We start from the raw sequence: 57,671 nt of genomic DNA on the forward strand, positions 1-57,671 counted from the left end.
TACTGGCGGAGGTGGAATGTTCGGAATGGGAGGATTCCCGGAAATGTACAATCTTGTTGTCAATTCCAACAGTGAACTTTCCAATCAGATTTTAAAGACAGAAAGTAGTGAAGAAAAGCAAAACCTGATCAAATATGCTCTGGACCTTGCCAAGCTTTCACAGAACCTACTGAAAGGAAAAGACCTGACAGATTTCATACAGAGAAGCTATAAGCAACTTGAAAAATAATAATACGCAAGAGACTGTTTCATTTTGAAGCAGTCTTTTTTTGTATGAAAAGTTTGGAAAAACGCAAAGGCGCAAGTTTTTTGATATAACTCATGCTTTTAAGGCGCAAAGATTTTATCTCCGATAAAATTGTTTACGGTATATTTTATTATCTCACGCTGATTTTGCAGATTACGTAGATTTTAATCAGCATTTGCTGAATCTGCGAGAAAATCTAATAGTATTCTATCATGTCCCATGCTGAAAATCTTTGATTTTCTTGCGTCTTAAAATTTTCACAATACATGAAGAATTCTTTGCGTTTTACAAAAAATAAAAACAATCCAAAAATCATCAACAGTAATCTAAATGAATATATTATTGTATTAAACCTTATAGGTTTTAGAAACCTATAAGGTTTAAATCTCATCTCTTACCAAATAATCTTTGATCACTCGGAAGTTATTGCAAAATAAACGGCTAATACGAAGAAAATTTTCAACAATTAAATCAAATAGCACCTGTATTTTTAAGTTTAGTTTCATTTATCTTTAATCTTATTCTTTAAAACATATTTTTTTTTACTTTTTATTGTATAGCTTATGCTTTTTTGCCATTTTTGTATAAAATGTCGGTCATGCAAAAAGAAAAATTACGCATCATAAGAAAGCAAAAAGGCTATACCCAGCAACAGGTAGCTGATTTTATCGCAACGGATGTATCCAACTACAGCAGAAAAGAAAGTGGTGATGTAAAGATCATTAAAGATGAATGGGACAAAATTGCCCGTTTTTTAGAAGTTCCTGTAGAAGAAATATATGAGGAAGAGGAATCTAAAATTATTGTGAATAATGATCATCCGGTATTTAATGACAAATCTGCAAATGCCATCGTGACTCAGAATAATTATGATAATATCCCAGGAACTATTGTTGAGAACCTACAATCTTATATCACCTTATTAAAAGAAGAGAATAAAAGGCTGAAAGATAACTTGAAAAGTCTGAAATAACAACTGTTTAGAACAGGCGTATTTATTCTATAATTCAATAAGTTACACTCACTGTTACAAAAAAATTCATCCATTGGCAATGCCGGTGGATGAATTTTTTAATATAGGTTGTAGACTAAAATCTTTATACCAAAGCAAAATCATTTGCTATAGCTGTAAAAGAAGCTATCGGAAGCTAATTATTGGAAATATAAATGTATTAAAGCTCTTCCATCGGATTCCAAAACAGTTTTTTGAAATTTTTTATCCTAAGATTTTCTATCGTAAGACCTTCCGCTTCCAGCTTTGGTTGAAATTCAGGAACAGAGAGCACTCCTGAACTTGAAATCACACGGTGAGCAGGAACATCTTCAGGACATCCTCCCATAGCTTTCCCTACATGACGGGAATGATTCGGGTAGCCCACAGCTTTGGCTATAGCTCCGTATGTAGAAACCCTGCCCTTGGGAATAAGTTTCGCCACTTCGTAGACCTGTTGTTTGAAAATTTCATCCATACCTTTCTGTAGTTGATTAAGTAATTGAAAACCATACAATCCGGATTTCAAAAGATTTGCATTATTTTTGAACTCATATGGATTCAATGATGTTTCATTTAAAAGATAAAGATATGAAAAAATCATTTTTCCGGCTGCTGAATGCAGTCAATAAAAAGGTACTTCCATCTCTGAGTAAGAAAGATCCTAACCAGTTAACAAAAATTGAAAAAGGAATCTTGGCGTATCGCTATTTTGTACTCGTAAATTCAATGGATTGATGTTTTTATAAAATTTTTATAGAACTACAGATGACACAGATCTTAAGATAGAATGTGTTGGTAAACGCTAAGGCGCAAAAGACTTGAATACTTCATGTTGTAAGGCGCAAAGATTTTATCTGCGATAAAATTGCACAGTGCATAGTTTATTTTATCTCGTTGATATTGCAGCTTACGCAGATTTTGAAATTTAATCTCATATCCTTTCATTTCCCCAGCTGAAAATCTTTGATTTTCTTGCGTCTTAAAACAGTATGCTATTTACCATTCTTTGCGCCTTTGCGTTTTCAAACAAAGCCAACATCAGAAAAGAAAGCCACTTTAAAACAAATCGATCAAAATTAAAAATTAAAAAAGAATCTTGGCATATCCTTATTTTGTACCCGTAAATTCAATGGTTTTATAAATTTTAAGAACTACAGATGACACAGATCTTAGGATAGAATGTGTTGGTAAACGCTAAGGCGCAAAAGACTTGAATACTTCATGTTGTAAGGCGCAAAGATTTTATCTGCGATAAAATTGCACAGTGCATAGTTTATTTTATCTCGTTGATATTGCAGCTTACGCAGATTTTGAAATTTAATCTCATATCCTTTCATTTTCCCTGCTGAAAATCTTTGATTTTCTTGCGTCTTAAAACAGTATGCTATTTACCATTCTTTGCGCCTTTGCGTTTTCAAACAAAGCCAACATCAGAAAAGAAAGCCACTTTAAAACAAATCGATCAAAATTAAAAATTAAAAAAGAATCTTGGCATATCCTTATTTTGTACCCGTAAATTCAATGGTTTTATAAATTTTAAGAACTACAGATGACACAGATCTTAGGATAGAATGTGTTGGTAAACGCTAAGGCGCAAAAGACTTGAATACTTCATGTTGTAAGGCGCAAAGATTTTATCTGCGATAAAATTGCACAGTGCATAGTTTATTTTATCTCGTTGATATTGCAGCTTACGCAGATTTTGAAATTTAATCTCATATCCTTTCATTTTCCCTGCTGAAAATCTTTGATTTTTCTTGCGTCTTAAAACAGTATGCTATTTACCATTCTTTGCGCCTTTGCGTTTTCCAACAAACAAACAAACAAACAAACAAACAAACAAACAAACAAACAAACAAACAACACCAGAAATAAAAAAGCGCTCCAAATCAATTGAAGCGTCTATTATAGTCATCTCTTCTGAGAAATTTATTCTTAAGAATTTTCTAAGATGTAAGAGAACATCAATGGTGCACAGATCGTTGCATCACTTTCAACGATAAACTTCGGTGTAGTGATATCCAGTTTACCCCAAGTGATTTTCTCATTTGGAACCGCTCCTGAATATGAACCATACGATGTTGTAGAGTCAGAGATCTGGCAGAAATAAGACCAGAAAGGAATGTCATGCATTTCCATATCCTGATATAACATAGGTACTACACAGATTGGGAAATCCCCAGCAATACCTCCACCTATCTGGAAGAATCCAACTCCCTTACCTCCTGAGTTTTTAGTATACCAGTCAGCAAGGTAAGTCATATACTCAATTCCTGACTTCATTGTAGTAGCTGTAAGCTCTCCTTTGATGCAGTAAGAAGCAAAAATATTACCCATTGTAGAATCTTCCCATCCCGGAACTACGATTGGCAGGTTTGCTTCTGCAGCAGCAATCATCCAGGAATTTTCTCTAGGAATCTCATAATACTGCTCCAATACTCCTGAAAGGATCATTTTGTACATAAATTCGTGCGGGAAATATCTTTCTCCTTTCGCTTCTGCATCTTTCCAGATTTCAACAATATGTTTCTGTAATCTTCTGAATGCTTCTTCTTCAGGGATACAAGTATCTGTAACTCTGTTTAATCCTCTCTCCAACAGATCCCATTCCTGTTGTGGAGTAAGGTCTCTATAGTCAGGAACTCTTTCGTAGTGGGAGTGAGCCACAAGGTTCATAAGATCCTCTTCAAGGTTTGCTCCTGTACAAGAGATGAAGTCCACTTTTCCCTGACGGATCATTTCTGCAAGGATTTTACCTAATTCAGCAGTAGACATTGCTCCTGCTAAAGTAATCATCATCTTTCCACCATCTTTAAGATGCGCCACATATCCTTTAGAGGCATCTACCAACGCTGCCGCATTGAAATGCAGAAAATATTTTTCTATAAACTCAGAAATTGGTTTGTTCATTTTTTTTAATTTTTGCAAAGATAAAACTTAAAAATGGAATGCAGTCAACGCACTTGAAGAAAGTATAATGGAGGTCTTCTTTTTTATCATTTGTTAAATGCTAAAGCTGTTTTGTTGGGAAACGCAAAGGCGAAAAAGAACTTTTCATGTAGTGTGAAAGTTTTTAGGCGCAAGAAAATCTAAGATTTTCAGCAAGGTTATGTATATGGATTCAACAATTTCAATTTTATCGGAGATAAAATCTTTGCGATTTAAAGCACACATTATAAAAAACTTGCGCCTTTGCGTTTTCCAAAACAGTTGAACTAATGAAATTAAAAAAGTGGGGTTCAAAGTGAACCCCGCTTTCATTGTAATTTAATAGTTTTCAACAAAGATTTATCCTTCCCAAGGAGCTACTTTCAGGATTTCAATTTTACGTTCTCCATCTTTGAAAGGCCATTCTATAACATCTCCTACTTTATAGCCTACAACGGCAAGGGCAATATCAGAAAGTATGGAATGTTTATTCTTTTTAAGTTTTGCCTGAGTAGAAGGCACAAAAATATATTCGTGCTCCAAATCCAGGGTATGATCCTTTAAAGTCACTTTTCTGTTAACAGTTACGATATCAGCAGGTAAATCTCTTCTTAAAACCTGTTTAGCTTTTCTAAGTTCCTGAGAAAGTCTGTTTTCTTCCTGAATGCTTACTTTCTTTCTTCTGAGTGTATCTTTTATGGCATCATAAATCCCTGTGGTTACAATAATATGATCGGACATTTTTTCAATTTTAAGATTAAATTGCGGTCATTCTCCTATGATCCAATGTAGAATATAAGCATAGATATACTGTATTCTATGGATAGAAAACTGCAAAAATAATAGATAAAAAGTTTGGAAAGTCTCCCTGTCTTGGATCCTGACAGGGCTTAATTGATAAAGTCCTTAGAACTTTTAAGAAAAGAATCTCTATGTAGATAAAGTAATGACAGCAGCAATCCTGACGCTCGGCGTATTGCAGATAAAAAGATTGTTGCTGTCATTATATTGTATTTTAATCCTAACAAATATAGGACTTAAAATCGAAATCCAGCGGCAAATCATCGTCAAATTAATATTTTTCCACCATTATCATATCTTTCAACATACTGAAAGCAATCGTTATTTCTGAGTAAACAACTACAATTTAAACCGTCTGTTTTCTTTCTTATCAGAAAGCTTTTTCTTACTATCCAATCTTTTCTGTTTCTGAGCTTTTGAGGGTTTCGTAGCAGTTCTTTTTTTGGGAACAATGAGAGCTTTGTTCACCAGTTCAATTATTTTTTCTATCGCTTTATTTTTATTCATCAGCTGGGTTCTGCTTTCAGAAACAGTTAAAAATAAAACTCCATCAGCATTGATTCTGTTTTTCAGTTTATCCAATATTAATGCTTTCTGATCTTCATGAAAAAAAACAGATGCACTCACTTCCCAAAGTACGGTAACAGCAGTCTCTACTTTGTTCACGTTTTGTCCTCCTGCCCCACTACTCCGGGAGGTCTTGAAACTGAGTTCTTTTGAAAAGTCTTTCATTGTATTTACTTTTTAGAACAAGAAAAAATCAAGCCCTTTCATTTATCTTTTTGTACAGTTCTATTCTATTTATTTTTCCATTTGGCGTTCTTGGCACTTCATCTATAAAAATAATCTCTTTGGGTTTGTGGAAATTTTTATCAAATGATATTTCTGAAATCCTCATGATCAGGTCCTCAGATTTATTTCCTTCTATAACCAGTATCAATTTTTGGCCCAAACTCTCGTCTTTTAGTCCTAAAAATACAACTTCATTCGGGATCATTTTTTTCACCAGGGCTTCAAGAGTTTCCGGAAAAATTTTTGCACCGCCGGAATTGATTACATTATCAATCCGTCCCAAAAATCTAAACTGTTTTTCACCTTTAATTTCAACTAAATCATTGGTTATTAATACATCATCATTTACAGCAGGGGCAAAAATTTTTAAACATGCTCTTTCATCCAAAGAAATACTTACATTTTCAAAAGCAGTAAAATAGTCTTCCGGCTCGGGTATCAGCTGCCTTAATGCAATATGAGAAAGTGTTTCAGACATTCCATAAGTTTCAAAAATACAATTTGAAATATTCAGATTCATTTTAAGAATTTTATTTTTTAAACTCTCGGAAACTGCAGCACCACCAATAATGAGATTTTTTATTAAATGAAGCTTATCCAATGAATTTTCTACCTGAAGAGGAGTCATTGCACAAAAATCTATTTCCTCCTCTACGTTTTCAACAGGTCGTAAGGATGGTTCTGATACTATCAGCCTTAATTTTCTTTCTATAGCACGCACTACCATCATTTTCCCGGAGATATATTCTACCGGCAGACATAAAAGCGCCTTGTCCCCTTTTTGTAATCCCAGAAAGTTGCAGGTCATTACCGCAGAATTAATCATTTTACTTTTCTCAATTTCAAAAATCTTAGGTGTTCCGGTAGAACCTGAAGTCTGCACTTTTACCGTGTTGGCATTAAAAGACCATTCTTCTAAAAAGGATTCAACTTTTTTTTCAAATTCCGTATTGAACGATAAATTATTAATATTGAGATTATTGAAGTCTATCACCATATTTTAGTATTCATAAAAGCACAGTAAATTTAGAAAAATTTTTAAAAAGTTCTTGTAAGTAAAGAAAAAAGCTGTAAATTTGCACCACCAAAATAAAACAGACCTATAGTGTAACGGTAGCACTCCGGTTTTTGGTACCGTCAGTCGGGGTTCGAATCCCTGTGGGTCTACAAACCATCCTTATCTAAGGATGGTTTTTGTTCTTTATAAAACCTTATTTTGTAATAATATGCACTTATTTCCTAAGAATCTTAAGACTGACGCCAGCTTACACAAATCATAATCTATTATCTCCCTCTCTCCTTTAACAACTTTTTGTAAAAATTCCCAATCTTCTTTCAGACTTCCCATTGTCAAGCCCTTAGGTTCTTCATACGAGTTATACAATTCTCCTTCAAGAATATTCCAGTATAAATCCTCTCTTAAAGTTATTGTACCCGCATTATCAAGCTTATTTAGCTCTCCAAGTAAACCATGTATGAGATTTTTAATCTCACTTATTTTCAATTCCGAATATATATTTTCCATCTTTAAGTTTGACCAAAGGTAAATATCCTATGGATAATTGTAGAAAACAGGTACAAAAAAAAGACCTCAGCAAGAGGTCTAATATTATAATCAATTATTTTTTCAGCGCATCAATTTCATCCTGAATAGATTTAATCCGGTCTCTCAGCTCCTGGCTTACTTTTCCAGGAATTTTTTTAACTTTCCGTAAATCCAGTGCCAGCATAATAGAGGCAATTCCCATAAAGATAAAGGAAACTCCGGTTAGGGTAACCAAAGAAATTCCGGTAAATATAGGATTGAATATAAGCAGTAAAGAAAATATAATTCCTCCGGCACTGGCAAGAGCTACATTTCCCCAGCTCATTATTTTCATACTTTTCAGATCAAAAGCAAAGCCCAGTAGCTGAAAAGAACGGAACAGTAAGGTAAATCCTACAACAAACGGAAGTACGGCCATTGAAATCTGGGGATTTGCAATAAGGTAAAGCCCTATTGCTGTGGTTAATAATCCACTTACAAGAAACCAACCCCACCCCTGTAAGGATTTGTTGTTTTGAATGGAAAAGAATATTTCCGTAATTCCCGAAAATAAGAATGAAACACTAAAGAAAATAGAAAGTGTAACATAAGTGGCAAGCGGCACACTGAATACATAAAAATCACAGATCAGAAAAAGAATCCCAAAAATCAATGGGATATACCAATGTTTTACAGTATTTGTAAGGGTTTGAAATAAATTGGCCATAGGTGTCTTTTTAATGTTGCCTACTTTATGAACGGTGTTCGGCATCTCCGTGACAGCATTTTCAGACAGGCTATAATTTTCACCTAAATTTGAAATACTGTCTTTACTAAGGTACAAAAAATGACGCACATAGTGAATAAAATCGCAGATGAATTCATTTTTCCGGTCAGCTATTTAACCTTATACCCCATAAGAAAACATATCCGATGCCAATAATAATTCAATCCAATCTGCTGTCAAATGCTTTATACTAATATGATACAATTACCTATATAGAGGAAAACAAAAAAAGATAAAAATAAATTTATTTTCATCTTTTAAAACATATGATTGTTTTATATTTTATTTCGGTTTATACAGTTTATACATTACAAATAAAAAGCCCAGCCAAACCGGAATTAAAATTACCTGAATTTCCATTCCTGTAATACTCATCAATATTAAAATTAAAACCAAAAAGGCAATACAGATATAATTGGATACAGGATAGAATATGGACGGAAACTTGGATTGAATCCCTGATTTATTGATAGATTTTTTAAATTTCAAATGGGTATAGCATATCATCAGCCAGTTGATAATTAATGTAGATACCACCAAAGCCATTAGGTATTCAAAAGCTTTTTCAGGAACCAGTTTATTAATGATGATACAGATTCCGGCAAAACATGAGGAAATTAGGATAGCATTTGTAGGGACAGAATTTTTATTCAGTTTTTTCAAAAACTTCGGGGCATTCCCCTGCTGGGCAAGTCCAAAAAGCATCCGGCTGTTACTGTAAACACTGCTGTTGTAAACTGATAAAGCAGCTGTCAAAACAATTAAATTAAGAACATTCGCAATCAATGTATTGAACTGAATTACTTTACCAAAAAGACTGAATTCAAGGCCATTTAAGTTTTGAAAAACCATTACAAACGGGCTTGACCCTTCTGTAATTTCTCTCCATGGGCTTAATGAAAATAAGATCACTAATGCTCCTACATAGAAAATAAGGATTCTATAAATCACCTGATTAGTAGCTTGAGGAATTGTTTTTTCAGGATTTTTAGCTTCTGCTGCTGTAATACCGATCAGTTCCAATCCTCCAAATGAGAACATAATCATGGCCATGGCAGCAAACAAACCTGAAAATCCGGTTTCCGTTTTATTAAACAGCCCTTTTGGAAAGAAACCACCGTCATTCCATAGGTTTGTAACAGTAGCCTTCTCTCCTCCCGTTCCACTAATAAGCAGATATACTCCGAAAACAATCATAGCAATAATGGCTACCACTTTGATGATAGAGAACCAAAATTCAGTTTCTCCATATACTTTTACAGAAGCAAGGTTGAGTGCTGTGATCACTACAAAAAAGAATAAACTGGAAACCCAGAGTGGTATTTCCGGCCACCAAAAATGGATATAGTGCCCAATAGCCGTTAATTCGGCCATACTTACAAGAATATAGAGAATCCAGTAATTCCACCCGGAAGCAAAACCCGGAAAATTTCCCCAATATCTATAGGCAAAGTGACTAAAACTTCCCGATACCGGCTCCTGAACTACCATTTCACCAAGCTGGCGCATAATAAAAAAAGCAATAATACCGGCTAAGGCATACCCTAAAATAACCGAGGGCCCGGCTAATACAGCTGCGGGTCCAATTCCTAGAAATAATCCGGTTCCTATGGCACCTCCAAGGGCAATTAATTGTATATGTCGGTTTGTTAATCCTCTAACTAAAGTTTCGTTTTGTCCTGTTTTATTTTCGTTGCTCATAGAATGAATTATTCAGGCGCTAAATATATAAAAACTTTTCACAGAAATTCTCGTTCCATAGGGCAAATTGACAATTCCGGCTCACGAAAAACAAAAAAGCTATTTTATTTTTAAAGATATTCTTTCGGAATTGAAATATTGTTCTTCTTCATATATTCCAAAAGGTTCTGGTATTTATCCTCATATCCATCGTCAGTTCCACATTTGTGTGAGATACTGCAGATGTCAGAAGGTTTAATATCTAAAATATCTGAAATTTTAGTCAGGATATCCAGATTGATCTTCACCTTGGAATTTTCAATATCGGAGTATGCCTTCTGGGAAATACCCATTTCGAAGGCCATATATTCCTGAGTAAGATCTCTGCTCCTACGAATTTTCCTGATATTTTGGCCACACACTTTCATCATTTCTGTTTTAGTAGTTTTTGGTATAGTTTAGAAGATTACCTATTAGACTCTAACAAAGTTAATAAATACCTTTGGCAAAACATAATACACATTACATGATATTTATTTTCATCATAGAAAAAGACAGAAAATAAGTCTGTTTCAGAGAAAATATCACTTCGGTAAACACTATTGGAATTTATGGAGACGCAAAAATTTAATTATGACAATAATATTGTCAGGGCATTCCTCTATGCTACTATCGTATTCGGGCTCATCGGATTTCTGCTGGGACTTACTGCAGCATTAATGCTTTTCTACCCGGAATTACCTGAATTTTTATTCGGTACAGATGACACCACTATAAAAAGTTTAGCATCGGGAAATATTCAGGGACTGATCAACACTCAGGGTGCTTTAGGCTTTGGAAGAATCAGAATGCTTCACACGAGTGCCGTCATTTTTGCTTTCGTATGTAATTCCTTTTTCTGTGGTGCTTATTACAGTATGCAAAGACTCCTGAAAACAAGAATGTACAGTGATACATTATCATGGTTACATTTCTGGTCATGGCAATTTATGATCATTACTGTAGTGGTTACTTTCTTAATGGGAATCAATACTTCAAAAGAATATGCTGAACATGAGTGGCCAATCGACATATTAATTACCTTCTCATGGGTGATCTTCGGGATCAATATGTTTGGAACGATCGCCAAAAGAAGAGTAAGACATTTATATGTGGCGATATGGTTCTACGTGGCAACCTGGATTGCTGTAGCCATGCTTCACATCTTTAATAACCTTGAGGTTCCTTTATCTTTCACAAGCTGGAAATCTTATTCTGTATATGCAGGTGTAAAAGATGCATTAGTACAATGGTGGTATGGACACAATGCGGTAGCATTCGTATTGACCACTCCTGTATTAGGTCTGATGTATTACTTTATGCCAAAAGCGGCACAACGTCCGGTATTCTCATACAAACTGTCTATTATTCACTTCTGGTCGTTGATCTTTGTATACCTTTGGGCCGGGCCTCACCACCTGCAATATACAGCATTACCGGCATGGGCACAGGCCGTAGGAACAGGATTCTCTATTATGCTTATTGCTCCGTCCTGGGGAGGAATGTTAAATGGTCTTCTTACTTTAAGAGGAGCATGGGATAAAGTAAGAGAAAATCCTATCCTTAAATTCTTCGTAGTAGCAATTACCTGTTATGGTATGGCTACTTTTGAAGGACCTTTATTAGCAACAAAATCTTTAAATAAAATCGGTCACTTTACAGACTGGGTTATCGGTCACGTACACCTGGGAGCTCTTGGATGGAATGGTTTCATGGCATTCGGGGTGATCTATTACCTGGTTCCTATTATGTGGAGAACGTCACTTTGGTCTAAAAAATTAGCCAACTGGCATTTCTGGCTGGGAACATTAGGAATTATTTTCTATGCAGTACCGATGTATATTTCTGGATTCACACAAGGATTAATGTGGAAACAATTCAATCCGGACGGAACATTATTGTGGAAAAACTGGCTGGATACTGTTACAGCAATCATTCCTTACTTTAAAATGAGATTTTTAGGAGGTATCCTTTATCTGTCCGGAGCTATTTTAATGGTAATCAATGTGATCAGAACGGTTAAAGCCGGTTCATTCCAAAAAGAAGTTCCTGCTGAAGCACCAGTTTTAGCCAATATCGGTACAGGAAGAAAAGAAGGTGAAGGGGTGCATTTGTGGTTGGAAAGAACTCCTGCACTTCTATCTATTCTTGCATTTATTACAATTGCCATTGGAGGGCTTGTGGAAATTGTTCCTACGCTATCCCTTAAGCAAAGTGTTCCTACTATTACTGCGGTAAAGCCATATACACCACTGGAACTGGAAGGAAGGGATTTATATGTCCGTGAGGGATGTAACTCTTGTCACTCCCAAATGATCAGGCCTTTCCGTGATGAGGTATTACGATTCGAAGGTAAAAACGGGCAGTATTCCAAAGCTGGAGAATTTATCTACGACAGACCATTCTTATGGGGATCCAAGAGAACAGGGCCTGATCTTCACAGAGAAGGAGGAAGAAACCCGGATTCATGGCACTTTAAACATATGTACAACCCAAGAATTACTTCTGCAGGATCCATCATGCCCCGTTTCCCTTGGCTAATTACCAATAAACTGGACCGTTCCCAAATGGTTGATAAAATAAAATTAATGAAAAATTCTTTTGATGTACCCTATACAAAAGCTCAGATTGATTCTGCCAGCCAATGGGCAGACAACCAGTCAAAAGATATTGTAAAAAGAATTTATGCAGAAGCTACGGATGTAAAAGACCAGATGGCACGAGAAAAAATAGCAAAAGGATCTGCTTATGTACCACTTGAACAAAGAGAAATTGTGGCAATGATCGCTTACCTTCAAAGATTAGGTACAGATATCAAAACGACACAGATTCAAACAGCAAGTGCAGACTAATCATTAAAATTGTATTGCAATGAAAACGAGAACCCCACTTTCAATATATATCGCAACAACGTTAGGTTTAACGATCATGGCCTTTGAAATGTTCGCCAGTGATTCCGGATATTTTTCTTCTCCATTTTTCTGGGCGCTGATACTTATTGCCATCATTCTTCTGATGATCATGAATTCTATAGGAGATATGATTGAAAATGAAAGTTTCAGCAGACTATCGGATGAAGAGAAAAAAAAGTATCTGGCGGAAAAGAGTGTTCCCTATTATGAAAAGTTATGGAACTCTGCTTTCAAAAAACAATCTGTCACTGAGGAAAAAGATATTCTTATTGACCATGGTTTTGATGGCATTACAGAGCTTGATAATTCACTTCCGAAATGGTGGATCGGCTTATTCTGGTTCGGATGTATTTTCTGTGTTGTGTATTTAACAGCTTTTAGCTTTACAGATTATGCCCACCCGGAAGCGGAATATACCAAAGAAACAAAAACAATGCTGGCTTCCATTGCAGAATTTGAAAAAACGGCACCTCAAATTAATCTGGAAACCGCAAAATACAGCGCAGACAATATTGCAGAAGGACAGGAACTTTTCAAATCCAATTGTGTGACCTGTCACGGAGATGGTGGAAAAGGAGGTATTGGCCCCAACCTTACCGACACCCACTGGATCAACATCAAAGAAAAAAGTTTATTTAAAAATGTTTTCTGGATGCTTGAAAACGGTTCTCCGAACAATCCTACCATGAGACCATTCATAAAAGACGGAACCATTACAGGAAAAGATGCTGAAAAAATTGCTGCCTATGTTTATCATATTAACCAGGAAACCTCTCCTATTACAGTTGCGCAGGGCGGCGCTGCAGCACAGGGAGAAGAGGTGAAATGGGAAAACGGAAACAATTAAAAACTAATTATCTCAATATACAAATAATGCCAAGCCCCCTTTAGAACTACATTTGAATTTTCATTTTTGCTAACTAACCTTTTCAATATTTCAACATCAAAAAATGATATAAAGGGGGCTTTTTAAAGAATAAAATCCACACCTTGGCTCGTCTTGCTCAACTATTCACTTGACAACTACAGACTAAAAATTCCATAATAAGACAGCCAAGGCAGGATTTTTGCATTTGCAAGGGTACCACAGCAAAGTGAAAATAATTTAGTATTATTATCTTTGTCAGAAACCACATCGCATTTGAAACTAAAAATCAACATTACAAAACTCTTAAGGCGTATTGCAATAACCTTTATTTCGATATTGGTTCTCCTTACCCTGTTGATCCTAAGCTTAAGGCTTCCAGCCGTTCAGAACTTTATTAAAGACAAACTTATCGTCTATCTTGAGAAAAAAATCAAGACCCAGGTAAGCCTTGAAAAAGTTTATATCGGATTTCCAAACAGTCTTGTTATTGAAAATCTTTATCTCAAAGGACAGGATGTGGATACTCTTTTGTCTGTAAAAAAGCTGGATGTAGGCTTACATATGCTAAAGCTCATCAATTCTACCGCAGATATTACCTCTGTAGATATGCAGGGAGCCCGTGCTCATGTTGTAAGAAAACCCGACGGTAAATTTAATTTTGATTACATTATTGATGCTTTTGCTACCAGTGATAAAGAAGAAAGCCCTTCCAAACCTTTCATTATTTCTCTTGATAAAATTAATTTAAAAGACGTAGGAGTCACTTTTAACGACCAGCAGTCGAGAAATGATATTAGCCTTTATTTTACATCTTTCGATACCAGGGTTAAAAAGTTTGATCTTACTAAAAATACCTATGCTGTTAATGATATTAACCTTGATGGATTAAAATTAAAACTAAAGCAGGGCCTAGTAGAAGAGGTTTCCAAAAAAGTTGAGAAAAAAGTAGATTCACTCAATGAAAAAAAGCCTATGAATATTGGGCTAAGAGGAATTAAGCTCACCAATTTCGACATTGACTACGGAGACGAAAATACTAAGACTTTCGCTAAAGTTCTGTTTAAAGAGCTCAGTACGAAAGTCAACAAAATTGATCTTGAGAATAATAACTACAGCGTTGCCAATGTATTTTTATCCGGAGCAGATATTAATGCTAACCTTTATCTTCCGGCTCAGAATACCAATCCAAAAAATAAAAAAGAAGCTGAAGTTTCCAAGGCATCAGATCAGGATAAAGCCATGAAACTGCTGTTAGGAAAACTTGTTCTTAATGATGTAAAAGCTACCTACAACAATACAGCAATTGCTCCTACCAAACAGGGAATGGATTTCAATCATCTGAACTTTTCAAAAATGAATATGGAGGTGAGAAGCTTCAAAATGGAGAATAATACGTTTGCCGGAACAGTAAATTCTGCAGAAGTTCAGGAAGCCAGAGGTTTGAATATTCAGAAATTCAATACAGATTTCGTGTATGGGGAAAAAGAGGCTTATCTTAAGAGTCTTTACCTTCAAACTCCCAAAACCCTTTTGCGGGATGAGGTGATCCTAAATTATAATTCTATTGACCAGCTCACTTCAAATCTGGGTGCTGTTAAAGTTTCAGCTACTATTAAAGATTCAAAAATCGGGTTTTCTGATATTTTGAATCTTGTTCCCACTTTAAAAAATACTGTTCCATTCAACAAATATCCGAATGCTGTTTTAAATCTGAATGCCAATGTAAAAGGAAGTGTCAATGATCTTTTAATCCAGGATCTTAAAGTATCAGGATTGGATCAGTTGAGAGTAGTGGCTTCAGGAAAGATCAAAAATGCAATGAATCCCGATCAGTTATATTATGATGTAAGAATCGGAGAATTTTCTTCCAGTGCCAAAACAATCTTCAATCTTGTCCCTAAAAATACAATTCCTTCCAATATTTCCCTTCCTTCTCATTTCAGCATTAAAGGAAACGCAAAAGGCACTACAAAAGTAGTCAGCACAGATCTCAATCTTTATTCTACGCTTGGAAATGCAGCAATCATTGCAAATGTTGATATACGCAGAAAAAATCATGAATTGTATGATATAAAAGCCAATCTTCAGGGAGTACAGGTGGGAAAAATCATTCAGAATAAAGATATCGGTCCTGTCACAGCCCAGATTGCAGCAAAAGGAGAAAGCTTTGATTTTAAAAATGCCAATGCAGACTTAAAAGGGCGCGTAGCTTCGGCGGTCTATAAAGGTTACCGATACCAGCATATGAATCTGACTGGAAAAATTAACAAAGGGGTTTATCATATTATTTTAGATTCCAAAGATCCGAATGCCAGTTTACAACTGACCGCGTCTGGTGTTTATAATGAAAAAAATCCTACGGTAAAAGTAAATGGAGAGATCATCAAACTGGATGTTAACAAGCTTGGCTTTTACGATAAACAGATGATTATTGCCGGAAAAATTGATGGAGACTTTAGCAGTTTAGATCCTAATAACCTAAATGGCTATTTAAACCTTAAAGATTTTGCTTTTTCCGATACCAAAGAAGTTTATCCTGTGCAGGAAGTCAATTTAAAAGCATCTTCTACCAACGATTCAACACAGATTATATTCAATTCTCAAATTGCAGATGTTGAGCTAAAAGGAAAATACAAGCTCACTCAGATCTTCGGAGCTTTAACGCAGACCATCAATCAGTATTACCAGTTTCAGAAGCCGGATAAAACACAGAAAATTGATCCGGGGCAGCATTTTAACTTTCTGGCAAAGATTAAAAATGATGACCTTATCAGAAAATTTGTTCCTGACCTGAAGAGTTTTGAAACCATTAATCTGACAGGAAATTATGATGCAGATTCCCAGAAGATTGAGATTGACGGGCAAATTCCCCAGTTGCTATATGGTGAAAATTCCATTGAAAATGCAGCACTGAAAGTCACGAATGAAAATCAGGCGTTACAGTATAACCTTAATGTAGCCGCTCTGAAAAGTTCCAGCTTAACTTTAAAGAAAATCAATATTGGTGGAGATGTAGCCGATAATACGATTAATTACAATGTTACTACTAAAGATGATAAAGATGCCACTCAGTTCCTCATTGCAGGAAATGCAAAATCACTGAATGACATTACAGAAATATCATTGAATCCCAATGGGCTAAAACTCAACTATGCAGATTGGAATGTTGCCGAAAACAATAAAATTCAGATCAGTAATAAAGGGATTTTAGCAGACAACTTCATCCTGTCTAATGGAGGAAGTGAAATCTCTCTTCAGTCGGAGAATGACAGCCCAAACAGTCCTTTGAATATTTCGTTGAAAGATTTTAAAATTGAAACCATTACAGAACTTATTAAAAAAGATACGGTTCTGGCAAAAGGTACCATTAATGGTACGGCTCAGCTGAGGGATGTGATGAAAAAGATGACCTTCACTTCGGATTTAAATATTTCAAATCTGATTGTATATGGAAGTCCTGTCGGAAATCTTGCTGTAAAGGTGAATAATTCTTCACCGAATCTTTTAAATGCTGATATCGTTCTTTCCGGAAATAATAATGATGTGAAAATTCTTGGAGATTATAATACTTCTTCAAGCACCTTTGATCTGAATATGGCTATCAATCAGCTTCAGATGAAAAGTATCCAGGGCTTTTCCATGAATGCAATTACCAATACGGAGGGGTATCTCTCGGGGAATTTAAAAATCACAGGCAGTTCGGAAAAACCCAATATCTTAGGAAAAGTAAAATTCAATGATGCCGGTCTTGAAATTGCAAAAACAGGAAGTGATTTCAGAAAGCTCAATGATGAGATAGACTTTACCAGCCGTGGTATTGAATTTAGTAAATTTAAGATCAACGATAAAGACGGAAACGCTCTTGTTGTAGATGGGCAAGTACTTACTCAGACTTATAGGGATTTCGCCTTTAATCTTAATGTAAATGCTAAAGATTTTAAAGTGGTGAACTCTGAGAAATCAAATGATGCCATGATGTATGGTGTTCTTGCTATTGATGCCGGACTTCGTATCCGTGGAAATCTTGATTTGCCAAAGGTAGACGGAAGACTAAACGTGGCAGACAATACTGATTTCACTTTTGTACTTCCTCAGTCTTCCCCATCCCTGCAGGAAAGAGACGGCATTGTAGAGTTTATTGATCAGGATCAGGTGGTCCTCAATAAAACGATAAAAGCAGACTCTCTTAATGCACAAAGCCGTATCAAAGGAATGGATGTAAGTGTTAATATTGAGGTAAGCAAAGAAGCAAAAATTTCACTTGTCATAGACAAGGCCAACGGGGATTTTGTACAGCTTCAGGGAGAGGCCGAACTTACCGGAGGAATAGATCCGTCGGGGAAAACTACACTTGTAGGGGTATATGAAGTAGAAAAAGGAAGCTATGACCTTTCTGTGAGCTTCCTGAAACGTAAGTTTGATATTCAGAAAGGAAGCACCATTACCTGGACCGGAGAACCTACGACAGCCATCATGGATATTACCGCAGTTTATAAGACTGAAGCCGCTCCTATTGACCTTGTAGAACAGCAGATAGGTACTGACGGAGGAGCATCCTTTATGAATCAGTTTAAGCAGAGGATACCATTCAATGCCTTACTGAAAATGAAAGGAGAGCTCCTGAAGCCACAGCTTAGCTTTGATGTTACCACAGAAGAAAAAAATAATGCTGTAGCAACTAATGTAAAAGATATTGTTGATCAGAAACTGGCCCAGCTCAGAACCCAGGAATCTGAATTGAATAAGCAGGTATTTGCTTTACTTCTCCTGAACCGTTTTATTGGAGAAAATCCTTTTGAAAGCGGTGCCGGAATGTCTGCAGAAACCATGGCAAGACAGAGTGTGAGTAAAATTCTCTCCCAGCAGCTGAATAATCTTGCTGCCGGGCTGATAAAAGGGGTTGATCTCAATTTCGGGCTTGATTCCTCAGATGATTATTCAACAGGACAGAAAAATACCCGAACAGACCTTAATGTAGATATCAGCAAAAAACTGTTGAATGACAGACTGAAAGTAACGGTAGGAAGTAATTTCGGACTGGAGGGTGATGCCCGTCAAAATGAAAACATGACGAATATTGCCGGCAATGTCTCTGTGGACTACAGCCTGTCTAAAGACGGCAGATACATGCTGCGCGCTTACCGTAAAGATGAATATCAGGTGGCTCTTCAGGGGCAGATCATAGAAACCGGAGTAGGATTTATCATTACATTGGATTATGACAAATTCCGGGAAATATTTCAAAAGTCAAAGGAGAAGAAACCTAAAAAGAATCAAAATAACCAAGTGGTAGAATTTAAATAATGAGTAATAAGTTCCATACATATTGTAAATATCTGTTTGTTTCCGGGATTTCATCGGTAGCGATTTCCTGTAGCAATACCAAATATTTAAGAGAGGGTCAGATGCTCTATACCGGTGCAGAGGTAAAAATCTTAAATGACACTATTTCGAAAAAAGAGAAAAAAGACCTCCAGTCAGCACTGGAAGCCAACCTTACTCCCAAACCGAATTCTACATTTCTGGGACTTCGTCCAAAGTTATATTTCTATAATATAGCTAAGGAACCCAAAAAAGACAAAGGTTTTAATTACTGGCTTAAATATAAAGTAGGTGAAAAGCCTGTATTATTAGGTGATGTAGACCGTGAATTCAATAAAGACATTATTGAAAACTATTCTGAAAATAAAGGATATTTCAATGCACGGGCAACTTATGATACGGTTTCAAAGAACAAAAAAGCTCAGGTTATTTATACGGTAAGACCTGGTGCCAGATATATGATTGAGGGCGTAAAATTCCAGAAAGATTCTACCCTCGTTAATCAGGAAATTCAAAGTTTAACCAATAAAACACTTCTTAAAAACGGAAAACCCTTTGATCTGGATGTCATCAAGACTGAAAGGGAAAGAATTGATAATGGCTTAAAAGAAAGAGGATTTTATTACTTCCACCCCGATAATATTATTGTACAGGCAGACAGTACTGTGAATAAAAATCATAAGGTTGAGCTCAACGTAAAGCTTAAAGATAATACTCCGGATCTGGCCACTCAACAGTTCAGTATTGATAAGGTGATTGTGTTTCCCAATTATAATATCCAGGATGTAAAAGATGGGAAATACAGTATCCCAATGGATAAAGACTCCCTTTCTAAGTATGCTTTCGGTGATATGTATGTTATTGATCCGCAACATAAATTCAAACCAAAAATTTTCGACAGAGCTTTATATTTTAAAAAAGGAGATCTTTATAACCGTTCCAACCATAACCTTACGCTAAACCGGTTAATAAGTCTGGGAGTTTTCAAGTTTGTAAAGAATGAATTTGTTGTCGCTGACTCGTTATCTCATAAATTTGATGCTTATTATTTACTGACTCCAAGGCAAATCCAGTCACTTCGCCTGGAAGCACTGGGCAGAACAAACTCCGCAAACTATGCCGGTAGTGAGCTGAATCTGAACTGGACACACCGGAATTTCTTCCGTGGGGCTGAGCAATTTAAAGCTGCTATTTATGGAGCTTTTGATTTCCAGATGGGTGGTCCTAAAGATGCCAACAATATTTTCCGTGGAGGAACAAATGTGCAGCTTTCCATCCCAAGAATTGTAGCACCTTTCCGTTTCCATTCTTCCAGCGAGTTTGTACCAAGAACCAATATCACATTGGGATACGAATTTCAGAACAGAACAAAATATTATACGCTGAATAACTTTACGGGATCATTTGGGTATATCTGGAAAGAAAATGCCAGAAAAGAGCATGAACTGAAGGTAATTGACATTACCCTGGTTTCTCCGGCTAAAGTTACAGAGGAATACATAATGAAATCCGAAGGTAAACCTGCCATGCAGCGAATTATAGAGAGACAGCTTATTTTTGGACCTACCTATTCTTTTACCTATACTAATACAATGCTTCCCAGAACAAATACGTTCTACTATAAAGGAACGCTTGACCTGGCAGGAAATATTACAGGACTGGTTACTGGAGCCAATGTAAAGAAAGATAAACAAAAAGAAATTTTTGGAATTCCTTTCAGTCAATATGTTAAGATTGAAAATGATTTGAGGTTCTATCATAAGTTTACAGAGAAATCCTCATTGGCAACAAGAGTAATTGCCGGAATAGCTTATCCATATGGAAATTCAGAATTTATTCCTTTTTCCAAGCAGTTTTTCTCAGGAGGGAGTAACAGTATAAGAGCTTTCCGTGCAAGAACATTAGGACCCGGAAGTTTTGATCCCAGAACCTTAAAGGAAGGGACCTATTTTGATCAGTCCGGAGATATAAAGCTGGAATTCAATGCCGAATACCGTGCTAATCTATATAAATTTCTGAATGCTGCAGTTTTTGTGGATGCCGGAAACATATGGCTGATCAATAGTGATAAAGATAGACCCGGCGCCAAATTCTCAAAAGATTTTTTAAATGAAATTGCTGTGGGAGCAGGAGTTGGTCTGAGACTTGATTTTTCTATTCTGATCTTACGATTAGATTTAGCTATGCCATTGCGGGTACCTTATTATGAAAAAGGAGACAGATGGGCTTTCGATAAAATTAATTTCGGAGATTCCAGCTGGAGAAAAGATAATCTTATTTTAAATATTGCCATCGGATATCCATTTTAATATGATCAATAATATAAAATTTTTCTGGGAGGTTCTAAAAGAAACATTTACAGAATGGAACAGCTCTTCCGCGTCAAAAGACTCGGCAAGTCTGGCCTATTATGCCATTTTTTCTATTCCGGGATTATTAATCATTATTATCTGGGTATTGGGGAACTTTTTTGGCGAAGAAGCTATACGTGGACAGATCAGCACTCAGATCAGCGGCATTATGGGACCTGACGTAGCAAAAAGTATTGAAGGGATGCTGGCTGGAGCACTGATTGACAAAAAAAACATTTTTATGAAAGCTGTAGGAGTAGGATCTTTAGTTTTTGGTTCTACAACTCTTTTCTTTCAACTTCAACATTCACTCAATGCACTTTGGGATGTAGAAGCGGCTCCTAAAAAAGCGCTGCTCAAATTTTTACTGGACCGGGCCAATTCCTTGGGAATGATTCTTATCCTGGGCTTTTTATTGATGATCACGATGATCTTATCTTCCCTTATCAGTCTTTTTAATACAATCATTACCCAATATTTCGGTTTTGAAACTTATATGCTTGTAGAATTAGTGAACTTTGCCATAGGTTTTGGGCTCGTCATGCTTTTGTTTGCTTTAATGTTTAAGGTTCTTCCGGATGTACTGATCTCCTGGAAATCGGTGTGGAGAGGTGCTTTTTTAACAACCGCTCTATTTACATTAGGAAAGTTTCTATTAAGTCTTTATTTCAGCCAGGTAAAGCCCACTTCCACTTTTGGAGCTGCCGGAACTGTGATTCTGATTATGATGTGGATCAATTATTCCTGTATGCTGATATTTTTCGGTGCCAAATTCACCAAAGTCTACACGTACAAAAAAGGATACAAAGTGGTTCTTTCCAAACATGCAAGATGGAGTCCTGCGAAACTATATGCAGATAGCCTTAAGCAGATGCATGGTAAGGATGATAAACTGCAGGATACATGATGCAAGAAGAAGGGTGTGAAACGTAGTTTTTGGGTTTTAATCTAATGTAAAGAATTTTTATCTAGCTTCTACTCTCCGGCTTTTCACTGCTATTATATAATATATTTTACAAAAAAAATGCCTCCTGAATTCAGGAGGCGTATTATTTTCTACATTCTGTTTACGGTTCCGATTCCCAGAAGCTCTAAAGATTTTTTAATCGTCTTGGCTGTAAGGTCTGAAACATTCAGACGGAATTGTTTTACATTTTCATCATCCTGAATCAGGATTGGGTTATTCTGATAGAAAGAGTTATATGCTTTCACAAGATCATATACATAATTAGCCACTAAAGCCGGGCTTAATGTTTCTGCTGATTTGGCTACTACAGTCTTAAAGTTGGTCAACTGCATAATCAGTTCTTTCTCAGATTGATTGAAAACTACATCAGCTGTCTCTTTCTGGGTATAACCTGCTTTAGATAATAATGACTGAATACGTGCATAAGTATACTGGATGAATGGTCCCGTATTCCCGTTGAAATCGATACTTTCGGCAGGATTGAAAAGCATTTTTTTCTTAGGGTCTACTTTTAGCATAAAATATTTTAATGCTCCAAGTCCTACTGTCTCATAAGAAGCTTCTTTATCTTCTTCTGAAAGGGTCTCCAGTTTCCCAAGCTCCTGAGCCTTAGATTTCGCTGTTTCATACATTTCCTGCATCAGGTCATCAGCATCTACTACCGTTCCTTCACGGGATTTCATTTTACCTTCAGGAAGCTCTACCATTCCGTAAGAAAGGTGATAAAGCTGGTCTGCCCATTCATAGCCCAGCTTCTTTAAAATCTTAAATAAGACCTGGAAGTGGTAATCCTGCTCATTTCCTACGGTATAAATCAGCTTCTTGATATCGTTTTGTTTAAAACGCCCAACAGCAGTTCCTAAATCCTGTGTCATGTAAACGGATGTACCCTCAGAACGTAATAACAACTTCTGATCAAGTCCTTCATCCGTAAGATCACACCAAACAGAGCCATCTTCTTTTTGATATAAAACTCCGTCATCCAACCCTTGCTGAATAAGATCCTTTCCTAAGAGATAAGTATTACTTTCGTATTGAACCTGGTCAAAATCAACACCTAATCTTTTATAGGTTTCATTGAATCCTTTATATACCCAAGAATTCATTTCTGCCCAAAGGTTTCTTACCATTTCATCTCCATTTTCCCAATCTAAAAGCATTTTTTGCGCTTCTTTTATCATCGGAGCATCTTTCTTAGCCTGCTCTTCTCCTACTCCCTGTCCTACAAGATCTGCAATTTCTTTTTTGTATTTTTTATCAAATTCTACATAGTAGTTTCCTACAAATTTATCTCCTTTGGTATTGGTTGTTTCGGGGGTTTCTCCATTTCCGAATTTCACCCAAGCCAACATCGACTTACAGATATGGATTCCTCTATCATTGATAATTTGCGTTTTGATCACATTATAGCCAGCCTCTTTTAAGATCTGTGCTACAGAAAATCCCAATAAGTTATTTCTGATATGCCCCAAGTGTAAAGGCTTATTGGTATTCGGTGAAGAATACTCTACCATTACTGTAGCATTTTTCTTTTCTATTGTTGAAAAACCATTGCTTACGGATCTGAAGTTATCCACAAACAACTGGTTTTTAACTTTAACATTCAAAAAACCTTTTACCACATTAAAGCTTTCAAATAAATCTGATTGTTCCGTTAAAGCTTCCCCTAATTCAACTCCAATGCTTTCCGGATTTTTCTTTAATTGTTTTACCAACGGAAAAGTAACAATGGTAAAGTCACCCTCAAATTCCGTTTTATTTTCCTGAACCTCCAGCTTAATGTCTTTTAATTGATATACATTTAAAATAACCTCTGAAAGTTTCCCTTCTATAATATCTTTAATATTCATGTGTATATATTACTTTTTTAAAAGCTATATGGAATAGCCTTACTTCATCTCAAAAATTTGAAGTACAAATTTAGTGAAATAAAAAAGACAACCCTATACATCAAGATCACAGAGTTTCAATTATTTAATTTATTTTTCACATTATTACACTGAAAAGCAATAAATTACCAATAATTTTCCTATATTTATTTTACTAATTAAAACAAAATATATCATGAAAAATCTAAGAAAAATCTCTAAAACAGAACTTAAACAGATTAATGGAGGAAACGCTCCCTGCTGCGAACCATGGGGAACCTGCCCTGATGGCTATAGACAATGCCAAGCCTGGGGTGCCTGCTTACCATTTTCAATCAAGTGCAAAGGTGAATAAAAAATATAAAAGAGGTCTTTTGAGGCCTCTTTTTATTGTATACTTAAAAAAAGCCGCATTTCGGCGGTTTTCCAATAGATCTTTTTCTAAGACTAATACCATGTTATTTTTAGACATACTCTTCAACGTTTAATTTTGTTGAATACTGAGTTAGTATTAGAAGAGAATTCATTTTTTTTAGATTACATTAAGGACATTGTCCAGCTGAATAACAGCTTTTTGTTTTATGATCCCAACATCCACCAGAACCAACACACCACTCAGGTGCAGCCCCACCCAAAATTGTTTTTAATTCTTGTGTTGACATTTTTTTCAAATTTTTCATATTATTTATTTTATTGTGAACTTAAATATAATAATAACTCATCATAAAAAGAAATATTTTTTTATTAAAAAAAACATTTTAAGAATCTAAAATACAAACTTATAAAAACAAAAAAACCGCCCGAAGGCGGTATAATATGAATGTTGTTAAAGATATTAATTTTTGTCCCAAATTAATTTGGTATCCATTTTATCTCCTCCGATAGAAGCAGACGCAGCTTGATAATTCGCTGTATTTAATGTCTGCACAGTAGTTGGATAGAAAATTCTGGTTGGTACATCTGTTAAGCCAGCAATAAGTGACGTAAATGTATAGGTAGTTACCCCGGTTGCGGATGGCTTATTAAGATTAGCCGTTTGCCCAGGCAATAACAATGTATTCGGGTATCCGGTTCTTCTATATTCTGACCAAGCCTCATTAGGCTGCATAAACAATGCGATATACTTTTGCGTGATTACATTTGCTTTACTTGCTGCAGGAAGTCCAGCTACGAATGTATTGATTTTAGCTGCATCAATACCCCATCTTTCCATAGATGCTTTCACTCCTTTTTCGTAATTAGCTTGTGACCATCCGTTCGCTTCTGATAATAAGAATTCAACCTCTGCATACTCCATGAATATTTCAGTAAAACCAGGTTTCAAGATATCTTTACCAAAGTAACTTGCTGTACCTGACTGGCTTGATGTCAACGAAGATGGCACACCATAAGGCATCCCCTGGATTTCACTTATACTGGTAGCTTCAGTCATTGTATACTCTCTAATATCAGTTGCTGAATTAGATATTGGAGCTGCATATTTAAAAATTCTAGGATCTACACCAAAAACGCCCTTCTCTCCTTTAAGCAACTGAACAAATGGCTTTGAAACAGAAAAGTCAGATCTGCTAATATAGGTTGAAAAGAATGGTGATGGATTAACCAGATTGTTTTCATAAGTTAAGCCTACAGTGTCATCATTAGAGGTCATTACTCCTGAAGCAATAGCATCTGCAATATGTGCTTCTGCTCCCGGAACAGCTCCTTTCAGTCGGGTTGCTATTCTCAACCTTAATGAATTTGCAAATTTCTTAAGCTTAGCAGGACTTTTAAACAATTGATCACCTTCAGAGAAAACCTTATCTTTAGAAAAGTCAATCATTTCTGAAGCCTCCTTAAGTTCTTTTAAGATATCCGTGTATACTTTTAGCTGTGTAGCAAATTTAGGTTGCAAAGTACCTTCGATATTTAATGCTTGGAAATCAGCATCTTTATTACCATAAGACCAATATGGAATATCACCAAAAGCATCTGCCAGGTTAGCGAATACATAAGATAACATAATTCTTGAAGCAGCGATCTGGTTTTCATTACTTCCATACGCAAGCATCTTACCTTTAGTAGCCGGGTCAATATTATAATCGATAATTTTTTTATAATCCTGGGCTACGTAGTAAGTTCTTGCCCACAATTGATCTCCTGTAGTAAGTCTGTACTGATATCTGTCTTCTTCAGTATATATTTTTTGTGCTGAATATTGAACAAATGGTAACATCATTCTTCCTGATACCCAACCATCTCTTGTGAAATCCATATACTCTTTGTTCCCATTGTTGAACAATCCTGTTGGTAATGGATTCTCCGTAGAGTTTGGGTTGGTGTCTATTTCATCAAATTTATCCGCACAGCTGTTAAGTGCTAAAGATAAACCTGCTACTGCTATTATTGAAAATATTTTTTTCATTGTAATTTAAAATTTAAAATTCACATTAACTCCATACATCCTTGTAGATGGTAAAGAACCACCTTCTAACCCTTGAATATTACCTGATCCATAAGAGGTATTCTCCGGATCCACCCCCTTGAAGTCAAGATTCCAAGCGAAAAGATTTCTTGCAAACGCTGATACTCTGATACCTTGAATAGAATTACCTATAAATGATTTTGGCAGATCATAAGATAAAGTAATATCTCTTAACTTAATGTAACTTGCATCAAAAACATTCTGTGCATCAACGGTGTTATAATATGATTTCCCCCATGTTACAGCATCTAATCGAATATCGTTAGGAGTTCCATTTTCTTTAACCCCCGGAAGAATCACACCGGCTTCTCTATTTCCACCAAGAGCAGTTTCTTCAAGCATCCCGTTATTCATCCCCCACATATGAGTTGTTGAGAAATATTTACCTCCCTGCTGAACATCAATCAGGAAAGATAATCCAAAACTTTTATATTTGAAAGAGTTTCTGAATCCCATATTGTAATCAGGAAGTACTGAACCTAAAGACTTAATCTCTGATGCTTTATAACGTCCATTTGCATCTACTACCTTATTACCATTTGCATCATATACAAAATCAGTTCCCAGAATTACCCCATATGAATATCCAACCTGAGCGGCTAACTGTACTCTGAACGGAGCATTAGTCAGGATATAGTTTTCAAGATTTCCTTGTAATTCTTCAAGCTTGTTTCGGTTTCTCGTAAAGTTCCATGTAAAATCCCAAGAGAAATCAGAAGTTTTTACAGGAGTAATATTAACCATTGCTTCGATACCTTTGTTGGTCATCAACCCGGCATTTGTTCTTTTGAATCCATATCCGGTTGCAGGATCAATTGGTAACGGAATAATTAGATCTGTACTTCTCACATCATAATAGGTAACATCAAATCCTACTCTATTTTTGAAGAAGTTCATTTCTAAACCAATTTCCTTGGTCGTTTTGATCTCAGGTTTAATATCTGCATTACCTTTAGTACTAGGCATAGAATAAATAGGGCTTCCCGAGAATGCAGTCCCTATAGATGCAAAAGTTCCTCTGATATATGGATCAGAACCTCCAGCAATTCTAGACCATCCTGCTCTCACCTTTCCAAAAGAGATCCAGTCTGTTTTAAGAAGCTTAGAGAATACGAAACTACCTGTTACGGAAGGGTAAAACTGATCATCATTTAGCATAGAGAACCAGTCATTTCTACCTGTAGCCTCTAAGAATAAAAAGTCTTTATATCCCAAAGAAACCGATGCAAATAGACTTCGTACTCCTAAGTGATAAGATAAGTTACTTGCCTTTGGTATTTCTCTACTATTAGCTAAATTATATAAATTAGGGATAATTAATCCTCCAACAGAATTACCCTCTAAGATGTCCCATTTACGGTTCATAATGTTAAATCCAGCAAAGGTATTTAAACTGAAATCTCCGAAATTATCATTATAGTGTAATCTTCCTTCATAGTTGAATTCAGAATTATTACTTTTTCGAACATTATATTCAGATTGTGCAGCTGATCCAACGGCTACTCTCGAAGTGATTGTTTGTGAATAGGTATCTCCATATACTTTACCGGAAACATATACTTTCTTAGAGAAATTATACGTTAGCCCAGCATTTCCATAGAATCTATGTCTGCTATCATCAGAAGTATTTTCATAGATAGTCCAGTAAGGGTTATCTGAGAAGGCTGGAGTACCATCTTCCCATGATGTTCTGTTCCATGATCTCTGCCTTCCATTTGCTAATTTATAATTTTGCAATTCTGCAAAATCAAGCTGTCTTTGTCCCCACTGATAAAACTTCTGTGCTACTGAATTATCTCCATATCCTTGTTCCGGTCTGTTGAAACCTGCAGTATGAACATAATTAAAGAGTGCGTCAGCTTTTAAATTATCAGATAATTTAGAGCTAACATTTAAACTGAAATTGTCTTTCTTAATTTCAGAATTTGGTACAATACCGTTAATTTTTGTATTGGTATAAGATAATCTTACATTGGTATTTTCAAATGATTTAGCAACAGAGATGTTGTTTGTATAATTTGTTCCAACTCTAAAGAAGTCATCAACATCTTTATTAGGAGCAACCCATTGTTTCAACTTCATATATTGACCACCAAATTCAGGATCAAATGAGTCCCATCCTAAATAATATAAATTCGGATCATATTTAGGCCCCCAGCTTTCATCTGTTCCAAATTCAGGAAGATTATAAGTTACACCATTAATATCTTCAGTTTGCAAGGCTAATTCTGAACCACCACCATATAGGTTTTGCAATTTTGGTCTGATGTAAATAGATTCAAAGGAAACTCCAGTATTAAACTGAACTTCAGTTCTTCCTTTCTTAGCAGATTTTGTAGTATAGATAATGGCTCCGTTTCCAGCTCTATATCCATATAATGCAGCTGCCGGTCCTCCTTTTAATACTGTTACACTTTCAATATCGTCAGGATTGATATCAAATGTAGCATCTCCATAGTCTCTACCTCCAGCTCCTCTTTGAGTATCAACATTGTTAATATTTGAGTTATCTAAAGGAACTCCATCCACAACAATTAACGGACGGTTTTCTCCAGTAACGGAACTAATCCCCCTCATTGTAATTCTTGTAGATCCCCCCATAGAAGAAGGAGCAGTAACTTGGACCCCCGCAACATTTCCTGATAATGCACTTACAGCGTTCGTTTGCCCTGCATCAGAAATAAGGTCCCCTTTGATTTCTTGAGAGGCATATCCAAGAGCTTTCTTTTCTCTCTTAATACCTAATGCAGTCACCACTACACCCTCAATCTCTTTAGTCTGCGTGGCGGTATCATTTTTCTTCTGTTGAGCACTTACAATAGCAACAGATGAAGACAATACCACTACAAGTAGACTCGTTGTTAGTTTCTTCATATCAAATTTAATTTTGTATCCGTACAAATTTGTAAAACTTTATTAACAACACAAAATAAATTCTTAAAAAATTATTAACTATTCAAAAATTCCCAAACAAATAAAGACAAAAATTATTAAAATATGTTAAAATTGTTTTTTTTAACAAATATTAAAAAAAAATTAAACATTTTTCTTCCAAAAATACTAACGATTATCATTATTGACATCATCTATGTAAATTCCAGACAATCAAATAATATAAAACACTGTAAACAAACAACATACACATGAAAATAAACTTTAGGAGTAGTAATAATTCCAACAATACAATGTATTGCATATTATTTTTTCTTATCTTAAAACCTGAAAAAACGTTCTATAAACCGCGAGCAACAAGCTACAACCGCAACAAAAAATCACAAAAATCATAAATAAATTAACGTAACAAAAGCACCAATATAGTACCATTAAGTAAAATTGTTTTTAGGTTAAAAAAAAGCAATTTTAAACCCTCTTGACAAATCATAAAAATCATATTATTATCGATCATTTATTTTAATTCATGAACTTAAAAATGATTTATTTTCAGAATTTCAAAAAACAGATGAAACCTCTGTTTAATAGGTTTGTTTTTACTAATTTTACAGTCTTATGCAAGATATAGATACACAGTTATTACATAGGTGGTCAGACGCTTATATTGAAGCAGGATGTGACGAAGTAGGACGAGGTTGTTTAAGCGGACCAGTGGTTGCGGCGGCTGTAATTTTGGATGACAGTTTTAAGCAAAATTTAGTTAATGATTCAAAAAAATTAACTTTTAAAACAAGAATGGAATTGGATGATTATATCAAGGACAATGTAAAGACTTATGCCATCGCTGAACTGCCTCCTTCATTCATCGATGAACATAACATCCTCAATGCCAGCATCCATGCTATGCATCGCGCTCTGGATAAATTAGCAATCACTCCTGAACTTATTTTAGTAGATGGCAACAAATTCCATCCCTATAATTTTATTCCTCATCAATGTATTATCAAAGGAGATTCAAAAGTCTTGTCTATTGCTGCAGCTTCTATTCTTGCAAAAAACTACAGAGACAGATTAATGATCGAGCTGCATGAAGAACATCCGGAATATGGCTGGGATACCAACTTTGGGTATGCTACAAAAAAGCATCAGGAAGCTTTGATAAAGCATGGCCCCACAAAACATCACAGACAGTCATTCAGATTAAAGTATGATTAAAAGCAATACCCTTGAATATCATCAGATTTACAACATAAAAAAAGAGAAGCAGTTAAACAGCTTCTCTTTTTTTATGTCATATATATTAGACTATTTCTTTTTATTTCTTTGTTGCTCCTGAGCTTTTTGCTGATCCTGAGCTTTCTCCATCATTTCTCTCATTCTTTTTTGGAATTTACCTTCCGTTTTAGGCTTTTCTTTATTAGCCTGAATCTGAGCATGAATTTTCTTCTCATCCAGAATCACATACTTAATAACTAAGATAATTAAGATATTGATCGCATTCGATACGAAATAGTACCATGAAAGGCCGGACGCTGAAGTGTTAAGGAAGAATAGGAATGTAATCGGGAAAATATACATCAATACTTTCATATTTGGCATTCCTTCCTGCTGAGGCTGCTGCATATTTCCTGAAGTCATCACCGTATAAATTAAGATAACAATAGTACACGCCAATGCAAAAATACTCAAGTGATCTCCCAGGAAAGGAATTTTAAATGGTAATTTAATCAAATCGTCATAAGCTGTCAAATCTTTTGCAAACCAGAACCCCTGACCTCTTAAATCAATAAAGTTCGGGAAGAAACGGAATAATGCGTAGAAAATTGGAATCTGAACCAATGCGGGTAAACATCCTGCCATCTGGTTAACTCCGGCCTTTCTGTAAACCTCCATAGTAGCCTGTTGCTTCTTCATTGGGTCTGCATCTTTCAGCTTAGCATTTACCTCATCAATTTCCGGGCGGATTACTTTCATCATCGCACTCAACTTATGCTGCTTATACATAATGGGTGACAAGATCAATTTTACAATAATAGTCATCAGGAAGATTACCCAACCTGCAGTTAATCCCCAATCAGCAATAAGGTTATACATCGGCATAAAGAACCCACGGTTCATCCATCCGATAAAAGACCATCCTAATGGAAGAATCTCATCAAAATTTTTATCGTATGATTTCAACAATTTCAGATCCAGTGGCATAAAGTACCAGGTAAAATCCTGATTCAGCTCACTTCCGGTCATCTGAACGAAACCTTCATAGTTTAATTTTTTCAGATACTCCCCTTCTTCCACCGACTCCTGGTTTCCTTTACTTTGTGTGAAACCATTTTTAGCCTCAATAACAGAAGTAAAGAACTGTTGCTTTACACCAATCCAGTTAAGGGTTTCTTTTTCCTCTTCCATCGTAGTTCTTCCATCATAATCATAATCTTTATAATTATTAAAAGCATAGGAGAATTCTGAATGAGTCTGCTCCTGAGCTCGACCTTTTTCTAAGTTTCTTACACTATAATCCCAGATAAAATCTGCTTTATTATCTGAAGTAATTTTAGAAAGTCCTTGCGTTCTTACTTTAAAATCTAAAGTATATTTTGGGAGTAATGTATAAATAAACTGAATAACAGCACCGTTATAATCAGCTGTTAGTGTCACAGCATTTCCATTAACAGAAGGGGCAAAAACTAAATCTTTAGTATTAACAACCTTTCCTGTTTTATCTTTAAACTGGAATCCGTAATTTGAATTATTTTTATTGATCAGATAAAGAGGAAGATCTGCCTGATCTGTTTTGTGATCATATGCTTTGTATTCTGAAAGCTGTACTTTAGAAACCTGTCCTCCTAAACTTGAGAATTCTACATTTAATTCTTTGTTCGACAGACTTGCTGTCTGGATGGAACCGGGAGTTACATTTGGATTGATATTACTTGCCTGAGTTTGTTTTACCGGGTTTTTAACCTGTTCAGTTTTCTGCTGCTCAGCTTTTAACTGCTCTTCTTTTGCCTGCTTGTTCTGAAAATAGAACATAAAGCCGAAGAGAACCAGGCATAAAACCGCGAAACTAATCATTTGCTTCTTATCGATTCCGTTGTTTTGTTGCATTTTATTTTATATTAAAATTTTAAATTTTAGAAAGTACATTAATCATGTACTTTTTTGAGCTGACAAAAATACTGTTTTTTTATCAAAACTCTATGCTTTACTACGTTACTATATAATAAACTCAAGCTGAGAATAATCAGCCTGAGTTTATAGTAAGACGTTTATGATAAAATTTTACCTTATTTCTTTTTATACGGACATTTAGTATTCTTTATTGGGAACAACGTAATGTACTTATACATTCTTTCCAAATACTAAACTATCTACTTAGATGTTTCGCAAGCTTTAATGAAAGCTCTGAATAAAGGATGAGGCGTTGCTACCGTACTCTTATATTCAGGGTGATACTGAACCCCTACATAGAATGGGTGACCAGGAAGTTCAAGAGCCTCTACCAATCCTGTTTCAGGGTTGGTACCTGTAGCAAGGAAGCCGTTCTTTTCAAATTCCTGAAGGTATTCACTGTTGAATTCATAACGGTGACGGTGTCTCTCGGAAATATTTTTACTTCCGTAAACATCAAATAATCTCGATCCGTTTTTCAAAGCACATTTCCATGCTCCAAGACGCATTGTTCCTCCTTTATCTACTACATTTTTCTGTTCTTCCATCAATGAAATCACAGGATCAGGCGTTGCTGTATCAAATTCTACTGAATTCGCTTTGGTATGTCCAAGAACATTTCTTGCAAATTCAATGGTCATGATCTGCATCCCCAAACAGATTCCCAACATAGGAATTTTGTTTTCTCTTGCATATTTTGCAGTAAGAACTTTCCCTTCTATTCCTCTGTCTCCAAATCCCGGAGCTACAAGAATACCGTTCACTCCTTTCAGAACATCCTTAATATTCTCTTCTGTAATATCTCCACTGTATACCCATCTTACCTTCACTTCAGTTTCAAGATCAGCACCGGCATGTTTAAATGCTTCAGCAATAGAAATATATGAATCCTGAAGGGAAACATATTTTCCTACCAACGCAATCTCTACCTTCTTTTTAGGGTTCTGGAATTTCTTCAGGAAATTCTTCCAGTCTTTAAGATCAGCTGTTTTATCACTTTTCAGATCCAGTTCTTTCAATACTACATCATCGAAATTCTGTTTCTGAAGATACATTGGAACCTCATAGATGGTTTCCAAATCTTTACACTCAATAACGTTTTCCAAAGCAACGTTACAGAATTGTGCCAGTTTTGCTCTTTGATCTTTAGGAATTTTATGCTCTGTTCTGCAAACCAAAACATCAGCCATAATTCCACTCTCCATCAATTGACGTACTGAATGTTGTGATGGTTTTGTTTTTAACTCTCCACTTGAAGCCAGGTATGGCAATAATGTTAAGTGGATAACCATAGAATTACTTTCTCCCAATTCCCATTTCAACTGACGAACAGTTTCAATGTATGGTAAAGATTCAATATCCCCTACTGTTCCTCCGATCTCTGTGATGATGATATCGTAGTTCTGTTTTGAAAGGATTTTAATTCTGCGTTTGATTTCGTTAGTGATATGAGGAATCACCTGAACTGTTTTTCCAAGGAAGTCTCCTTTTCTTTCTTTTTCAATTACAGTCTGGTAGATTTTTCCTGTAGTAACGTTGTTATTTTGGGAAGTAGGAGCATCAAGATAACGCTCATAGTGGCCTAAATCCAGATCCGTCTCTGCACCATCTTCGGTTACATAGCACTCTCCATGCTCATAAGGATTCAATGTTCCCGGGTCGATATTGATATAAGGATCAAGTTTTTGGATCGTTACGTTAAAACCGCGTGATTTTAGCAATAGTCCCAGAGAAGCAGACACGATTCCTTTTCCCAAAGATGAAGTTACACCTCCTGTCACAAAGATGTACTTTGTATTCTTTTTACTCATTAGATTAGGTTTGTGCAAAGTTAGGGGAAAAAGAAACACAAAGCAATCTTTTAGATTTTGAAAATACTAAAACAGCCTTCAAACAATAATAAAACCTGATTAAAAAAAATATTTATATTGAGTATAAACAAATCACAAAAAGCAGTACCCACCATTACTTCAGTATACATATTCAATCCAAATCACAAGGAGTTAACATATACCAATTGATGATTTTTGCAGCCGTATTATCTATTATTCAGGAAAAGTAAATTTCTCAGGCTGAGAGCCTTTAGAATGATAAAAACAAAAAAAGGTTTCCATGGAATTGGAAACCTTTTTATTTAAGATGATATACAATTATTGTTTTACCAATTCAAGGTAAACGTTGATATCAACATCTTTTGCTACTCCCGTTCCGGTAGGGTCATATTTGATATTATAATCCAAACGGTTAATAGTGAATTTCCCCTGCAGTCCCATCACTTCTTTTCCATTCTTATTTTTTGTTATTCCACCAAATGTTACAGGGATGGCAATTTCCTTCTGTACATCTTTAATGGTCAGTTTTGCCTTTAACGTATAAGGGCCGTTTTTATCTTTTACGACAGAGGTTCCTTCCAATAGTATTGAAGGATACTTACCTGCCCCAAAGAAATCATCACTTTTAAGATGCTTGTCTCTCATCTCTACTCCTGTATTGATAGTTTCAGCTTCCACAGCAATATCGAAAGCTGCATTTTCAAGATTAGCCCCTTTTGTAGTTACCGTTCCGCTGAATTTATCGAATCTGCCCTGAACAAAGCTGATTCCCATATGCTTAATCGTAAAATTCACAGAAGAATGCATAGGGTCTATTGTCCAGCTCCCTTGTGCAAAACCTGCCACACTTAATAAAGCGAACACGAAGGATAAAAATACTTTTTTCATTGTAATTATATTTTATATTACTATTTTAATTAGACAAAGCTAATATATAAAAGATATTTCTGACATTGATGTATGTTAGTTTTTATTATTAAATCCAGTAAAACTTCGGAAAAAAAATGCATTTTTTTATAACTTCGCAGTATGGCAAAACTGAAAACAGCATATTTCTGTCAAAACTGTGGTTCTCAATACTCTCAGTGGATGGGACAATGCAAAAACTGTGGAGAATGGAATACTTTAGTGGAAGAGGTGGTAGAAAAACCCTCTCATAAGACTCCTCCGTTTTCCAAAACCAAACAGCATGTGATCAACATCATTGAAGTGGAAACCAGTGAAGAACCGAGAATAAAAACCCCTTCCGAAGAACTAAATCGTGTACTGGGAGGCGGAATCGTTTTAGGATCGGTTACCCTGATTGGCGGGGAACCCGGCATCGGAAAATCTACACTGCTACTTCAGCTTGCCTTAAAAATGAAGAAAAAAGTCTTCTATGTTTCAGGTGAGGAAAGTGCTTCCCAAATTAAAATGAGGGCAGACAGGCTTACGGATGTTCAAAATCCAAACTGTTTTCTTTTCACCGAAACATCACTGGAAAAGATTCTTCATGAAGCCAAAAAACTGGAACCTGATTTTATCATTATTGACTCTATTCAGACTCTTCAGTCTCAATTGATTGAAAGTTCCCCGGGAACCGTTTCTCAGATCAGAGAATGTTCTAATGAAATTATTAAATATGCCAAGGAAAACAGTACTCCTGTATTTCTGGTAGGACATATCACCAAAGACGGTCAGATTGCCGGCCCTAAGGTACTGGAACACATGGTAGACGTAGTTTTAAACTTCGATGGGGACAGGAATCATCTTTTCAGATTGCTAAGAGCCAATAAAAACCGTTTTGGATCTACTTCTGAAATCGGAATTTACGAGATGATCTCACAGGGATTAAAGGAAATTAAAAATCCTTCTGAAATTCTGATTACCAAGAAATTTGAAGAGCTTTCCGGTAATTCAGTAGCTGTAACCCTGGAAGGAAACCGCCCGATGTTATTGGAAATTCAAGCTTTGGTAAGTACAGCCGTTTATGGAACTCCACAAAGAAGTTCAACAGGCTTTGATTCGAAAAGGCTGAATATGCTGTTGGCGGTATTAGAAAAAAGAGCAGGTTTTCAACTTGGAGCTAAGGATGTTTTCCTTAATATCACCGGAGGTATCAAAACAGATGATCCGGCTCTTGACCTGGCTGTGATTGCCTCTGTTCTTTCATCCAATGAAGATATTGCCATTTCCGAACACTTCTGTTTTGCCGGAGAAATCGGTTTAAGTGGAGAAATCCGTCCGGTGGCTCAGATTGAGCAGAGAATTACGGAAGCTGAAAAACTGGGCTACGAGAAAATATTTGTTTCCAATCTTAATAAAATTCCAAAAAGAAAATTCGGGATAAAGATTGAGGAAGTAAGTAAAATTGAAGATTTTCATGAAAGACTTTTTTAGTAAAACATAAAAAATGCAACTCGAAAACATTCAGAAGTTTGTCCTGGTATTGCTTTATGGTGGGCTAACCCTGCTCTCATTTACGGTATTGATAAATCCCATGAGGGTCAACAGGAAAGCCAATTTCTTTTTTGGAATGTTTTTATTGTTGTGGTCCAGCTACTGGGTCCTGGATATTTTACGTTTTTGCGGAATTCCTGCAGGGCCGTTTTTTATTGATTCACTATACGCTGTACAGATATTTACGCCTATACTTTTATTCTTCAGTGTTGTTTTTTTTATTAATCCTGATTATAGGTTTAAAGTGAGAGATCTGGTTTGCTTTATCATTCCTGTTATCTATTGGATATTATTATTCTATTCTGATAACAATCCGATCATCCGCATTATAGTATTATTGATAGATGTTTCTCATAACCTGCCTTATATTGCTATCATTTATTTTAAAATAAGGAAACATCAGAGAAGAATTAAAACAATTTCTTCCAACACGGAGAACATTGACCTACAATGGCTTATCAAATTAAGTTTTCTGCTTTTCATAACGATTATCATCACTGTCGGCTACGAATTGTTTAACACTTTCGTGTACAAAATGCATCAGCATCTGGTTATGGACCTGTTGTTTTTATTCATTGTCTACAGTACGCTTTATTATGTGCTTCGCCAACAGGAAATCTACCCGGCCAATAAGGAACAACGGAATGAGTTATTGGCCATAGAAATAGAAAATGAGCAAGAACTGACGGAAAGGAAGAAATTAATTTCCGATCATGAATTTGAAACTCTGAAACTGAGGTTACACGTTTTAATGGAAACGGAAAAACCTTATCTGGATGGTGATCTTAACCTCCTGAAACTTTCTGACCTGGCCCAGATTAATGCCCATCAGCTTTCGTATCTTCTGAACAATGGCTTTAATGAAAATTTCTTTCATTTCGTTAATAAATACAGAATAGAACATGCTAAAAAGTTATTAACAAATGAGTCTTTTACAAAGCTTTCCGTATTAGGAATTGCATTTGAATCCGGGTTTAATTCTAAAACAGCCTTTAATACTATTTTTAAAAAAATGACCGGAATGACTCCTACTGAATTTAGAAAAAAGCAGGAAGGGCTTTAAATTTAAAAGTATTTACCTACGAAACATTTTCCATTCACATTTAATTCCTACCTTTAAAATATGAATTATCTGGCTCATTCTTTTCTATCCTTTACCGACGGACAGATCGTAGGACAATTTCTTGAAGATTTTATCCGGAATAAGGATCGTTTTTCATTTCCAAAGACAATTCAGGATGGGATTACTTTGCACAGAGCCATTGATACCTTTACAGACTCCCACCCGGCCATTCACGAGGCAAAAAAAGTATTTGCTCCCCTGGTAAGATTATATGCCGGAGCCTTTGTAGATGTTTCCATGGATTATTTTGTAGCCACGGATCTTTCCCTAAACTCTTTAGCGGAATGGAAAGCCCATTCACTGAAGGTCTACAGAGTATTGAATGAACATCAGGAATGGCTTCCGGAGAATTTCAAAAAAATGCTGGTAAAAATGGAGCATGATGACTGGCTTTATAATTACCGTGAAGATTGGGGGATAAAATTCAGTATCCAGAATGTTCTTAATAAAGCTAAATACCTGGAAAAAGACATTCCTGTTTTTGAAGCTTTTTTAAAGAATAAAGATAAGCTTCAGCAATGCTATGATGATTTTTTTCCGGACCTTCATGCTCATGCAAAAGGTATCAATACTTTACTTCAGCTTGAAGGTTAACTAAAAAACAGCTACATTCTACTGTAACTGTTATATTTTTATCTTTTATAGAATAATCGGAATTTAAAACTGTTTATACAGATACCGGTTAGGATATGATAGTTTTTCACTCTTCCGTTGACCATCTATTATAATATGAACAATATTAATCTGGTCATCAAACAGATTATACAGAAAACTGACAGCTGTTTCTATCTTCTTAGGATTCGCTACCGGCTCTGATTCCAGGAAGATATTGACGGATTCCTGATCTTCTTCATAGCCAATATAACTGATTTTCAGAAACATGCCATCGGCTTTTAGTTTAAAATACTCCAGGCAATATTTTTGTAAGGCTTCGTTCAGCCTCGCTTTGTATTTTTCATCATTAAAATGAAATGAGTTCCCATACTTCTTACTCAACCCGTTTTCCAGATCATCTAAGAAAAACCTTCCGGCTACCTCAAATGTTTTTGATTTTGAGTTATAATTTATTTCTACCGAACCTACATGATAAGGATGTACATTTTCAGCTCTGAAACTCTGACAAATAACTGTTAGCGATAAAAAAAATATTAAAAAAAATTTACCCGGCATTACTTCTGTTTTTTTGACAAATATAAAAAAAGCAGCAGTTATAAAACTGCTGCCCCGTTATTATTATAATCTGACTGACATTTACTGCTTAACCACTTTTTTAGTTATTGTTGTATTGTCATTCAATGCAATTGTAAACATATAGACTCCTTTTACCAATGCTGAGACATCAATTTTATTTGAATCTTTTGTAACATTTGCCGTCTTAACCAACTTTCCGGATGCATCATGAATAGTTACCAAAGCTTTAGAGTAATTTCCTAACATAACACTCACGGCATCCTTAGCCGGGTTTGGAGTGATATTCACTGTAGAATTCAGTTTAACATCTACTGTTCCCAATGCAGAGTTTGTTCTCACAAAGTATCCACCAAAACCTGCAGACTGAAAGCTTACTTCCCAATATTGGTAAGTATCATTCCACACCACATCAGCCGCATTAGGAGTAATAATTGTTGCTGCACTTCCAAAAGAAGCTACAGTACCTGTGTTTCCGGCACTAGTTCCTGTATATTTTTCCACTATTACATTCGCTTTATTGGCAACATCTGTAGGTGAAGTTGGCAATTTCAGTACGTTTGTTGCATTATAAGCGTCAAAATCCGCCTGTTTAAAATATAACGTTACTTTTCCTGTTGCTGTTGCTGCATCTGTAGCAGGATTAATCTCATATCTTCTTGAAACATAATTAGGCTGTACATTATCAACCCATACTTTTGATGTTACATTTCCTGTCACTGTACTTGCGGTTTCTTTTTCAACTCTGGCAATCAGCTGGCAGGCATTCGTAAAATAATTATATCCTGCAGCTACAGCACTTGCTTTTGTCTGGTTAGCAGTAGCCAGAGTTTTCACTTCTGCTACATTTTCATAAATGGTCGCTCTCATTTTAAGATCAAAAGTTCTTGCTGTCCAGCTTGTTCCGTCCGTTGAAGTTTTGCTGCGTCCGCTTACTGCAGTAGCTTCATTTTTGATAGCCACAGTTCCGCCTAAGCCGTTGATGACAATATAGAAATCTTTCCCTGTCACCATTTGAACGTTTAAGCTAGATAAATCAACATAATTCCAGGTAAATCTTTGTATATTGGTATCCCATGATGAAATAGTTTTTGTAGCAATAATATCTCCAGGATCTCCATTAGCATTCACTTTTCTTACTTGAATATCAACCGCAAGATTAGCAGGAATTGCTCCTGACCCTGTTGTAAAAGAAAAGCCTCCCAATTTACCCGTTAACGTTGGTGTATATCGAACAGCCAAAGCTGCATTGGTAAAAGTAGTATTAGCTTCTGCATTAACTGTAATATAAGGTTCATCATATGCAACAGTCTCAAAATTAGACTTTACACATCCTACTTCATCTGTAACTGCTTTATAAATATCTAACTTTCCATATCCCCATCTTGCATTTGGGACGTTCCCTGTTGCTCCGTCTTTTCTAGCATTGGAAGTAAGACGTGATTTAACCTGTGCAGCCGTCAATGTTGGGTTCGCCTGAAGCAATAACCCTACAGCTCCCGCAATTCCCGGAGATGACATACTGGTCCCTTGATTCATCACATAGTAGTTGGTATTTGCAATAATAGTCGAAGCATCGGGTACAGAACTACTAGATCTTGAAGAAATTACAGCCTGCCCTGAACCTGTAATATCAGGTTTTTGAAAATTATCAACTCTTGGCCCCTGTGCACTAAACGACGATATTAATTCCTGAGGAGTATTACCGTATCCAAATCCTCCTCCTGTGGTATACCATGTTACTCTTCCCAAATAAGAAGCCACTGTGATGGCACTTGATGCATTTCCCGGAGAACCAACAATATATTCATTATCTCCGTTTTGTAGTGTGGTAGCAACTCCCTGGCTGCTAAGCCATCCATGTGTACTAATGGTTTGGGTTCCGTTATTGGTAATTTCCAGCGTATACGTTCCCTGGCAATTAGCCGTAGATCCGGTAACCCTGTTTACAACTAACTGAACATAACGTTTGTTATTATCTGATCCCCAATAGTTATACATAGTAGCCGTAAATCCACCCCCCAGAATACTATGCGTGGTATTTGTACTTATATTCTGTGTATACTGCTGGCCATCAGGAGCTGTTAATTTTGCAGTAACTGCTGTATTATCATTAGCATACATGATAAAACTGAATACTGAGGCAGCAGAAGTATTACTTGCTACTGTAAAAGTATAAGACTGTGCAGCACTTGCTTCTATATCAACTTTTCTGTGAAGATTGGCACCATAATCATTGCCTGCTGAAATAACAACTACTCTTCCTGGTCCTGAAGATGTAAAATTGTCAACAGCAACTTCATGGGAAGATGTTCCGTCATGAGCACTTCCCTGCCCACCGATACTCATATTGACAACGATAGGTTTGTTTAATGCAGTGGCTACATTCTTGAAATACGTCAACGCATTAATGGTATTCGTAGTAGGAAAGGATCCGTTTCCTCCTTTTACAAATACAATATCGGCATCGGATGAGAATCCTTTATGTCTTTTATCAGCAAAAGCAGCACCGTTTCCTGCAGCAGTACCGGCTACGTGAGTTCCGTGTCCGTTAATATCATTTTCACGAACAAAACCTACCGGAGTACCGTCCAGTTCATCTTCAATCTGAGCTCTGGTATACTCCACTCCTGTTGCAAATCCTGTCGGAGAGACCTCACTTCCCTGTGCTGTTAGAGTCTGATCCCAAATAGAAACAATTCTACTTTTTGTCTGATCATCAGCTTTTCTGAAATCAGGATGTTTCCAGTCAATCCCGGTATCATAAATTCCTACTAAAACCCCCGTTCCATTATAAGCTGTATTATTGAAAGCCCCATCCTGTAAAAGGCTTGCCCCGGACTGTGCTCTGCTCACATCATTATGAAGCTCGTCAAAGGTAGGAGCCATTACAGAAGTTACATAAGGAAGTTTTGTAAGTTTATCAATGTCCTCAAGACTTACCAATGCCGTAGAAAAAGTAGGAAGCTGGGTCTGTACTAAAAAGCCATCTGCTTTCAATTTTTCCGGATTTTTAGTATAAATAATACATGAATACATGGTCTGAGCTCCTTTAGAGGTCACCACCAGATGCTGATCCAATTTCATATCAGCATGTTCCAATCCTTTTATAGGATTTCCTTTTAATAGGCTCTCTTTATTTTTTAACAAAATATCAAAGCGAGAGTCTAATTTTTGTACCTGCCCGTAAAAAGCATAAGAATACAATCCTAAAAAAGCAGCTGTAGCATTTCTAAGAAGCTTCGCTCCTCCACGTGAAATGTTTACTTTTGCAAAGAGTAATTTTTTAAAATCCATTTTCATTTATTTAACACTACAATTATACAATTTTTATCTAATTAAATATTAATGTATAATATTAATAACTCAACAAATCGTATAGTATTAAAAATTCAACAATTAAACTAATTTAACATAATAATAAAAACTAAATAATCTTTTGTAAAAATGCAGGATTTTCTATTCTATTTAAACCTTGGATGGGAGCATATTATTTCCCTTGATGCATTAGACCATCAGCTTTTTGTTCTGGCATTGATTGCTGTATATTCTTATACTGACTGGAAAAAGATTCTGATTCTTGTAACAGCATTTACCATTGGACACTCTATCACACTGGCTTTAAGTATTCTGGATGTTTTCAGGGTTCCTTCCGACTGGGTTGAATTTTTAATTCCGTTGACTATTGTTGTAACCTCGCTGGATAATATTGTGATGAAAAATCAAAAGCAAACTTTAATGCGTGCCAATTATTATCTTGCCTTGATCTTTGGTCTGATCCATGGTATGGGTTTTGCGAATACGGCGAGAGTAATGATTGCAAAAAGCCAGGGTATTGCCATTCCGCTTCTTGGTTTCAATATCGGCCTGGAGCTAGGACAAATCATCATTGTTTTTGCAATTTTAATCATTCTTTTTATTTTGCTTAAAATTTTCAAGGTCAATAAAAAGGATTGGGTATTGTTTGTTTCTTCGGGAGTATTTGCATTATCTCTAAAAATGGCATTGGAAAGAATTCCTTTTTAACCTTGAAATATTTTCATTATTTCAACAGCTTATTATTATCTTTGATCATTATTAAATCATTTCGGTTATGAAGCTAAAAGTTGTTATACTTTCACTTTCTGTATTTGCATATACAGGTTTCACCGCACAAAATATTCAGAATAATCCTGGCAGCAACCACGGAAATAAATTTGAGCAGCTCGGGACCATACTTCCTACACCTAATATTTACAGAACAGCTTCAGGAGCTCCGGGACACGGATACTGGCAGAACAGAGCGGATTACAATATCACGGCTTACCTGGATGAAGACAAAAAAAACCTGAAGGGTTCTGAAACGATTACCTATTACAATAATTCTCCTGATGATTTGGATTATATCTGGCTTCAGCTAGACGAAAATGAACATTCCAATATCAGAAATGCAGGATATGGAGCCTCATCTGTACTTCCTTCTTCCACAAACGATCAGAAGCTTAAAGCAACTGAGCTCCCTGTAAAAGACAACGGGTATGGAGTAAACCTTGAAAAAGTAACGGATGCCTCCGGAAATCCTCTGAAATATACTGTCAACAAAACGATGATGCGTATAGATCTTCCAAAAGCATTGAAAAAAGGAGAAAAGCTCATCTTTACCATAGGCTGGAATTATAATATTTCCAACAGAATAAAAATAGGAGGCCGTGGCGGTTATGAAAACTTTCCCGAAGACGGCAATGATCTTTTTACCATGACGCAATGGTATCCCAGAATGTGTGTATACAGTGATTTCCAGGGATGGCAAAACCATCAGTTTACGGGAAGAGGTGAATTTGCACTCGTTTTTGGAGATTTTAAAGTTTCCGTGAATGTTCCGGCAGATCATATTGTGGGCGGAACCGGGGAATGTAAAAATTATGATCAGGTTTTAACTTCCGACCAGTTATCAAGGTATAAAAAAGCTGAAAGCGCAAGTGAACCTATAGAGATTGTCACTTTGGATGAAGCTAAAAAAGCAGAGAAAAACCATTCAAAACAAAGGAAAACATGGGTTTTTGAAGCGAATAACGTAAGGGATTTCGCATGGACTTCCTCAAGAAAATTTGTGTGGGACGGAATGCAGGTAACCATTCCTGAAAACAATAATAAGGTAATGGCTATGAGTTTCTATCCTAAAGAATCTTACGGACTTTACAGAAAGTTTTCCACAAAAGCAGTAGCCCATACCATTAAAACCTATTCGGAATTTACCATTCCCTATCCTTATCCTGTAGCACAATCTGTGGAAGCAGCCAACGGTATGGAATACCCGATGATCTGTTTCAATTTCGGAAGAACCGAAAAAGACGGAACCTATTCTGAAGGAACCAAAAATGGAATGATCGGAGTGATCATCCATGAGGTAGGCCACAACTTCTTCCCCATGATCATCAATTCTGATGAGAGACAGTGGGCCTGGATGGATGAAGGCCTCAATACCTTCACAGAATATCTTACAGAAGAAAAATGGGATAATAAATTCCCATCTAAAAGAGGTCCGGCATGGACGATTGTAGATTATATGAAACTTCCGAAGGATCAGCTGGAACCCATCATGAGCAATTCTGAAAACATTGTTCAGTATGGACCCAATGCTTATTCAAAACCGGCGACTGGGCTGAACATCCTTCGTGAAACCATCATGGGAAGAGAACTTTTTGATAAAGCATTCAAAACCTATGCTAAAAGATGGGCATTCAAACACCCTGAACCTGCTGATCTTTTCCGTACTATGGAAGATGCCAGCGGTGAGGATCTTGACTGGTTCTGGAGAGGCTGGTTCTACGGAACGGATCCGGTAGATATTGCCATTGATAAAGTTACTGCTGCTACTCCTGATCTGGAAACACTAAAAGCAGCTTCCGAGAAAAAATACCAGGTAGAAAGTCCTTTGGTAAACAGCTTCGAAGATATTTCTAAAATAAGAAACAGAAAGGATAAGAATATTACTTTTTATGTAGATAAAGACAAAGATCTTCAGGACTTCTATTACAGATATGACAGAGGCCAGGAAAAAATAGATACCCATAAGGAATACACTGCCAAAACTGAAGGCTCCACTCCTTTGGATGCTAAGGATAAAGAGAAATTCAAAAACCTTACGGCTTATCAGATAGATTTTACTAATAAAGGTGGGCTGATCATGCCTATTATCCTTGAGTTTACTTTTGAAGACGGTTCAAAATCTTACGATAAATCATCGGCTCAAATCTGGAGGCTTAATGAACAGAAGGTTTCCAAGACGTATTATTTTGATAAGAAATTAGTATCTATACAACTTGATCCTATAAAAGAAACAGCTGATATTGATACTTCCAATAACTTCTGGAGTAGTACCGGATCCAGCAGCGGAACTTCCAAATTCCAGTTATTTAAACAAAAACAGGAAGCAGGCTCCGTAAGAGGAGGTGCAAACGGAAAAGTAAATCCGATGCAGGCCTCAGGAAAAAAATCATAAAAAAATAAAAGGTTGTCTTAAACAGGAGGCAACCTTTTTTCTTATAAAACAGCTTCATCATTTTCGGTTAAAGCCCAAAATCTGCGGGAGCTGTATAATCTGTGGGAAACTTTACTAGGAAAAATTAATTCAGATAAGCTTTTAAAGAATTTTTATATGTTCTCCCAAGCGGAAGTTTCTCCCCGTCTTTAAGATATACATTCGCGGTATCATAAGAACTGATATGAGAGGACAATACGATATAGGATTTGTGAATCCTTATAAAGCCTAAGTTTTGAAACTTTTCTTCGAAATTAGACATTCGCTCAAGGATCATATATTTTTTCAAATGGGTAATCAGGATGATATATTCTCCAAATCCTTGAATCCATTTGATATCTTCCAGTAAAACTTTATTCATGATATAATTGGATTTGAACATAATAAAGTCTTCCTTCTTTTGATCTTCCGTAGATTTTTTAAACTGAAGAAAATCCTTTGCTTTGGTCACTGCTTTTCTAAAAGTCTCAAAGTCTACCGGTTTTACCAGGTAATGAACGACATCAAGTTCAAAAGCTTTTACAGCATACTGGGTTTCCAGTGTAAGAAATATACACAGGGGTTTATAGGGAAGCTGAAGTAAAAGTTCAATTCCGTTGATATAGGGCATATTAATATCCAGAATCACAAGGTCTACTCTATTTTCCTTCAGGTATTCAAGGGCATCCTGAGGATTCTGAAATACTTCCAGCAGATCGACATCTTCCATCCGCTCACAATAATGCCGGATCAGTTCTAATGCCGGATATTCATCATCTACACTTACAATCGTCAGGTTGGCCATTACAGTTTAATTTTTAATATAGTCTGATACATATTGTTTTCCATACTTTCGGATATAAAAGTAAATCTTTCAGGATAATATTTTTTCAAAATACTGATCACCGCCTCATTTCCCAGCCCACTATCATTAAGATTACTGACCAGCGTCCTGTTTTGGGCAACGGAATTTCTGATATCGAATAAAAATTCATGATTCTCTATTGTATAGCTTAGTTTTATAAAGCTTCCCGCTTCTATACCCACCGCAGAGTGTTTTAATGCATTTTCAAATAAGGTAAGGCAAACAGACGGTGGTATTTCAATCAGGTCCAGGGTTTCTTCATCTTCAATATCAAAACTGATATCCAGCAGGTTATTATATTTCAGCTGATAGAGCCCTTTGAGAGACTGGATCGAAGAAAATTCCTGTGAGATCGTAATATATTCTTTATTGGTGTCATAAATGACATATTGAAGTAATTTACTCAGGTGCAAAATAGATTCTGAGGTATTTTCGGATGGGGTAATACTTTTGGAATAAATATTATTAAGTGTATTCAATAAAAAATGAGGATTCAGTTTGGATTTCAGGAGATCAAGATACAGCTGATCTTTCTCTTCACCCAGATTTTTAAAATCCTGCTCAATAAGAAATTTATCTTTTGTTATTCCCAAAAATGAAGCAACAAGAATCACAATCCCCTGGGCAGTATATACATTGTACAGAAATTTAGTATTGGAGAGGGTTTCATTAAACTTCATATTAAATACAGCAGGTTCCAGTAAAATTCTGAAAAGGCTTGAAACCAGAAAACATATCAAAGCATACAGAATAAATTCCGGGTATTTATTGGAAAGGTAAAACTGGGGAACCAGATAAAAATAGACCAGATAATAGATTCCTATATTCAGAATAAATGCAAACAATACGCTCCATATCAATTCCGGAACATCTAAAAAGTAGTTTTCGGTGAAAAAAATAATAGCCAGGAACACCAAAAAGAAAAAAATATGCTGAAACCTCAGCAAAAATCCCCAGTGGTATTTCATGAGCGTTTCCAAAACCTTCGCATTAAATAAGATCCTGAAAACCAATAATATAAATATGATATTTATCAGTAAAAACATCCGGTTAAATGAATTTTCCCATTTTTCAAATATAGCATCTTTTTACGCCAGATTGCAGTTCACTGATAAAAACAGCCATTGATTGAAAAATAAATTCCCGGCTTCTTCTTATAAATATATTTGAGACATCGGGATATTAATCAAATCTTACATGAAAATTAAATTACAATTAATTATAATCATAGTATTGGGATTCAGCAGGCTTGTTGATGCACAAAGCCGTGATAACTACAATATGTGGTTTCAGTACTTAATGTCAGCAAAACTGACTGATAAAAATACTTTGACAGCACTTTCTCAATACCGTTCTTTTGATATGGCTTATGATACAAGGCTTTTCCTGATCTCTGCCTATGTAGATTATGAAGTAGCCAATGAGGTACGCCCTGCGGTGGGAGCTATGTTTTTGGTTCTGGACTCTTATCGCTCAGACAGCTCTAAAAAAGAAAGGTATGAAAAAAGACCTTTCCAGCAGGTATCACTGGGAGGTAATATAGGAAGAACATCTATTTCTCACCGTTTCCGTGTGGAAGAACGTTTTATAAGCAATCCGGACGAATTTATCGTAAGACTGCGTTATCTTATTTCTCTGAGAATTCCTTTCAACAGAGCCGGAGAAAAAGAAAAGCTGTACGGTATTCTGAAAAATGAAATCAGGATGAATGTCGTGAAAGAAGACCCATTTGACAGCAATCGTCTGACAGCAGGAATAGGTATAAAAACCGGAAAAAATTCCGCAATAGAAGTTGCATTTATCAACCAGCTGGAAACCGGGTCTACCAGTAACTATGCCTATATCGGCTATAGAAACAGCTTCGACTGGAGAAAAAACAAAAACAAATAATCTAAATACACTCATTACTATGCTTACATTCCTTGGGTTTCTGATGATCATCATCTTTATGGTGCTTATCATGAATAAAAAAATGACTCCGCTTACCGCCCTGGTGATTATCCCTGTCACAGTGGCATTATTTGCTGGTTTCGGCCCTCATCTGGGTGAAATGATGAAAAACGGAGTCAAGGAAATAGCTCTTACGGGCGTTATGCTGATCTTTGCCATACTTTATTTCAGCTTAATGATAGACACCGGACTTTTTGAGCCGTTGGTGAATCTTATTTTAAAAGCCGTTGGAGATAATCCTATCAAAACCACTATAGGAACAGCTATTCTTACCACACTGGTTTCATTGGACGGTGACGGTTCTTCTACTTATATTATTGTAGTGGCTGCCATGTTACCTCTTTACAAAAAACAAGGAATAAACCCACTGGTCTTAACCTGTATTATCATGCTGGCCGGAGGAATTATGAATATTCTTCCATGGGGCGGCCCTACAGCCAGAGTAATGAGCTCCCTGAAGCTGGGGCACACAGAAATTTTTGTACCTATGATTCCTATTATGGTACTGGGAATTGCCTGGGTTATATTTGTAGCCTATATTCTGGGAAGAAAGGAAAAGAAAAGAATTGCAAAACATGGGAAGTATACCCGTTATGCAGCCAGTGATATTACCGGTGAGTCGGATCCTAGGCTCCTGCGTCCCAAACTGATTTGGGTGAATCTCTGCCTTACCATTGTTCTTCTTACCGTTATGATTTTAGATATCGTTCCGCTGGGAATTGCCTTTATGATTGCTTTCTGTATAGCTTCTGTTATCAATTATCCTAAACTGAAAGACCAGCAGAAAATCATGTCTAAACATGCAGGAAATGCTTTATCGGTAGCAGGAATGATCTTTGGTGCAGGAATTTTCACCGGAATTCTTAACGGATCAGGTATTATGCAGGCAATGGGTAACAGCATGATAGAAATCGTTCCTAAAAGCTGGGGAGGTTATTTGAATATTATCACGGCTGTATTCAGTGTTCCTCTTACCTTTTTCCTGACCAATGACGCCTACTATTTTGGGATATTACCCATTGTTGAAGCTACGGGACATCAGTTGGGCATTGCTCCCGATATTCTTGGGAGGGCAAGTCTTGTGGGGCAGGCTTCCCATCTGCTCAGTCCGTTGGTTCCTTCCACCTATTTATTGGTGTCATTGGCCGGGGTAGAATATTCAGACCACCTGAAATATACGTTGAAATGGGCTATCGGGTCTTCGGTGATCATGTTGCTGGGCGCTCTCCTTCTCGGGACCATCTGATCTGTTTTTTTTCATAATTATTAAGTTTCAACGTTATAATGATGCCCTAGTTTATATATTTGTTGTATAAAGACCGCATATCTTCCACGAATGAATCTCTTACAGTCTCAAAAAACATTTACCGGCAGGTACCTGAAAAATCTTACCTTATATGTATTCACAGCCATTGTAGGCGGAGTACTGACAGGTCATTATGCTCCGGAAGCAAGCATAAAGCTGGGCGTGGTAAGCCGGTATTTCTTCATCATTCTGGAGTCTATTATCCTACCCATTATTTTTATGGCAATTATGTACGGGATATGCCAGCTTTCTGATATTAAAAATGCAACACGCATCGTATGGCAAACGATTTTATATTTTCTTATCATCAGCTCAATAGCTATTGTACTGGGATTTATCTTTGGCTCCATCATACAGCCGGGCGCTGACACAGGCATTAATACCAGCAAAATCAATACGTCTCTTCCCAAAACTTTCGAAATAAAAGATGGAAAAATTTCTACCATTTTATACCTGAACAGACACGGCCTATTTCTTATTCTGTCCATAGTCCTGGGAATATCCATGAATCTTTCAAAAGGAAGGGATCGCTTTTTGAAACTGCTGGATCAGGGACTAGGTATTTTTTACACGTTCATCAAATATCTCTACCTTGTTCTTCCCATTATCATCTTTTGTAATATTGCTTACGGAGTGGCTATCTATGGGATCAATACCCTGTTGCCGCTTAGTAAAGTGGTGGCTACGGTATACCTGGCAGACATTGTATTTATTTTCGGAATATTAGGATTGATCTCCTACCTTTTCAAATTCAACCTGTTGAAATTCCTGCTTAATATAAAGGAGGAAATTATCCTGGTCATTACTACCTCTACTTCCAAAACAGCATTCCCCTTAATTTTTGAAAAAATGGAATCTGAAGGCTACAGCAGGAAGATTTTAAGATTTATTATTCCTTTAGGCTATAACTTTAACCTGGCAGGAGCCTGTATCTATATTTCTGTAACCTGTTGTTTCCTTGTTCAGTTTTATAATATATCACTGACGATCAATGATTATATCTGGCTGTTTATCATTATTTCTTTCACCTCAAAAACAGCTTCCGGAGTTCCCGGTTCCGGATTTTTAGCCCTTATATTTACCCTGAACAGATTTGGAAAAATACCCCTTACAGATTTAGCCCTGCTTTACAGCGTAGACCGTTTTATGAATGAAGCCAGATCAGTCACCAACTTTATAGGCATTGCAGTAGCCGGAGCCATTATTTCAAAATTCAACCAGCAGCAGAAAAAAAGTTCTACCATAATTTCAACATAATAACCTATCATAGATGTAAAGGCTTAATCAAATGTAACTTTTTGAAAATCAATACTACTTATCAGCAAAAAAGCTATGAAAACATTTCTCATCCTTTTGCTCATAAGCAGTACTCATTTATTTTCCCAAAAACTGCTTACTCCATCCAATAGTGGTATTGATCCACAACTGATACAGGACGAAACATCCGAAGCGGTATGGTACGCTGAAAATGCCGGCAAAAAAATAGAAATCGGGAACATTACGACCCAGATTAAAAAATTAAACGCAACAGATCTGCTCATCATGACAACCGTAAAAATGAAGCAGACTCCCAATACCCATTGGGTAGATTCCACCCTTGTGAAAACAGCCAATCTTCAGCCGATACGCCATTCATCCTTTAATATGAACCGCGATATGGTTTTTACCTACCACAAAAACAAAGTAACCGGGTATTATCTTGATAAGAAAACTCAGAAAAAAGATGATATTGACATGCCTGCTAGCCATTATTTTGACAGCAGCACTTATCCGACGCTGATCAGATTTCTACCCCTGAAAGAAAAGTATACCGCAGAAATTTCCATTTTTGACTATAATCCCAATGCAACAAAAAAAGGAATAATGAAAGCCTACATCCAAAGTGTAGAAAAAGGGGACTATCAGCATAAAAAAGTATGGATCGTAAAAACCGCTGACGACATTACAGAAAAAACAACGACTGTAACCTATTATATTGATTCTGAAACACGGAAAATCCTCAAACAGGACATTGAATCGGGAACAAGAAAAATGTCAATAGAAACAATACAATAAATAAAAAAATATCATTTAATGCCTGATAACCAAATCATTATTTTCAAAAAAAACACAAAAACATATCACGCATTAAGGAAAAATATTTATATTTGATCCACTAAACACCAAATGTCAAAAACCTGATTGACGTTAAATGTTCAGGAATTGTACACCTTATATATTATTAACTATGAAAAATGCTAAATTATTAAGCAGAGATGCTCAGAAATCAATCAACGGCGGCGCTATAGGACGCTTTTGCTGTGAATACAACTACAAAGGACAATGTATCCTATGGATTGGGCCTGGACAATATTGCCCATAGTAAAAAACCAATTCATAGTGTTCAATAAAAGCCGGAAGATTTTCCGGCTTTCTCTTTTTATTTTTCTGCCAAATTTTCACACCCCCCGATAAAAATCTGCCATTTCATCCACTGACCCCTGATGGCATACATTTAGAGAATTATAGTACAGAAATACTTAAAAAATAAATATATTATGTCAGTAAACTTTAAACCATTAGCAGACAGAGTTCTAGTAGAGCCAATTGCTGCAGAAACTAAAACAGCATCAGGTATTATTATCCCGGACACTGCAAAGGAAAAGCCGCAAGAAGGTACTGTAGTGGCAGTAGGTCCTGGTAAAAAAGATGAACCTACAACTGTTCAGGTAGGTGACAAAGTTCTTTATGGAAAATATTCAGGTTCTGAATTGAAATTGGAAGGAAAAGATTACTTAATTGTAAAAGAAGCTGATTTATTGGGAATTATAGGGTAAGCTTCTAGCTATCGGCTTCTGGCAAATGGCCTTCTACATAGAATTTAATTCATGAGAGATTTTAAAAAATTTGAAGTTTGGCAATTAAGTCATCAATTGACTTTAAAAGTATATACTTCAACCAAAAGCTTTCCGAAAGAAGAAGTTTTTGGACTTACTTCTCAAATAAGAAGATCATTTGCGTCAATTGGATATAATATTTCAGAAGGAAGCGGCAGAAATTCAGATAAGGAATTTGCCAATTTCATCAATATTGCATTAGGATCATCCAATGAAGCCGAAAACCAATTAATTCTTGCTAAAGATTTGGGATATATTCATGAAAATGATTATCAAAATATTTTGGAAGAATTAACAATACTGAAAAAGAAGCTTATAACATTGTGGAATAAGCTAAAAGTAAACTAAAATTAAAAATCAAATTGCGACTTGCATAAAGCCAAAAGCTAACAGCCAGTCGCCAAAAGCTAAACAATATGGCAAAAGAAATAAAATTCGATATTGAATCAAGAGACGCTTTAAAGAGAGGGGTTGATGCATTGGCTAATGCAGTAAAAGTAACTTTAGGTCCTAAAGGTAGAAATGTGGTCATCGAGAAATCTTTCGGTGCTCCTCACGTAACTAAGGATGGTGTTTCTGTAGCAAAAGAAATCGAACTTGAAGACAGAGTAGAAAATATGGGAGCGCAAATGGTAAAAGAAGTTGCGTCCAAAACTAATGATATCGCAGGAGACGGTACTACTACCGCTACTGTTTTGGCACAGGCTATCGTAAGAGAAGGTCTTAAGAATGTAGCTGCTGGTGCTAACCCAATGGATCTTAAAAGAGGTATCGACAAAGCAGTAACTGCTGTTGTTGAAAACCTTAAATCTCAATCTAAAACAGTTGGTGATTCTACAGAAATGGTGAAGCAGGTAGCTTCAGTTTCTGCAAACAACGACGAAACTATCGGATCTCTGATCGCTGAAGCTTTCGGAAAAGTAGGTAAAGAAGGGGTAATCACTGTAGAAGAAGCTAAAGGTATCGATACAACTGTAGATGTTGTAGAAGGTATGCAGTTTGACAGAGGATACCAGTCTCCATACTTCGTGACTAACCCTGAGAAAATGGTAGCTGAAGTAGAAAACCCATATATCCTTTTAGTAGAGAAGAAAATTTCTTCAATGAAAGAATTGCTTCCGGTTCTTGAGCCAATTGCACAAGGTGGTAAGTCTCTATTGATTATCTCTGAAGAAGTGGAAGGTGAAGCTTTAGCTACTTTAGTGGTAAACAAATTAAGAGGTTCTCTTAAAATTGCTGCTGTAAAAGCTCCAGGATTTGGAGACAGAAGAAAAGCAATGTTAGAAGATATCGCGATCCTTACTGGTGGACAGGTAATTTCTGAAGAGCAAGGTTTCACTATGGAAAACATCTCTTTAGATATGCTTGGAACAGCTGAGAAAGTAACAATCGATAAAGACAACACAACAATCGTAAACGGTGGTGGTGATGAAGCGAAAATCAAAGGAAGAGTAGCTCAGATCAAAGCTCAGATGGAAACTACAACTTCTGACTACGACAGAGAGAAACTTCAGGAAAGATTAGCTAAGTTAGCTGGTGGTGTTGCTGTACTTTATGTAGGAGCAGCTTCTGAAGTGGAAATGAAAGAGAAAAAAGACAGAGTGGATGATGCATTACACGCTACGAGAGCAGCTGTAGAAGAAGGTATCGTTGCAGGTGGTGGTGTTGCTTTAGTAAGAGCAATCTCTGCTTTAGAAAACCTTACCGGAATCAATGCTGACGAAACTACAGGGATTAAAATCGTAAAAAGAGCGATTGAAGAGCCATTGAGACAAATCGTTGCCAACGCAGGTGGTGAAGGTTCTGTAATCGTTGCTAAAGTAGCAGAAGGATCAGGAGACTTCGGATACAACGCGAAAACTGACGAGTATGTTCACATGCTTGAAGCAGGTATCATCGACCCAACTAAAGTAACAAGAGTTGCTCTTGAAAATGCAGCTTCCGTATCTGGAATGCTTTTAACAACTGAGTGTGTAATCACTGAAGTGAAAAAAGACGAACCAGCTATGCCAATGGGAGGTGGTATGCCAGGAATGATGTAGTAGCGAGTCGCTAAGACAAATTTAATATATAAACCGTTCTGCTTTTGTGGAGCGGTTTTTTTACAGCTTCCCGTAAGGAAGTATTATTTCATTGTTCTAAATTTAGATCGACAAATCTAAATATTTTATAAAAAACTTTTACCTATGTCAAATACACAACAGAGAAGATATAGCGACTATTTAAATAAAACGTTCCTAGAAGAATTAAATTACAAAATTTGGGTTACTAAAGGTTGTAGGTTTAATGCCAGTTCCAGGCTCATAAGAACTGGAAAATTATCAAACCTTGCAATAAATATGATTTCTGTTTATTTGACAATTGCTGGTTTAATTACTGTCTATAATATAAATTCGAAAATTATTGACGACAATTTATTAGCATATTTAATAACTAGCTTGTCAATTCTGGCTCTAGTATTCGGGCAAATAGAAAGCTCAAAAGATTATACACTGAAATCTAAAGAATTTCATAACTGTGGTCTTGAATTATCTGAGATTTACAATAAGCTTAGAATTTTTAAAACTCTTGAAGAAAATCCTTCTCAGGAAAGAAAAAATCAATTCACTGAAGAAATATCTATTTCATATCAAAAAGTACTTGAGAAATATGACAATCATTTACAAATAGATAATAATATTTTCAAAACAAAAAAAGCAAGTTATCATGAATTGAATTATTGGCAAATAATAAAATATAAATCTGAATACTACTTACATTCATATTTTCTTTATCATATTTTAATTATTGTACCTGCAATTCTTATTATACTCTTAATAGTTTACCGCAACTAAAAAGATCAATTATTTAATTAATAATTTTTGAATACAACTCTAAAAGTATGTTTAAATATTTGAAGCAGAGATCATTGACCCAACTAAAGTAACAAGGGTTGCTCTTGAAAACGTAGCTTCTGTATCTGAAATGCTTCTTACTACTGAATGTGTAATCACTGAAGTGAAGAGCGCCGAACCAGCTATGCTATGTCTATACTATTTACACAATGTGTAAATTTGGAGGTTAGCTACAACTTTAGGCCAGACATCACTTAACAAAATGGACTTCGATAAATACATAGAAAATACTTTGCCAGACACTGACAGAACATCAATGGACACCGTTATTGAGTTCGTAAAAGTTTATAACAAATGGGCTATCGACTGCCATAATTTGGTAAAAACAGACAGAACTAAATTAGATGAACTTACAAAAATGGATAGTATGGCAAGAAAAATTTTGCAGAGCATTTACAACAAATATTGCACTTCAAAAAATAGACAATATTATAGGACCCATACAGGTTATTTTTTCTATGGTGGAACTTATCACTCAAGCTCTGAAATTGTAATTCATACAGAATTAACAAAAAATAAAGTAGAAATACAAACAGCAAAAATTAAAAACATAGCAACGTCGAAAAAATATATTGTAGTTAAACAAGGACAAATTTGGAAAATTGACACCGTTGAAAGTCTAGCAGGGAACAACAAATGGACATCTGATACTTTATAAATTTTTGACAACAGAAATGACGAGGATATTTACTTTTATCCAATTTCTTGGCTAAAAATTGGGTTGGTAATAGTTGGGAATAACGTTCCCTGACTTCCCACTACAACAAGCCCTAAACCATTAGTGACAATACTCATTTAAGAGCGCAGAACCAGCTATGCCAATGGGTGGTGAATGCCAGGAATGATGTAGTCTTAACTGCTATTTATAAATTAAAACCGCTCTATAAAAATAGAGCGGTTTTTTGTATTATATTTGATAACTAACCATGATCTATGAAAATCAACTTTTTTTCTAACTTATATATTTTGCTATTATTAATAGCTTTACCAGAAATAGCATTTTCACAATCGGCCGACTTTACCATTCAGGATATAAAGTTTGAAAGTCAGGGTATCACTCTGGCAGGCTCCATTGTGGAGCCTAAAAAAATAGTTGCAGCAGTTGTAATTGTTCACGGGTCCGATCCGGTAAAAAGAGAACTGGAGTTTGCAAAACGTCTTGCTAAAGAAGGCATTGCTGTATTCACCTATGACAAACGTGGAGTTGGAGAATCCGGAGGTGTGTATGTAGGGCCGTCTGTTGGCACGAATAATATTGACACTACTAATCTTAATTTATTGGCTCAGGATGCCAATGCAGCCGTAACAACATTTCAAACCTATTTGAAAGATAAAAAAACACCCATTGGATTAGTCGGATTCAGTCAGGCAGGATGGATCATCCCTATTGCTGCAAGCAAAAATCCGCAAGTTGACTTTATGGTGTTATTTAGTTGTCCTACCATTACCACTCTCGAGCAACTTCGATTTCAGTTTTATACTAATGGAAACAATAGTTTTTGGGAAAATCATACAGAAGCAGATGCCATTGAGCATACTAAAAATGATCCGGACAAATATCAATTTGCAGCGACTGACCCAAAAACTTATCTGAATACCCTTTCAATTCCCGGGCTTTGGCTTTTTGGTGAAAAAGACATACAGATTCCGGTAAAGTTGTGTATAGAACAATTGAACACCCTTAAAGCGCAAGGCAAGCCTTTCGAATATACTTCTTTTCCTAAATTGGGACACAATACTTCCTCCAGCAATGATACAGCTCCTGTAGATACTGCTGTACAATGGATACAACAGAAAGCATTGAATAGTAAAAAATCTAAAGCTTCAAAATAAAACATCTGTTCACATGTTTAAAGCAGATCCCTTCGCTACCGTGCGATTGTATCGCGTGGTTTTGAGCTTTTAGATTATATCATTGGAAGTTTAATTTATAATATTTAAACCACACGAAAGGATTCGTGCGGGAGCAGGGGAAATAGTACATTTATATTTTACATTTAATGATTAATAAATAGATGGCTAAAACCAAAACAACATTAGCGCAATGCATAAATTTGGATGTTGTACGATATTTTGACCGAAAAAAAAGAAAAA

Annotated in this window: 45 protein-coding genes and 1 tRNA gene (2 of these 46 cut by a window edge); 26 read left to right on the plus strand and 20 right to left on the minus strand. The window is 36.1% G+C overall.

Annotation, left to right across the window (positions count from 1 at the left end; all coding sequences use genetic code 11):
- Both htpG and LQV47_RS14620 read left to right on the plus strand, forming a co-directional pair.
- On the plus strand, positions 1 to 229 hold the end of the coding sequence (gene htpG, locus LQV47_RS14615; protein WP_230038093.1) for a molecular chaperone HtpG. 1,664 nt of this gene lie to the left of the window's left edge; only the last 229 of its 1,893 coding nucleotides appear in the window; its start codon lies beyond the left edge, outside the window; its stop codon occupies positions 227 to 229.
- Positions 230 to 845: 616 nt separating this feature from the next.
- Positions 846 to 1,220 (plus strand): helix-turn-helix transcriptional regulator, encoded by a 375-nt coding sequence (locus LQV47_RS14620; protein WP_230038095.1) that lies wholly within the window; start codon positions 846 to 848, stop codon positions 1,218 to 1,220.
- Positions 1,221 to 1,419: 199 nt separating this feature from the next.
- Here the strand turns inward: LQV47_RS14620 and LQV47_RS14625 are convergent, their stop codons facing one another.
- Positions 1,420 to 1,842 (minus strand): MGMT family protein, encoded by a 423-nt coding sequence (locus tag LQV47_RS14625; RefSeq protein WP_354960975.1) that lies wholly within the window; start codon positions 1,840 to 1,842, stop codon positions 1,420 to 1,422.
- Here LQV47_RS14625 and LQV47_RS14630 point away from each other — a divergent pair.
- Positions 1,830 to 1,976, plus strand: a complete 147-nt coding sequence (locus LQV47_RS14630; protein ID WP_230038097.1) for a hypothetical protein — start codon at positions 1,830 to 1,832, stop codon at positions 1,974 to 1,976. The two genes, LQV47_RS14625 and LQV47_RS14630, sit on opposite strands and share 13 nt — an antisense overlap.
- A 1,200-nt stretch (positions 1,977 to 3,176) precedes the next feature.
- On the opposite strand, the gene LQV47_RS14635 is transcribed toward LQV47_RS14630, so the two are convergent.
- The 4 genes from LQV47_RS14635 to LQV47_RS14650 form a co-directional block, all read right to left on the minus strand.
- A complete protein-coding gene (locus LQV47_RS14635; protein ID WP_230038099.1) occupies positions 3,177 to 4,151 on the minus strand; it encodes a deoxyhypusine synthase family protein in 975 nt (324 codons plus the stop codon).
- 378 nt (positions 4,152 to 4,529) lie between these two features.
- The gene (locus LQV47_RS14640) at positions 4,530 to 4,910 is read right to left on the minus strand and encodes a GreA/GreB family elongation factor (protein ID WP_230038101.1); all 381 of its coding nucleotides are present in this window, start codon (positions 4,908 to 4,910) and stop codon (positions 4,530 to 4,532) included.
- A 399-nt stretch (positions 4,911 to 5,309) separates the two neighbouring features.
- Positions 5,310 to 5,702 (minus strand): alternative ribosome rescue aminoacyl-tRNA hydrolase ArfB, encoded by a 393-nt coding sequence (arfB, locus tag LQV47_RS14645; RefSeq protein WP_230038103.1) that lies wholly within the window; start codon positions 5,700 to 5,702, stop codon positions 5,310 to 5,312.
- A gap of 28 nt (positions 5,703 to 5,730) precedes the next feature.
- Entirely contained in the window at positions 5,731 to 6,759 is a 1,029-nt protein-coding gene (locus LQV47_RS14650; protein ID WP_230038105.1) for an AMP-binding protein, read from the minus strand.
- A gap of 99 nt (positions 6,760 to 6,858) precedes the next feature.
- Between LQV47_RS14650 and LQV47_RS14655 the strand changes: the two genes are divergently transcribed.
- Positions 6,859 to 6,929 (plus strand) — tRNA-Gln (locus LQV47_RS14655).
- A 34-nt stretch (positions 6,930 to 6,963) separates the two neighbouring features.
- Here the strand turns inward: LQV47_RS14655 and LQV47_RS14660 are convergent.
- From LQV47_RS14660 to LQV47_RS14675, 4 genes are all read right to left on the minus strand, one after another.
- On the minus strand, positions 6,964 to 7,287 hold the full coding sequence (locus LQV47_RS14660; RefSeq protein WP_230038107.1) for a hypothetical protein: 324 nt from the start codon (positions 7,285 to 7,287) through the stop codon (positions 6,964 to 6,966).
- Positions 7,288 to 7,381: 94 nt separating this feature from the next.
- Positions 7,382 to 8,014: a DUF308 domain-containing protein gene (locus LQV47_RS14665; protein WP_230038109.1), complete on the minus strand. Its 633-nt coding sequence runs from the start codon at positions 8,012 to 8,014 to the stop codon at positions 7,382 to 7,384.
- A 342-nt stretch (positions 8,015 to 8,356) separates the two neighbouring features.
- A complete protein-coding gene (locus LQV47_RS14670; RefSeq protein WP_230038111.1) occupies positions 8,357 to 9,775 on the minus strand; it encodes an amino acid permease in 1,419 nt (472 codons plus the stop codon).
- Between the two features lie 110 nt (positions 9,776 to 9,885).
- Positions 9,886 to 10,185, minus strand: a complete 300-nt coding sequence (locus tag LQV47_RS14675) for a helix-turn-helix transcriptional regulator (protein WP_228406077.1) — start codon at positions 10,183 to 10,185, stop codon at positions 9,886 to 9,888.
- Between the two features lie 180 nt (positions 10,186 to 10,365).
- Here LQV47_RS14675 and ccoN point away from each other — a divergent pair, with 180 nt between their 5' ends.
- The 5 genes from ccoN (at position 10,366) to LQV47_RS14700 (ending at position 22,153) form a co-directional block, all read left to right on the plus strand.
- Positions 10,366 to 12,645, plus strand: a complete 2,280-nt coding sequence (ccoN, locus tag LQV47_RS14680; RefSeq protein ID WP_230038113.1) for a cytochrome-c oxidase, cbb3-type subunit I — start codon at positions 10,366 to 10,368, stop codon at positions 12,643 to 12,645.
- 19 nt (positions 12,646 to 12,664) lie between these two features.
- Positions 12,665 to 13,552 carry a cbb3-type cytochrome c oxidase N-terminal domain-containing protein gene (locus tag LQV47_RS14685; RefSeq protein ID WP_230038115.1) on the plus strand — a complete coding sequence of 296 codons (888 nt, stop codon included), beginning with the start codon at positions 12,665 to 12,667 and terminating at the stop codon, positions 13,550 to 13,552.
- Positions 13,553 to 13,846: 294 nt separating this feature from the next.
- Positions 13,847 to 18,877 (plus strand): translocation/assembly module TamB, encoded by a 5,031-nt coding sequence (locus LQV47_RS14690; protein WP_230038117.1) that lies wholly within the window; start codon positions 13,847 to 13,849, stop codon positions 18,875 to 18,877.
- Positions 18,877 to 21,204, plus strand: a complete 2,328-nt coding sequence (locus LQV47_RS14695) for a BamA/TamA family outer membrane protein (protein ID WP_230038119.1) — start codon at positions 18,877 to 18,879, stop codon at positions 21,202 to 21,204. The genes LQV47_RS14690 and LQV47_RS14695 overlap by 1 nt, the downstream gene beginning before the upstream one ends.
- Position 21,205: 1 nt before the next feature.
- Positions 21,206 to 22,153: a YihY/virulence factor BrkB family protein gene (locus LQV47_RS14700; protein ID WP_230038121.1), complete on the plus strand. Its 948-nt coding sequence runs from the start codon at positions 21,206 to 21,208 to the stop codon at positions 22,151 to 22,153.
- Positions 22,154 to 22,302: 149 nt separating this feature from the next.
- Here LQV47_RS14700 and argS read toward each other — a convergent pair whose 3' ends face one another.
- From argS to LQV47_RS14720, 4 genes are all read right to left on the minus strand, one after another.
- Entirely contained in the window at positions 22,303 to 24,063 is a 1,761-nt protein-coding gene (gene argS / locus LQV47_RS14705; RefSeq protein ID WP_230038123.1) for an arginine--tRNA ligase, read from the minus strand.
- Between the two features lie 560 nt (positions 24,064 to 24,623).
- Complete coding sequence (locus LQV47_RS14710) at positions 24,624 to 24,761, minus strand: hypothetical protein (RefSeq protein ID WP_230038125.1); 138 nt, start codon at positions 24,759 to 24,761, stop codon at positions 24,624 to 24,626.
- A gap of 155 nt (positions 24,762 to 24,916) precedes the next feature.
- Positions 24,917 to 26,485 (minus strand): SusD/RagB family nutrient-binding outer membrane lipoprotein, encoded by a 1,569-nt coding sequence (locus LQV47_RS14715; protein WP_230038127.1) that lies wholly within the window; start codon positions 26,483 to 26,485, stop codon positions 24,917 to 24,919.
- A gap of 6 nt (positions 26,486 to 26,491) precedes the next feature.
- Positions 26,492 to 29,419, minus strand: a complete 2,928-nt coding sequence (locus tag LQV47_RS14720) for a SusC/RagA family TonB-linked outer membrane protein (RefSeq protein WP_230038129.1) — start codon at positions 29,417 to 29,419, stop codon at positions 26,492 to 26,494.
- 633 nt (positions 29,420 to 30,052) lie between these two features.
- Here LQV47_RS14720 and LQV47_RS14725 point away from each other — a divergent pair.
- Entirely contained in the window at positions 30,053 to 30,652 is a 600-nt protein-coding gene (locus LQV47_RS14725) for a ribonuclease HII (protein WP_230038131.1), read from the plus strand.
- Positions 30,653 to 30,742: 90 nt separating this feature from the next.
- On the opposite strand, the gene yidC is transcribed toward LQV47_RS14725, so the two are convergent.
- From yidC to LQV47_RS14740, 3 genes are all read right to left on the minus strand, one after another.
- The gene (gene yidC / locus LQV47_RS14730) at positions 30,743 to 32,542 is read right to left on the minus strand and encodes a membrane protein insertase YidC (RefSeq protein WP_230038133.1); all 1,800 of its coding nucleotides are present in this window, start codon (positions 32,540 to 32,542) and stop codon (positions 30,743 to 30,745) included.
- A gap of 263 nt (positions 32,543 to 32,805) precedes the next feature.
- Positions 32,806 to 34,416, minus strand: coding sequence for a CTP synthase (locus tag LQV47_RS14735; protein WP_230038135.1), 1,611 nt, complete (start codon positions 34,414 to 34,416; stop codon positions 32,806 to 32,808).
- A 339-nt stretch (positions 34,417 to 34,755) separates the two neighbouring features.
- On the minus strand, positions 34,756 to 35,325 hold the full coding sequence (locus tag LQV47_RS14740; protein WP_202271547.1) for a YceI family protein: 570 nt from the start codon (positions 35,323 to 35,325) through the stop codon (positions 34,756 to 34,758).
- 141 nt (positions 35,326 to 35,466) lie between these two features.
- Between LQV47_RS14740 and radA the strand changes: the two genes are divergently transcribed.
- Genes radA through LQV47_RS14755 form a run of 3 tightly spaced genes read left to right on the plus strand, consistent with a single transcriptional unit; the run spans position 35,467 to position 38,593 of the window.
- Positions 35,467 to 36,816, plus strand: a complete 1,350-nt coding sequence (radA, locus tag LQV47_RS14745) for a DNA repair protein RadA (protein ID WP_047493277.1) — start codon at positions 35,467 to 35,469, stop codon at positions 36,814 to 36,816.
- Between the two features lie 13 nt (positions 36,817 to 36,829).
- Positions 36,830 to 37,939, plus strand: coding sequence for a helix-turn-helix domain-containing protein (locus tag LQV47_RS14750; protein ID WP_230038137.1), 1,110 nt, complete (start codon positions 36,830 to 36,832; stop codon positions 37,937 to 37,939).
- 60 nt (positions 37,940 to 37,999) lie between these two features.
- Positions 38,000 to 38,593 carry an ACP phosphodiesterase gene (locus LQV47_RS14755; RefSeq protein WP_084085556.1) on the plus strand — a complete coding sequence of 198 codons (594 nt, stop codon included), beginning with the start codon at positions 38,000 to 38,002 and terminating at the stop codon, positions 38,591 to 38,593.
- A gap of 63 nt (positions 38,594 to 38,656) precedes the next feature.
- On the opposite strand, the gene LQV47_RS14760 is transcribed toward LQV47_RS14755, so the two are convergent.
- Together LQV47_RS14760 and LQV47_RS14765 are read right to left on the minus strand one after the other, a co-directional pair.
- Positions 38,657 to 39,169: a DUF6702 family protein gene (locus tag LQV47_RS14760; protein ID WP_230038139.1), complete on the minus strand. Its 513-nt coding sequence runs from the start codon at positions 39,167 to 39,169 to the stop codon at positions 38,657 to 38,659.
- An 81-nt stretch (positions 39,170 to 39,250) separates the two neighbouring features.
- Positions 39,251 to 42,484 carry a S8/S53 family peptidase gene (locus tag LQV47_RS14765; protein ID WP_230038141.1) on the minus strand — a complete coding sequence of 1,078 codons (3,234 nt, stop codon included), beginning with the start codon at positions 42,482 to 42,484 and terminating at the stop codon, positions 39,251 to 39,253.
- A gap of 150 nt (positions 42,485 to 42,634) precedes the next feature.
- Between LQV47_RS14765 and LQV47_RS14770 the strand changes: the two genes are divergently transcribed.
- On the plus strand, positions 42,635 to 43,213 hold the full coding sequence (locus tag LQV47_RS14770) for a HupE/UreJ family protein (RefSeq protein ID WP_230038143.1): 579 nt from the start codon (positions 42,635 to 42,637) through the stop codon (positions 43,211 to 43,213).
- 67 nt (positions 43,214 to 43,280) lie between these two features.
- Positions 43,281 to 45,668 (plus strand): M1 family metallopeptidase, encoded by a 2,388-nt coding sequence (locus LQV47_RS14775; RefSeq protein WP_230038145.1) that lies wholly within the window; start codon positions 43,281 to 43,283, stop codon positions 45,666 to 45,668.
- A 124-nt stretch (positions 45,669 to 45,792) separates the two neighbouring features.
- Here LQV47_RS14775 and LQV47_RS14780 read toward each other — a convergent pair whose 3' ends face one another.
- On the minus strand, positions 45,793 to 46,491 hold the full coding sequence (locus tag LQV47_RS14780; RefSeq protein ID WP_047493256.1) for a LytTR family DNA-binding domain-containing protein: 699 nt from the start codon (positions 46,489 to 46,491) through the stop codon (positions 45,793 to 45,795).
- A complete protein-coding gene (locus LQV47_RS14785; RefSeq protein ID WP_230038147.1) occupies positions 46,491 to 47,519 on the minus strand; it encodes a histidine kinase in 1,029 nt (342 codons plus the stop codon). The genes LQV47_RS14780 and LQV47_RS14785 overlap by 1 nt, the downstream gene beginning before the upstream one ends.
- Positions 47,520 to 47,748: 229 nt before the next feature.
- On the opposite strand from LQV47_RS14785, the gene LQV47_RS14790 reads away from it, so the two are divergent.
- The 11 genes from LQV47_RS14790 to LQV47_RS14840 form a co-directional block, all read left to right on the plus strand.
- Positions 47,749 to 48,441 (plus strand): DUF2490 domain-containing protein, encoded by a 693-nt coding sequence (locus LQV47_RS14790; RefSeq protein ID WP_230038149.1) that lies wholly within the window; start codon positions 47,749 to 47,751, stop codon positions 48,439 to 48,441.
- Positions 48,386 to 49,747, plus strand: a complete 1,362-nt coding sequence (locus LQV47_RS14795; protein ID WP_354960987.1) for a CitMHS family transporter — start codon at positions 48,386 to 48,388, stop codon at positions 49,745 to 49,747. Before LQV47_RS14790 ends, LQV47_RS14795 begins: the two co-directional genes overlap by 56 nt.
- Before the next feature lie 90 nt (positions 49,748 to 49,837).
- Complete coding sequence (locus LQV47_RS14800) at positions 49,838 to 51,064, plus strand: cation:dicarboxylase symporter family transporter (RefSeq protein ID WP_230038153.1); 1,227 nt, start codon at positions 49,838 to 49,840, stop codon at positions 51,062 to 51,064.
- 75 nt (positions 51,065 to 51,139) lie between these two features.
- Positions 51,140 to 51,862, plus strand: coding sequence for a hypothetical protein (locus LQV47_RS14805; RefSeq protein ID WP_230038155.1), 723 nt, complete (start codon positions 51,140 to 51,142; stop codon positions 51,860 to 51,862).
- A 482-nt stretch (positions 51,863 to 52,344) separates the two neighbouring features.
- Positions 52,345 to 52,623 carry a co-chaperone GroES gene (locus LQV47_RS14810; RefSeq protein WP_045500963.1) on the plus strand — a complete coding sequence of 93 codons (279 nt, stop codon included), beginning with the start codon at positions 52,345 to 52,347 and terminating at the stop codon, positions 52,621 to 52,623.
- Between the two features lie 51 nt (positions 52,624 to 52,674).
- Positions 52,675 to 53,031, plus strand: coding sequence for a four helix bundle protein (locus tag LQV47_RS14815; protein ID WP_230038157.1), 357 nt, complete (start codon positions 52,675 to 52,677; stop codon positions 53,029 to 53,031).
- A 68-nt stretch (positions 53,032 to 53,099) separates the two neighbouring features.
- The gene (gene groL / locus LQV47_RS14820; protein ID WP_230038159.1) at positions 53,100 to 54,725 is read left to right on the plus strand and encodes a chaperonin GroEL; all 1,626 of its coding nucleotides are present in this window, start codon (positions 53,100 to 53,102) and stop codon (positions 54,723 to 54,725) included.
- Between the two features lie 144 nt (positions 54,726 to 54,869).
- Positions 54,870 to 55,517 carry an SLATT domain-containing protein gene (locus LQV47_RS14825; protein ID WP_230038161.1) on the plus strand — a complete coding sequence of 216 codons (648 nt, stop codon included), beginning with the start codon at positions 54,870 to 54,872 and terminating at the stop codon, positions 55,515 to 55,517.
- A 262-nt stretch (positions 55,518 to 55,779) separates the two neighbouring features.
- Positions 55,780 to 56,235: an NTF2 fold immunity protein gene (locus LQV47_RS14830; RefSeq protein ID WP_230038163.1), complete on the plus strand. Its 456-nt coding sequence runs from the start codon at positions 55,780 to 55,782 to the stop codon at positions 56,233 to 56,235.
- Positions 56,236 to 56,510: 275 nt separating this feature from the next.
- Complete coding sequence (locus tag LQV47_RS14835) at positions 56,511 to 57,410, plus strand: alpha/beta hydrolase (protein ID WP_230038165.1); 900 nt, start codon at positions 56,511 to 56,513, stop codon at positions 57,408 to 57,410.
- 182 nt (positions 57,411 to 57,592) lie between these two features.
- On the plus strand, positions 57,593 to 57,671 hold the 5' portion of the coding sequence (locus LQV47_RS14840) for a hypothetical protein (RefSeq protein ID WP_230038167.1). The gene runs 956 nt beyond the window's last position; 79 of the gene's 1,035 nt are visible here — the first part of the coding sequence; its start codon is at positions 57,593 to 57,595; its stop codon lies beyond the right edge, outside the window.

It is taken from the genome of Chryseobacterium sp. Bi04, from assembly GCF_918698085.1.
In the GTDB taxonomy this organism is placed as follows: domain Bacteria; phylum Bacteroidota; class Bacteroidia; order Flavobacteriales; family Weeksellaceae; genus Chryseobacterium.

What these genes read in the sequence shown, in the direction of transcription:
- LQV47_RS14620 (WP_230038095.1), top strand. Translation starts at nt 846, where the DNA reads ATGCAAAAAGAAAAATTACGCATCATAAGAAAGCAAAAAGGCTATACC.
- LQV47_RS14630 (WP_230038097.1), top strand. Translation starts at nt 1,830, where the DNA reads ATGAAAAAATCATTTTTCCGGCTGCTGAATGCAGTCAATAAAAAGGTA.
- LQV47_RS14625 (WP_354960975.1), bottom strand. Translation starts at nt 1,842, where the DNA reads ATGATTTTTTCATATCTTTATCTTTTAAATGAAACATCATTGAATCCA.
- LQV47_RS14635 (WP_230038099.1), bottom strand. Translation starts at nt 4,151, where the DNA reads ATGAACAAACCAATTTCTGAGTTTATAGAAAAATATTTTCTGCATTTC.
- LQV47_RS14640 (WP_230038101.1), bottom strand. Translation starts at nt 4,910, where the DNA reads ATGTCCGATCATATTATTGTAACCACAGGGATTTATGATGCCATAAAA.
- arfB (WP_230038103.1), bottom strand. Translation starts at nt 5,702, where the DNA reads ATGAAAGACTTTTCAAAAGAACTCAGTTTCAAGACCTCCCGGAGTAGT.
- LQV47_RS14650 (WP_230038105.1), bottom strand. Translation starts at nt 6,759, where the DNA reads ATGGTGATAGACTTCAATAATCTCAATATTAATAATTTATCGTTCAAT.
- LQV47_RS14660 (WP_230038107.1), bottom strand. Translation starts at nt 7,287, where the DNA reads ATGGAAAATATATATTCGGAATTGAAAATAAGTGAGATTAAAAATCTC.
- LQV47_RS14665 (WP_230038109.1), bottom strand. Translation starts at nt 8,014, where the DNA reads ATGGCCAATTTATTTCAAACCCTTACAAATACTGTAAAACATTGGTAT.
- LQV47_RS14670 (WP_230038111.1), bottom strand. Translation starts at nt 9,775, where the DNA reads ATGAGCAACGAAAATAAAACAGGACAAAACGAAACTTTAGTTAGAGGA.
- LQV47_RS14675 (WP_228406077.1), bottom strand. Translation starts at nt 10,185, where the DNA reads ATGATGAAAGTGTGTGGCCAAAATATCAGGAAAATTCGTAGGAGCAGA.
- ccoN (WP_230038113.1), top strand. Translation starts at nt 10,366, where the DNA reads ATGGAGACGCAAAAATTTAATTATGACAATAATATTGTCAGGGCATTC.
- LQV47_RS14685 (WP_230038115.1), top strand. Translation starts at nt 12,665, where the DNA reads ATGAAAACGAGAACCCCACTTTCAATATATATCGCAACAACGTTAGGT.
- LQV47_RS14695 (WP_230038119.1), top strand. Translation starts at nt 18,877, where the DNA reads ATGAGTAATAAGTTCCATACATATTGTAAATATCTGTTTGTTTCCGGG.
- LQV47_RS14700 (WP_230038121.1), top strand. Translation starts at nt 21,206, where the DNA reads ATGATCAATAATATAAAATTTTTCTGGGAGGTTCTAAAAGAAACATTT.
- argS (WP_230038123.1), bottom strand. Translation starts at nt 24,063, where the DNA reads ATGAATATTAAAGATATTATAGAAGGGAAACTTTCAGAGGTTATTTTA.
- LQV47_RS14710 (WP_230038125.1), bottom strand. Translation starts at nt 24,761, where the DNA reads ATGAAAAATTTGAAAAAAATGTCAACACAAGAATTAAAAACAATTTTG.
- LQV47_RS14715 (WP_230038127.1), bottom strand. Translation starts at nt 26,485, where the DNA reads ATGAAAAAAATATTTTCAATAATAGCAGTAGCAGGTTTATCTTTAGCA.
- LQV47_RS14720 (WP_230038129.1), bottom strand. Translation starts at nt 29,419, where the DNA reads ATGAAGAAACTAACAACGAGTCTACTTGTAGTGGTATTGTCTTCATCT.
- LQV47_RS14725 (WP_230038131.1), top strand. Translation starts at nt 30,053, where the DNA reads ATGCAAGATATAGATACACAGTTATTACATAGGTGGTCAGACGCTTAT.
- yidC (WP_230038133.1), bottom strand. Translation starts at nt 32,542, where the DNA reads ATGCAACAAAACAACGGAATCGATAAGAAGCAAATGATTAGTTTCGCG.
- LQV47_RS14735 (WP_230038135.1), bottom strand. Translation starts at nt 34,416, where the DNA reads ATGAGTAAAAAGAATACAAAGTACATCTTTGTGACAGGAGGTGTAACT.
- LQV47_RS14740 (WP_202271547.1), bottom strand. Translation starts at nt 35,325, where the DNA reads ATGAAAAAAGTATTTTTATCCTTCGTGTTCGCTTTATTAAGTGTGGCA.
- radA (WP_047493277.1), top strand. Translation starts at nt 35,467, where the DNA reads ATGGCAAAACTGAAAACAGCATATTTCTGTCAAAACTGTGGTTCTCAA.
- LQV47_RS14750 (WP_230038137.1), top strand. Translation starts at nt 36,830, where the DNA reads ATGCAACTCGAAAACATTCAGAAGTTTGTCCTGGTATTGCTTTATGGT.
- LQV47_RS14755 (WP_084085556.1), top strand. Translation starts at nt 38,000, where the DNA reads ATGAATTATCTGGCTCATTCTTTTCTATCCTTTACCGACGGACAGATC.
- LQV47_RS14760 (WP_230038139.1), bottom strand. Translation starts at nt 39,169, where the DNA reads ATGCCGGGTAAATTTTTTTTAATATTTTTTTTATCGCTAACAGTTATT.
- LQV47_RS14765 (WP_230038141.1), bottom strand. Translation starts at nt 42,484, where the DNA reads ATGGATTTTAAAAAATTACTCTTTGCAAAAGTAAACATTTCACGTGGA.
- LQV47_RS14770 (WP_230038143.1), top strand. Translation starts at nt 42,635, where the DNA reads ATGCAGGATTTTCTATTCTATTTAAACCTTGGATGGGAGCATATTATT.
- LQV47_RS14775 (WP_230038145.1), top strand. Translation starts at nt 43,281, where the DNA reads ATGAAGCTAAAAGTTGTTATACTTTCACTTTCTGTATTTGCATATACA.
- LQV47_RS14780 (WP_047493256.1), bottom strand. Translation starts at nt 46,491, where the DNA reads ATGGCCAACCTGACGATTGTAAGTGTAGATGATGAATATCCGGCATTA.
- LQV47_RS14785 (WP_230038147.1), bottom strand. Translation starts at nt 47,519, where the DNA reads ATGAAATACCACTGGGGATTTTTGCTGAGGTTTCAGCATATTTTTTTC.
- LQV47_RS14790 (WP_230038149.1), top strand. Translation starts at nt 47,749, where the DNA reads ATGAAAATTAAATTACAATTAATTATAATCATAGTATTGGGATTCAGC.
- LQV47_RS14795 (WP_354960987.1), top strand. Translation starts at nt 48,386, where the DNA reads ATGCCTATATCGGCTATAGAAACAGCTTCGACTGGAGAAAAAACAAAA.
- LQV47_RS14800 (WP_230038153.1), top strand. Translation starts at nt 49,838, where the DNA reads ATGAATCTCTTACAGTCTCAAAAAACATTTACCGGCAGGTACCTGAAA.
- LQV47_RS14805 (WP_230038155.1), top strand. Translation starts at nt 51,140, where the DNA reads ATGAAAACATTTCTCATCCTTTTGCTCATAAGCAGTACTCATTTATTT.
- LQV47_RS14810 (WP_045500963.1), top strand. Translation starts at nt 52,345, where the DNA reads ATGTCAGTAAACTTTAAACCATTAGCAGACAGAGTTCTAGTAGAGCCA.
- LQV47_RS14815 (WP_230038157.1), top strand. Translation starts at nt 52,675, where the DNA reads ATGAGAGATTTTAAAAAATTTGAAGTTTGGCAATTAAGTCATCAATTG.
- groL (WP_230038159.1), top strand. Translation starts at nt 53,100, where the DNA reads ATGGCAAAAGAAATAAAATTCGATATTGAATCAAGAGACGCTTTAAAG.
- LQV47_RS14825 (WP_230038161.1), top strand. Translation starts at nt 54,870, where the DNA reads ATGTCAAATACACAACAGAGAAGATATAGCGACTATTTAAATAAAACG.
- LQV47_RS14830 (WP_230038163.1), top strand. Translation starts at nt 55,780, where the DNA reads ATGGACTTCGATAAATACATAGAAAATACTTTGCCAGACACTGACAGA.
- LQV47_RS14835 (WP_230038165.1), top strand. Translation starts at nt 56,511, where the DNA reads ATGAAAATCAACTTTTTTTCTAACTTATATATTTTGCTATTATTAATA.